At 68.5% G+C, this 54,264-nt stretch carries 57 protein-coding genes, 3 tRNA genes and 1 pseudogene (2 of these 61 only partly in view); 28 read left to right on the top strand and 33 right to left on the bottom strand.

All coding sequences use genetic code 11. The annotated features are described in order from the left end of the window. A protein-coding gene (locus AB0E56_RS08635) for a DNA repair helicase XPB (RefSeq protein ID WP_359798196.1) crosses the window boundary here: on the top strand, positions 1-675 show its end. Its footprint begins 966 nt before the window's first position; the window shows 675 of its 1,641 coding nt (coding positions 967-1,641); its start codon lies off the left edge, out of view; it ends in the stop codon at positions 673-675. Positions 676-699: 24 nt separating this feature from the next. Here AB0E56_RS08635 and AB0E56_RS08630 read toward each other — a convergent pair whose 3' ends face one another. Next, positions 700-1,728 carry a type II CAAX endopeptidase family protein gene (locus tag AB0E56_RS08630; protein WP_359798194.1) on the bottom strand — a complete coding sequence of 343 codons (1,029 nt, stop codon included), beginning with the start codon at positions 1,726-1,728 and terminating at the stop codon, positions 700-702. A gap of 117 nt (positions 1,729-1,845) precedes the next feature. Here AB0E56_RS08630 and AB0E56_RS08625 point away from each other — a divergent pair, with 117 nt between their 5' ends. The 3 genes from AB0E56_RS08625 (at position 1,846) to AB0E56_RS08615 (ending at position 4,698) form a co-directional block, all read left to right on the top strand. After that, on the top strand, positions 1,846-2,538 hold the full coding sequence (locus AB0E56_RS08625; RefSeq protein WP_359798193.1) for a response regulator transcription factor: 693 nt from the start codon (positions 1,846-1,848) through the stop codon (positions 2,536-2,538). A gap of 65 nt (positions 2,539-2,603) precedes the next feature. After that, positions 2,604-4,301, top strand: a complete 1,698-nt coding sequence (locus tag AB0E56_RS08620) for a HAMP domain-containing sensor histidine kinase (RefSeq protein WP_359798192.1) — start codon at positions 2,604-2,606, stop codon at positions 4,299-4,301. Positions 4,302-4,410: 109 nt separating this feature from the next. Next, positions 4,411-4,698 carry a WXG100 family type VII secretion target gene (locus AB0E56_RS08615; protein ID WP_359798190.1) on the top strand — a complete coding sequence of 96 codons (288 nt, stop codon included), beginning with the start codon at positions 4,411-4,413 and terminating at the stop codon, positions 4,696-4,698. A 68-nt stretch (positions 4,699-4,766) separates the two neighbouring features. Here the strand turns inward: AB0E56_RS08615 and groL are convergent, their stop codons facing one another. The 4 genes from groL to AB0E56_RS08595 all read right to left on the bottom strand — a co-directional run bounded on the left by groL (position 4,767) and on the right by AB0E56_RS08595 (position 8,427). Beyond that, positions 4,767-6,386: a chaperonin GroEL gene (gene groL / locus AB0E56_RS08610; RefSeq protein ID WP_359798188.1), complete on the bottom strand. Its 1,620-nt coding sequence runs from the start codon at positions 6,384-6,386 to the stop codon at positions 4,767-4,769. A 124-nt stretch (positions 6,387-6,510) separates the two neighbouring features. Then, a complete protein-coding gene (locus AB0E56_RS08605) occupies positions 6,511-7,005 on the bottom strand; it encodes a LytR C-terminal domain-containing protein (RefSeq protein ID WP_359798187.1) in 495 nt (164 codons plus the stop codon). Between the two features lie 162 nt (positions 7,006-7,167). Beyond that, the gene (locus AB0E56_RS08600; protein ID WP_359798185.1) at positions 7,168-7,425 is read right to left on the bottom strand and encodes a DUF3263 domain-containing protein; all 258 of its coding nucleotides are present in this window, start codon (positions 7,423-7,425) and stop codon (positions 7,168-7,170) included. Positions 7,426-7,434: 9 nt separating this feature from the next. Further along, the gene (locus AB0E56_RS08595) at positions 7,435-8,427 is read right to left on the bottom strand and encodes a DUF2332 domain-containing protein (protein WP_359798184.1); all 993 of its coding nucleotides are present in this window, start codon (positions 8,425-8,427) and stop codon (positions 7,435-7,437) included. 71 nt (positions 8,428-8,498) lie between these two features. On the opposite strand from AB0E56_RS08595, the gene msrB reads away from it, so the two are divergent. Further along, the gene (gene msrB / locus AB0E56_RS08590) at positions 8,499-8,903 is read left to right on the top strand and encodes a peptide-methionine (R)-S-oxide reductase MsrB (RefSeq protein WP_359798182.1); all 405 of its coding nucleotides are present in this window, start codon (positions 8,499-8,501) and stop codon (positions 8,901-8,903) included. Continuing rightward, positions 8,900-9,499: a nitroreductase family protein gene (locus AB0E56_RS08585; RefSeq protein ID WP_359798180.1), complete on the top strand. Its 600-nt coding sequence runs from the start codon at positions 8,900-8,902 to the stop codon at positions 9,497-9,499. Before msrB ends, AB0E56_RS08585 begins: the two co-directional genes overlap by 4 nt. 3 nt (positions 9,500-9,502) lie before the next feature. Here AB0E56_RS08585 and AB0E56_RS08580 read toward each other — a convergent pair whose 3' ends face one another. Next, positions 9,503-10,444, bottom strand: coding sequence for a DMT family transporter (locus AB0E56_RS08580; protein WP_359798179.1), 942 nt, complete (start codon positions 10,442-10,444; stop codon positions 9,503-9,505). Between the two features lie 72 nt (positions 10,445-10,516). Here AB0E56_RS08580 and AB0E56_RS08575 point away from each other — a divergent pair, with 72 nt between their 5' ends. The 5 genes from AB0E56_RS08575 (at position 10,517) to AB0E56_RS08555 (ending at position 14,904) form a co-directional block, all read left to right on the top strand. Next, positions 10,517-11,143, top strand: coding sequence for an SOS response-associated peptidase family protein (locus AB0E56_RS08575; protein WP_359798178.1), 627 nt, complete (start codon positions 10,517-10,519; stop codon positions 11,141-11,143). Between the two features lie 91 nt (positions 11,144-11,234). After that, the gene (locus AB0E56_RS08570) at positions 11,235-12,146 is read left to right on the top strand and encodes an ATP-binding cassette domain-containing protein (protein WP_359798176.1); all 912 of its coding nucleotides are present in this window, start codon (positions 11,235-11,237) and stop codon (positions 12,144-12,146) included. Beyond that, the gene (locus AB0E56_RS08565; protein WP_359798175.1) at positions 12,143-12,958 is read left to right on the top strand and encodes an ABC transporter permease; all 816 of its coding nucleotides are present in this window, start codon (positions 12,143-12,145) and stop codon (positions 12,956-12,958) included. Before AB0E56_RS08570 ends, AB0E56_RS08565 begins: the two co-directional genes overlap by 4 nt. A gap of 9 nt (positions 12,959-12,967) precedes the next feature. Beyond that, positions 12,968-14,236, top strand: coding sequence for a histidine kinase (locus AB0E56_RS08560; RefSeq protein WP_359798173.1), 1,269 nt, complete (start codon positions 12,968-12,970; stop codon positions 14,234-14,236). Then, on the top strand, positions 14,233-14,904 hold the full coding sequence (locus AB0E56_RS08555; RefSeq protein ID WP_359798171.1) for a response regulator transcription factor: 672 nt from the start codon (positions 14,233-14,235) through the stop codon (positions 14,902-14,904). The genes AB0E56_RS08560 and AB0E56_RS08555 overlap by 4 nt, the downstream gene beginning before the upstream one ends. 13 nt (positions 14,905-14,917) lie before the next feature. On the opposite strand, the gene AB0E56_RS08550 is transcribed toward AB0E56_RS08555, so the two are convergent. The 4 genes and pseudogenes from AB0E56_RS08550 to AB0E56_RS08535 all read right to left on the bottom strand — a co-directional run bounded on the left by AB0E56_RS08550 (position 14,918) and on the right by AB0E56_RS08535 (position 18,201). Further along, positions 14,918-15,871: an aldo/keto reductase gene (locus AB0E56_RS08550; RefSeq protein WP_359798170.1), complete on the bottom strand. Its 954-nt coding sequence runs from the start codon at positions 15,869-15,871 to the stop codon at positions 14,918-14,920. A 71-nt stretch (positions 15,872-15,942) separates the two neighbouring features. After that, a pseudogene (gene ppk2, locus AB0E56_RS08545) lies at positions 15,943-16,730 on the bottom strand (polyphosphate kinase 2); the annotation flags it as partial. A gap of 412 nt (positions 16,731-17,142) precedes the next feature. Beyond that, positions 17,143-17,215: transfer RNA gene (locus AB0E56_RS08540), tRNA-Thr, on the bottom strand. Between the two features lie 41 nt (positions 17,216-17,256). Beyond that, positions 17,257-18,201, bottom strand: coding sequence for a thioredoxin domain-containing protein (locus AB0E56_RS08535; RefSeq protein ID WP_359798168.1), 945 nt, complete (start codon positions 18,199-18,201; stop codon positions 17,257-17,259). A gap of 232 nt (positions 18,202-18,433) precedes the next feature. Here AB0E56_RS08535 and ugpC point away from each other — a divergent pair, with 232 nt between their 5' ends. Together ugpC and AB0E56_RS08525 are read left to right on the top strand one after the other, a co-directional pair. Next, a complete protein-coding gene (ugpC, locus tag AB0E56_RS08530; protein ID WP_359798166.1) occupies positions 18,434-19,537 on the top strand; it encodes a sn-glycerol-3-phosphate ABC transporter ATP-binding protein UgpC in 1,104 nt (367 codons plus the stop codon). Positions 19,538-19,618: 81 nt separating this feature from the next. Beyond that, positions 19,619-20,923 carry a DUF4032 domain-containing protein gene (locus AB0E56_RS08525; protein ID WP_359798165.1) on the top strand — a complete coding sequence of 435 codons (1,305 nt, stop codon included), beginning with the start codon at positions 19,619-19,621 and terminating at the stop codon, positions 20,921-20,923. A 120-nt stretch (positions 20,924-21,043) separates the two neighbouring features. On the opposite strand, the gene AB0E56_RS08520 is transcribed toward AB0E56_RS08525, so the two are convergent. The 6 genes from AB0E56_RS08520 to AB0E56_RS08495 all read right to left on the bottom strand — a co-directional run bounded on the left by AB0E56_RS08520 (position 21,044) and on the right by AB0E56_RS08495 (position 26,605). Next, on the bottom strand, positions 21,044-21,685 hold the full coding sequence (locus AB0E56_RS08520) for an NAD(P)H-binding protein (RefSeq protein WP_359798163.1): 642 nt from the start codon (positions 21,683-21,685) through the stop codon (positions 21,044-21,046). A gap of 21 nt (positions 21,686-21,706) precedes the next feature. Next, positions 21,707-22,714, bottom strand: coding sequence for a 23S rRNA (guanosine(2251)-2'-O)-methyltransferase RlmB (gene rlmB, locus AB0E56_RS08515; RefSeq protein WP_359798162.1), 1,008 nt, complete (start codon positions 22,712-22,714; stop codon positions 21,707-21,709). Then, the gene (cysS, locus tag AB0E56_RS08510) at positions 22,707-24,110 is read right to left on the bottom strand and encodes a cysteine--tRNA ligase (RefSeq protein ID WP_359798161.1); all 1,404 of its coding nucleotides are present in this window, start codon (positions 24,108-24,110) and stop codon (positions 22,707-22,709) included. Before cysS ends, rlmB begins: the two co-directional genes overlap by 8 nt. Positions 24,111-24,182: 72 nt before the next feature. Further along, positions 24,183-24,773: a short chain dehydrogenase gene (locus AB0E56_RS08505; protein WP_359798159.1), complete on the bottom strand. Its 591-nt coding sequence runs from the start codon at positions 24,771-24,773 to the stop codon at positions 24,183-24,185. Between the two features lie 65 nt (positions 24,774-24,838). Continuing rightward, positions 24,839-26,053: a 2-C-methyl-D-erythritol 4-phosphate cytidylyltransferase gene (gene ispD / locus AB0E56_RS08500; RefSeq protein WP_359798157.1), complete on the bottom strand. Its 1,215-nt coding sequence runs from the start codon at positions 26,051-26,053 to the stop codon at positions 24,839-24,841. Between the two features lie 69 nt (positions 26,054-26,122). Continuing rightward, complete coding sequence (locus AB0E56_RS08495) at positions 26,123-26,605, bottom strand: CarD family transcriptional regulator (protein WP_136056290.1); 483 nt, start codon at positions 26,603-26,605, stop codon at positions 26,123-26,125. A gap of 135 nt (positions 26,606-26,740) precedes the next feature. Here AB0E56_RS08495 and AB0E56_RS08490 point away from each other — a divergent pair, with 135 nt between their 5' ends. Continuing rightward, a complete protein-coding gene (locus tag AB0E56_RS08490; protein WP_359798155.1) occupies positions 26,741-27,274 on the top strand; it encodes a DNA modification methylase in 534 nt (177 codons plus the stop codon). Between the two features lie 57 nt (positions 27,275-27,331). On the opposite strand, the gene AB0E56_RS08485 is transcribed toward AB0E56_RS08490, so the two are convergent. Then, complete coding sequence (locus AB0E56_RS08485) at positions 27,332-28,015, bottom strand: response regulator transcription factor (protein ID WP_183150659.1); 684 nt, start codon at positions 28,013-28,015, stop codon at positions 27,332-27,334. After that, positions 28,012-29,229 (bottom strand): ATP-binding protein, encoded by a 1,218-nt coding sequence (locus AB0E56_RS08480; protein WP_359798154.1) that lies wholly within the window; start codon positions 29,227-29,229, stop codon positions 28,012-28,014. The genes AB0E56_RS08485 and AB0E56_RS08480 overlap by 4 nt, the downstream gene beginning before the upstream one ends. Positions 29,230-29,448: 219 nt before the next feature. On the opposite strand from AB0E56_RS08480, the gene phoU reads away from it, so the two are divergent. Continuing rightward, a complete protein-coding gene (gene phoU, locus AB0E56_RS08475) occupies positions 29,449-30,159 on the top strand; it encodes a phosphate signaling complex protein PhoU (protein WP_183150660.1) in 711 nt (236 codons plus the stop codon). A gap of 68 nt (positions 30,160-30,227) precedes the next feature. Here phoU and AB0E56_RS08470 read toward each other — a convergent pair whose 3' ends face one another. Then, on the bottom strand, positions 30,228-30,977 hold the full coding sequence (locus AB0E56_RS08470) for a phosphoglyceromutase (protein WP_359798152.1): 750 nt from the start codon (positions 30,975-30,977) through the stop codon (positions 30,228-30,230). Between the two features lie 59 nt (positions 30,978-31,036). Between AB0E56_RS08470 and AB0E56_RS08465 the strand changes: the two genes are divergently transcribed. After that, positions 31,037-31,864 carry a class I SAM-dependent methyltransferase gene (locus tag AB0E56_RS08465; protein WP_359798151.1) on the top strand — a complete coding sequence of 276 codons (828 nt, stop codon included), beginning with the start codon at positions 31,037-31,039 and terminating at the stop codon, positions 31,862-31,864. Between the two features lie 2 nt (positions 31,865-31,866). Here AB0E56_RS08465 and AB0E56_RS08460 read toward each other — a convergent pair whose 3' ends face one another. From AB0E56_RS08460 to AB0E56_RS08450, 3 genes are all read right to left on the bottom strand, one after another. Further along, positions 31,867-32,994, bottom strand: coding sequence for a folate-binding protein (locus AB0E56_RS08460; RefSeq protein ID WP_359798149.1), 1,128 nt, complete (start codon positions 32,992-32,994; stop codon positions 31,867-31,869). Position 32,995: 1 nt separating this feature from the next. Then, positions 32,996-33,598, bottom strand: a complete 603-nt coding sequence (locus tag AB0E56_RS08455) for an FABP family protein (RefSeq protein WP_359798148.1) — start codon at positions 33,596-33,598, stop codon at positions 32,996-32,998. 150 nt (positions 33,599-33,748) lie between these two features. Then, the gene (locus tag AB0E56_RS08450) at positions 33,749-34,039 is read right to left on the bottom strand and encodes a hypothetical protein (protein ID WP_359798146.1); all 291 of its coding nucleotides are present in this window, start codon (positions 34,037-34,039) and stop codon (positions 33,749-33,751) included. 73 nt (positions 34,040-34,112) lie between these two features. On the opposite strand from AB0E56_RS08450, the gene AB0E56_RS08445 reads away from it, so the two are divergent. The 8 genes from AB0E56_RS08445 (at position 34,113) to AB0E56_RS08410 (ending at position 43,427) form a co-directional block, all read left to right on the top strand. Continuing rightward, complete coding sequence (locus tag AB0E56_RS08445; protein WP_183150665.1) at positions 34,113-34,796, top strand: response regulator transcription factor; 684 nt, start codon at positions 34,113-34,115, stop codon at positions 34,794-34,796. 52 nt (positions 34,797-34,848) lie between these two features. Further along, entirely contained in the window at positions 34,849-37,014 is a 2,166-nt protein-coding gene (locus AB0E56_RS08440) for an RNA degradosome polyphosphate kinase (protein ID WP_359798145.1), read from the top strand. Continuing rightward, the gene (locus AB0E56_RS08435; RefSeq protein WP_359798143.1) at positions 37,011-38,000 is read left to right on the top strand and encodes an NUDIX hydrolase; all 990 of its coding nucleotides are present in this window, start codon (positions 37,011-37,013) and stop codon (positions 37,998-38,000) included. The genes AB0E56_RS08440 and AB0E56_RS08435 overlap by 4 nt, the downstream gene beginning before the upstream one ends. Positions 38,001-38,150: 150 nt before the next feature. Further along, positions 38,151-39,254 (top strand): phosphate ABC transporter substrate-binding protein PstS, encoded by a 1,104-nt coding sequence (locus AB0E56_RS08430; protein ID WP_359798142.1) that lies wholly within the window; start codon positions 38,151-38,153, stop codon positions 39,252-39,254. Between the two features lie 104 nt (positions 39,255-39,358). Beyond that, positions 39,359-40,336 carry a phosphate ABC transporter permease subunit PstC gene (gene pstC, locus AB0E56_RS08425; protein WP_359798140.1) on the top strand — a complete coding sequence of 326 codons (978 nt, stop codon included), beginning with the start codon at positions 39,359-39,361 and terminating at the stop codon, positions 40,334-40,336. Between the two features lies 1 nt (position 40,337). Continuing rightward, complete coding sequence (gene pstA / locus AB0E56_RS08420) at positions 40,338-41,429, top strand: phosphate ABC transporter permease PstA (RefSeq protein ID WP_359798139.1); 1,092 nt, start codon at positions 40,338-40,340, stop codon at positions 41,427-41,429. 28 nt (positions 41,430-41,457) lie between these two features. Beyond that, positions 41,458-42,237 (top strand): phosphate ABC transporter ATP-binding protein PstB, encoded by a 780-nt coding sequence (gene pstB, locus AB0E56_RS08415; RefSeq protein ID WP_359798138.1) that lies wholly within the window; start codon positions 41,458-41,460, stop codon positions 42,235-42,237. A 146-nt stretch (positions 42,238-42,383) separates the two neighbouring features. Beyond that, complete coding sequence (locus tag AB0E56_RS08410) at positions 42,384-43,427, top strand: NAD(P)-dependent alcohol dehydrogenase (protein WP_359798137.1); 1,044 nt, start codon at positions 42,384-42,386, stop codon at positions 43,425-43,427. A gap of 63 nt (positions 43,428-43,490) precedes the next feature. Here the strand turns inward: AB0E56_RS08410 and AB0E56_RS08405 are convergent, their stop codons facing one another. The 5 genes from AB0E56_RS08405 to AB0E56_RS08385 all read right to left on the bottom strand — a co-directional run bounded on the left by AB0E56_RS08405 (position 43,491) and on the right by AB0E56_RS08385 (position 48,374). After that, entirely contained in the window at positions 43,491-44,375 is an 885-nt protein-coding gene (locus tag AB0E56_RS08405; protein ID WP_359798135.1) for an aminodeoxychorismate lyase, read from the bottom strand. A gap of 172 nt (positions 44,376-44,547) precedes the next feature. Beyond that, positions 44,548-45,177 carry a DNA-directed RNA polymerase subunit beta gene (locus AB0E56_RS08400; protein WP_359798133.1) on the bottom strand — a complete coding sequence of 210 codons (630 nt, stop codon included), beginning with the start codon at positions 45,175-45,177 and terminating at the stop codon, positions 44,548-44,550. 29 nt (positions 45,178-45,206) lie between these two features. Continuing rightward, positions 45,207-46,034, bottom strand: coding sequence for an anti-sigma factor (locus AB0E56_RS08395; protein ID WP_359798132.1), 828 nt, complete (start codon positions 46,032-46,034; stop codon positions 45,207-45,209). Next, entirely contained in the window at positions 46,031-46,630 is a 600-nt protein-coding gene (sigK, locus tag AB0E56_RS08390) for an ECF RNA polymerase sigma factor SigK (RefSeq protein ID WP_359798131.1), read from the bottom strand. The genes AB0E56_RS08395 and sigK overlap by 4 nt, the downstream gene beginning before the upstream one ends. 31 nt (positions 46,631-46,661) lie before the next feature. Then, on the bottom strand, positions 46,662-48,374 hold the full coding sequence (locus AB0E56_RS08385; RefSeq protein WP_359798129.1) for a cytochrome c biogenesis protein DipZ: 1,713 nt from the start codon (positions 48,372-48,374) through the stop codon (positions 46,662-46,664). A gap of 164 nt (positions 48,375-48,538) precedes the next feature. Here AB0E56_RS08385 and AB0E56_RS08380 point away from each other — a divergent pair, with 164 nt between their 5' ends. Together AB0E56_RS08380 and AB0E56_RS08375 are read left to right on the top strand one after the other, a co-directional pair. Beyond that, on the top strand, positions 48,539-49,198 hold the full coding sequence (locus AB0E56_RS08380) for a fasciclin domain-containing protein (RefSeq protein WP_359798128.1): 660 nt from the start codon (positions 48,539-48,541) through the stop codon (positions 49,196-49,198). 136 nt (positions 49,199-49,334) lie between these two features. Continuing rightward, a tRNA-Lys gene (locus AB0E56_RS08375) sits at positions 49,335-49,407 on the top strand. 28 nt (positions 49,408-49,435) lie between these two features. On the opposite strand, the gene AB0E56_RS08370 is transcribed toward AB0E56_RS08375, so the two are convergent. Continuing rightward, positions 49,436-49,894, bottom strand: a complete 459-nt coding sequence (locus tag AB0E56_RS08370; protein WP_359798127.1) for a hypothetical protein — start codon at positions 49,892-49,894, stop codon at positions 49,436-49,438. Between the two features lie 172 nt (positions 49,895-50,066). Between AB0E56_RS08370 and AB0E56_RS08365 the strand changes: the two genes are divergently transcribed. Beyond that, positions 50,067-50,612 (top strand): type 1 glutamine amidotransferase domain-containing protein, encoded by a 546-nt coding sequence (locus tag AB0E56_RS08365; protein WP_359798125.1) that lies wholly within the window; start codon positions 50,067-50,069, stop codon positions 50,610-50,612. A 21-nt stretch (positions 50,613-50,633) separates the two neighbouring features. On the opposite strand, the gene AB0E56_RS08360 is transcribed toward AB0E56_RS08365, so the two are convergent. Next, the gene (locus tag AB0E56_RS08360) at positions 50,634-51,149 is read right to left on the bottom strand and encodes a CGNR zinc finger domain-containing protein (protein WP_359798123.1); all 516 of its coding nucleotides are present in this window, start codon (positions 51,147-51,149) and stop codon (positions 50,634-50,636) included. A 25-nt stretch (positions 51,150-51,174) separates the two neighbouring features. On the opposite strand from AB0E56_RS08360, the gene AB0E56_RS08355 reads away from it, so the two are divergent. Further along, positions 51,175-51,390 (top strand): hypothetical protein, encoded by a 216-nt coding sequence (locus tag AB0E56_RS08355; protein WP_359798121.1) that lies wholly within the window; start codon positions 51,175-51,177, stop codon positions 51,388-51,390. 65 nt (positions 51,391-51,455) lie between these two features. On the opposite strand, the gene AB0E56_RS08350 is transcribed toward AB0E56_RS08355, so the two are convergent. From AB0E56_RS08350 to AB0E56_RS08335, 4 genes are all read right to left on the bottom strand, one after another. Beyond that, complete coding sequence (locus AB0E56_RS08350; RefSeq protein WP_359798119.1) at positions 51,456-51,989, bottom strand: DUF1697 domain-containing protein; 534 nt, start codon at positions 51,987-51,989, stop codon at positions 51,456-51,458. After that, the gene (locus tag AB0E56_RS08345; RefSeq protein ID WP_359798117.1) at positions 51,986-52,567 is read right to left on the bottom strand and encodes an isochorismatase family protein; all 582 of its coding nucleotides are present in this window, start codon (positions 52,565-52,567) and stop codon (positions 51,986-51,988) included. Before AB0E56_RS08345 ends, AB0E56_RS08350 begins: the two co-directional genes overlap by 4 nt. Before the next feature lie 67 nt (positions 52,568-52,634). After that, positions 52,635-52,707: transfer RNA gene (locus AB0E56_RS08340), tRNA-Thr, on the bottom strand. Between the two features lie 69 nt (positions 52,708-52,776). After that, positions 52,777-54,264 carry the 3' portion of an alpha/beta hydrolase gene (locus tag AB0E56_RS08335; protein ID WP_359798115.1) on the bottom strand. 66 nt of this gene lie beyond the right edge of the window, so 1,488 of the gene's 1,554 nt are visible here — the last part of the coding sequence; its start codon lies off the right edge, out of view; its stop codon occupies positions 52,777-52,779.

The following is a 54,264-nucleotide window of genomic DNA, read 5'->3' as shown; positions in this document are numbered from 1 at the left end:
ACCGCGACCCTCGTGCGCGAAGACGGCCGCGAGGGCGATGTGTTCAGCCTGATCGGGCCGAAGCGCTTCGACGCACCGTGGAAGCAGATCGAGGCGCAGGGATTCATCTCGCCCGCCGCCTGTTATGAGGTGCGCGTCGACCTGCCGCCGAGCGACCGGCTCGAGTACGCCGCCGCGACCGACGACGAACGGTACCGCCTCGCAGCCTCGGCTCCGGCCAAGGTGCAGGCGGTGCGTGAGCTCATCGCGAAGCACGAGGGCGAGCGCATCCTCGTCATCGGCCAGTACCTCGACCAGCTCGAGTCGCTGTCGGCCGCGCTCGACGCGCCGCAGATCACCGGCGCGACCCCGGTCGACGAGCGCGAAGAGCTCTATCGCGCTTTCCGCGAAGGCGACATCTCCCTCCTCGTGGTGTCGAAGGTCGCGAACTTCTCGATCGACCTGCCCGAGGCGTCGGTCGCGATCCAGGTCTCCGGCTCCTTCGGCTCGCGTCAGGAGGAGGCGCAGCGTCTCGGGCGCCTCCTGCGCCCGAAGCAGTCGGGTCACACCGCGAGCTTCTACACCCTCGTCGCCCGCGACACGATCGATCAGGATTACGCCCAGAATCGTCAGCGCTTCCTCGCCGAGCAGGGCTACAGCTACACGATCATGGACTCGGACGCGATCGCCGCCTGACCGACGTGGGAAGCGCCACGCGACTCAGCCGTGCAGCGTCCGTGCCAGAGCGTGGGACCCGCCAGGCGTCGGACCGACGGCGACGGGCGCGCGCACCGGAATAGCGGTGCGTGCGATCCCGAGCCTCCGTGCCCAGCGGTCGGCGAGAAGCGCATAGACGATCATCGCGAGCGTCGAGGCCAGCAGGTCGACCGGGGTGCCCGAAGTCGCGTTCGCGTCGACGAGCTGGACGGACCCCAGCACGAAGATGAGCACGTTGTTCACGATGTGCAACGAGATCGCGGCTTCCAATCCCCCGGTGCGCCACGACAGCCAGGCCGCGACGATCGCGAAGACGCCGACGCTCGCTGCGCCCCAGACGTCGTATCCGTGGCCCAGTACGAAGATCGGCACGGGAAGCAGGATGGCGAAGGCCGGATGCCGCAGCCAACTGCCCACCAGCTGCATCAGGTAACCGCGGAACACGTACTCCTCGGCGGCGGCCTGGAGCGGGATCAACAGCAGCACCAGCGCCAGCATGACCCACAGACCCCGGTGGGAGAAGTCGACCACGAGCCCGTCCCCGGTCGCGGCCGACCACCCGAGGACGACAGCGAAATACACGACGAACACCCCGAGTGCCAGCAGCAGGCTCTTGCCGAGCCACCCCATCCGCAGACGTCCCGTGACCGACGACAACAGTCCGATGCCGCGTCCCTCCACGATCCGCGATGCCAGCAGCAGGGCGGGGATCATCAGGATCAGCGGCAGCACCATGGCGACCAGGAGCCATGGCCGGTCGAGGTCGAAGTACTGCGTCGTGGTGAGGAGCACCTGCATCTCGGTGCCCCACGACGGCACGATCACCGAGACCACGACGAGCGGCACGACGAGAAGCAGCAGGATCGCCACGTACAGGGCGATGCCGACCACTCCGGTGACGAGGGGCTTCCACCACCGGTGCCGCGGTCGCACGTGGGCCAGCCGGTGGAAGGCGTACCGCTCGCCCTGCGCGGAAGGGGACGCGACGGAGACGGGTGCGGGGGCGGCGGAGTCGTCCTCGATGGTGCTCATACCTCGATCCTTCCCGGTCTGCCTGTGCGTCGCATCCGCCCGCGGGTGGATCCCCGACTCGACGCCGTTCCGCACAATAGTCAGCATCCGCATGGCCGGAGTCACCATAATGGGGACATGACTGCTCCGCGCATCCTGGTCGTCGACGACGAACCCAACATCCGCGACCTGCTCTCCACGGGTCTCAGCTTCGCCGGATTCCAGGTGAAGACGGTGGCCAACGGCGCCGCCACGATCTCGGCCGTCCTCGAGGAGGAGCCGGATCTGATCATCCTCGACGTCATGCTTCCCGACATGAACGGATTCAGCGTGACCAAGCGCCTCCGCGGCGCCGGTTTCACCGCACCCATCCTGTTCCTGACCGCGAAGGACGGGACAGAGGACAAGATCGAGGGCCTCAACGCGGGCGGCGACGACTACGTGACCAAGCCGTTCAGCCTCGACGAGATCGTGGCCAGGGCCCAGGCGATCCTGCGCCGTACCATGCAGGCCGATGAGGAGTCGATCATCCGTGCCGGGGAACTGTCGATGGATCAGGACACCCACGACGTGCATGTCGGCAAGGAGCCGATCGACCTCAGCCCGACCGAGTTCAAGCTGCTGCGCTACCTCATGCTCAACCCGAACCGCGTGCTGTCGAAGGCGCAGATCCTCGACCACGTGTGGGAGTACGACTTCAACGGCGACGCCGGGATCGTCGAGAGCTACATCTCGTACCTGCGACGCAAGATCGATCCGCACACCGAGGAGTCGCTGATCCAGACCAAGCGCGGGTTCGGGTACATGCTCAAGGTGGGCAAGTCGGGCTGACCCCCGGCATACCCCCGCAGACGCCGCCCGTGCGGCGCCGTTCGACGCACCGAGAAGAGGACCGCATGGCGCACAAGCCCGATGCGGTCACCAGCTGGTGGCGACGCATCAGCCTCCGGGCGAAGGTCACCGGCGTCACGGTGGCGGTGCTCGCACTCGGACTTCTCGTCGCGGGCATCGGCACGGTCCCGATCCTCCGCACCGCCCTGGTCGCGAACATCGACGCGCAGCTTCCCGCGCTCGTCTCGAGCGACCTCGCGGAACGCTACTTCGACATCACGACCGTGGACGGCGTCGCGACGTACACACCCCGCGACGAGCAGCCGCGGGACTTCTCGTTCGCCATCTACGACGCCTCAGGCGTGCTGCAAGCCACGGCGCGCGGGACCTCCGGCCAGGCGCCGCTGTTCCCCGCGGAGTACTCGCTCGCGAAGGCGACGGCTGACACCGACCGGATCCCCCTCGAGATACCGGGGGCGGACGGCGAGATCTTCCACGGCGCGGTCGCGGTCGTCGGCTCCGAGGGCGGCGCCCTGCGGATCCAGTTGGTCGCCCTGCCTCTCGCGCCCGCCGACCGCATCATCAGTCAGTACTTCGGCATCTACATCTCCATCGCGCTGATCACGATCCTCGTCGCCGCGCTCCTGACCCGCGGTCTCGTCACACTCACATTCCGGCGACTGGGCCAGGTCGAGGCGACAGCCATGTCGATCGCCGCCGGCGACTTCCGGCAGCGCCTGACCGACCTCGAGCCCACGACCGAGGTCGGACGCCTCAATGCGGCGATCAACACGATGCTCGACCGCGTCGACAGGTCACTCGCACAGCGCGACCGCACCGTGCAACACATGCGGCGGTTCATCGGTGATGCGAGCCACGAGTTGCGGACGCCGCTCGTGAGTGTGCGCGGCTATGCGGAGTTGTACCGGATGGGCGCGATCAAGGGCGAGGAGGACACGGCGAGAGCCATGGAGCGGATCGAGAAGGAGGCCATCCGGATGGGTGTCCTCGTCGAGGACCTGCTCGCGCTCGCGCGCCTCGACGAGGAGCGCGAGCCGGAGATCGAGCCGCTCGACCTGCGTCCGATCGCGCGCGACGCGGCACTCGACCTCCGGGCCGCAGCCCCCGGCCGGACGGTCACGGTGATCGATCGCACGATCGAGGCCATGACTCCCCTCCCTCTCCGCGAGTCGCCTCCCCCACGCCCGGAGCAGACGAGCACGCCTCCGCGCGGACTCTCCCGCACCGCCCTCTCCCGCTTGCGTCGGCGCCCGCGGCACCAGGAACCGTCGCCCACGATCGACTTCAGCGAGGTCCCGGACATCCCTGTGCGCACTCCTCCGATCGTCCTCGGCGAGGAGAACAAGGTCCGGCAGGTCGTGACCAACCTCCTGGGGAACGCCCGCAGATTCTCCCCCGAGGACGGCCCGATCGAGATCGTGGTCGACTCCGACCGGGTTCGGGGCACCGGCAGCATCGCCATCGTCGATCACGGCGAGGGCATCCCGCCGCAGATCCGCGAGCAGATCTTCGAGCGGTTCTGGCGGGCCGACACCTCGCGGGCGCGGGAGACGGGGGGCTCCGGCCTCGGACTCGCCATCGTGGCGTCGATCATGAAGGCCCTGCACGGCGGCGTCCACGTGTCGGAGACACCCGGCGGCGGTGCCACCTTCACCGTCACCCTCCCCCTCGCCCCGGCCCGCGCCACCCCCGAACACCTCCTGGAAGACACGCAACCGCTGGACCGACTCGACCTGCCCTGAGGGCGCCGTGACGTCGGTTGTGCACAGCCTCTGGCTCCGCCGACCCCGGGCGCGGCCGCGAGCCTCGGCCCCGTCCTAACCTCGGTACTCCACAGGAAAAGGAGTTCCCATGTCTGTCTTCACCGTCGACACCGAGGCCGTCCACGCGGCACACGGCGCCACCCGAGCGACCATCGAGCGTTTGCAGAGCGAGTCCGCCACGCTCATGGCCCAGCTTCGCCAGTTGCAGACCTCCTGGGTCGGTACCGCATCGAATGCGTTCCAGGGCTGCGCCGAGCAGTGGCAGGGGGCACAGCTGCACGTGGAGCATGTGCTCGACGCCATCGGCACATCTCTCGGATCCGCCGCTTCGCAGTACTCCGACGCCGACCAGTATTCGGCCAGTCTGTTCCGTTGAACCCGCGCACCCGGTGAACGCAGAACGCCCCCGGCCGCAGCCGGGGGCGTTCTGTCATGTGTGCTGGATCAGAAGTCCATGCCACCCGTGGGGTCGCCAGCCGGAGCTGCGGCCTTCTCGGGCTTGTCGGCGACGACGGCCTCGGTGGTGAGGAACAGAGCCGCGATCGACGCGGCGTTCTGCAGCGCCGAGCGGGTCACCTTGGCCGGGTCGATGATGCCAGCGCCGAACATGTCGACGTACTCGCCCGTTGCAGCGTTGAGGCCCTGGCCTGCGGGGAGCTCGGAGACCTTGTTCGCCACGACGCCCGGCTCGAGACCGGCGTTCAGCGCGATCTGCTTGAGCGGAGCCTCGATCGCCACGCGGACGATGTTCGCACCGGTCGCCTCGTCGCCCGTGAGCGACAGTCCGTCAAGCGCCTTCGTGCCCGACTGGATCAGCGCGACGCCACCACCGGGGACGATGCCCTCCTCGACGGCTGCCTTCGCGTTGCGGACGGCGTCCTCGATGCGGTGCTTGCGCTCCTTGAGCTCGACCTCGGTCGCGGCACCCGCCTTGATGACGGCGACGCCACCGGCGAGCTTGGCCAGACGCTCCTGGAGCTTCTCGCGGTCGTAGTCGCTGTCGGTGTTCTCGATCTCGCGACGGATCTGCGTGACGCGACCCTCGATCTGCTCGGCCTCGCCGGCGCCCTCGACGATCGTGGTCTCGTCCTTGGTGACGATGACCTTGCGCGCGCGGCCCAGGAGGTCGAGCGTGGCGTTCTCCAGCTTGAGGCCGACCTCTTCGGTGATGACCTGACCACCGGTGAGGATCGCGATGTCCTGCAGCTGCGCCTTGCGACGGTCGCCGAAGCCCGGAGCCTTCACGGCGACGGACTTGAAGATGCCCTTGAGCTTGTTCAGCACGAGCGTCGCGAGAGCCTCGCCCTCGACGTCCTCGGCGATGATGACGAGCTCCTTGCCGTCCTGGATCACCTTGTCGACGATCGGCAGGAGGTCCTTGATGTTGGAGACCTTCTGGTTCGCGATGAGGATGTACGGGTCTTCGAAGACAGCCTCCTGGCGCTCCGGGTCCGTGACGAAGTATGGGTTCAGGTAGCCCTTGTCGAAGCGCATGCCCTCGGTGAGCTCGAGCTCGGTGCCGAACGTCTGCGACTCCTCGACGGTGACGACGCCTTCCTTGCCGACCTTGTCGATCGCCTCGGCGATGAGCTCGCCGATCGCGGTGTCTGCTGCCGAGATGGAAGCGGTCGCGGCGATCTGCTCCTTCGAGTCGATCTCCTTGGCGCTCGAGAGGAGCTCCTCGGTGATCGAGGCGACGGCCTTCTCGATTCCGCGCTTGAGGGAGATGGGGTCGGCGCCGGCTGCGACGTTGCGCAGGCCTTCGCGGACCAGCGCCTGAGCGAGGACCGTGGCGGTCGTGGTGCCGTCACCGGCGACGTCGTCGGTCTTCTTGGCGACCTCCTTGACGAGCTCCGCGCCGATCTTCTCGTACGGGTCGTCCAGCTCGATCTCCTTGGCGATGGAGACACCGTCGTTCGTGATCGTGGGAGCGCCCCACTTCTTCTCGAGGACGACGTTGCGACCGCGCGGGCCGAGGGTCACCTTGACCGCGTCGGCGAGGATGTTGAGGCCGCGCTCGAGGCCGCGGCGGGCCTCCTCATCGAAAGCAATGATCTTTGCCATGAGTTTTTTCGTCCCTCCTGGACGTAGACGTTGGGTTTAGCACTCAGAGTGAGAGAGTGCTAACGCCATTCTGGCACTCGACACCTTCGAGTGCAAGCCGCCGGACGCGTGCGGCATCCGGAGGTCAGGACGCGGGTTCGTCGGTGGGCGTCTCGGGTGCCGACGTGGATCGATCGAGCCCGATCACGACCGTGAACTGCTTCTCCCCGTCCTCCGTCTGACCCGAGTAGTAATCGCTCTGCTGCACGGCGGCGCCACCGAGGAGGTTCGCGAGTCCGATCGCTGCGAGCTCGTCCGCCTCGTCGACGAAGAACACCGTCGTGGCCGCGAAGTCCTGGCTGGAGCTGTCGCCGGCGAAGACGTCGTCCGCGGCCCAGCCGTTGTTGATGAGGGTGTCGCGCATCCGGGTGTCGAGGCCTTCGTCCGGCGTCCCGTTCAGGATCATCACGGAGATGCTCGGGTCGACGATCCCGGTCTCGACGGGCGTCGGGGCCGAGGTCGGGGCAGCCTCGGGGAAGAGCGAGATGCGGCCCATCACCACGAGCGAGCCGAAGATGCCGGCGATGATGAGCACGAGCGCGGCGACGAAGGACCACAGCAGCACCACCCAGCCGTTCATCCCCGGAGCTTCTGCTCGGTGCGCTCCTACTCGTCCGGAGGAACGGGGAACGTCATCGAAGCGATCTCGGGTGGGCTTTGACACCCCTCGATGCTAGCGGCACGTTCCTGTCAACCCGTTCCACGGCGCCGGGGGCGGCGCATCTCCCAGCCGCCGGGGGGCTCAGCCGACGAAGCCGGGCATGCGGGCGGCGCGTCTGGACGCCCTGGAGTCGCGGAGCCGACGGAGCCTGCGCACCAGCATCGGGTCGAATTCCAGGGCGACGTCGGACTCGATGAGCCGTCCGAGCAGTTGGTAGTAGCGGGCAGGGCTCATACCCAGCTGCGTGCGGATGACCTCTTCCTTGGCTCCGCCGTGACGCGGCCAGGCCGCCTCCAGGGCGAGGATCGCGCGATCGCGCGCCGTGAGGTCTCCGAGCATGGCTCCAGATTAGGACGCGACCGTCGGGATGGCGGTTCGCCACTCCCACCATCGTCCGAGCGGGTCAGCGGCGGCGCGGACCTGTCCGTCGATCGCGACGACGAACCCCGACCACTTCTCCGTCTCCACCGGAGGGGACCAGACGTCCGTCACGCCCGGCGGGTCGATCGTGATCCACCGCGCGTCCAGGCGTGAGATGTCGGCGACGAGCGCGCTGCGCTCCGATCTCGGGATGTGCACGAGCACCCCGGGAGTGGTGACGACGAGTGTCGCACCCTGAGGGGCCGCGTCGACGAGGGCGCCGAGGCGGTCGCGCGCATCCCCGCGCACGAGAAGCGGAGGGTCCGATGCCGCGATGTCGAGCGCGGCGTCGACGCGCTCGGCACGTCCCGACTCCCCCGGCCAGACGAGGCCGCGGAGCCAGCGGCGATCGCGGTCGTCCGTGGCGTCGAGAGGCTGCAGATCGATGCCCGCCCTCCAGACGATCTCCGGCATCCGGATCGGCGGCAGCGGGCCGGTGACCCGAGACTCCAGCACGACGCTCGACGGCCCGTCCACGGGATCCACGCCGAGGCGCAACCGCCCGTCGGCGTCGGTGAACCGATACGAGTAGCGGTCGGGGTAGAGGCACAGCCCGGCCGACGCTCCGAGCTCGAGCAGCGCGATCGGTCCGTCGATCTCCGACAGCACCGGCAGCAGCGGGGCCAGGCGGAGGGGCTCGTTCGTCTGCAGCGAGCGCCGCGTGCACTCCGCGACGACCTCGGCGGCGTTCTGCAACAGGAAGCCGCGCCAGTCGTCGTACTCCTGCAGCGTCGCGCCGAGCAGGCGCGTCACCGCGAACACGAGCGGCGGCTGCCGTCTCGTCTCCGGGATCCGGGCGAGCACGCGCTGCACCTCCTCGTCCGCGGCGACACCCGCAGCCCATCGCGCATACACCGCGCTCCGGCCCGGTGCCTCGTCCCGCGCGAATCGCGCGTAGCGCTCACGCACGGCTTCCGTCATGCCTCCATTCTGACGCGAAGGACCCGAGACCTCGTCGGACAAGGGAGAATGGAGGCGACTGAGGAGGATACATGTCGTACAGCGTGGACAAGACCGAGGACGAATGGCGCAACGAGCTCGGTGACGAGCAGTACGCCGTGCTGCGGCAGGCCGCGACGGAGCGCGCCTGGACGGGCGAGCTGCTCGACGAGGAGCGGGCGGGTCTCTACACCTGCGGAGCGTGCAACGCCGAACTCTTCAAGAGCGGCACGAAGTTCGACTCCGGGTGCGGCTGGCCGAGCTTCTACGAGTCGATCCGCCCCGACGCGGTCGAACTCATCGAGGACGACAGCCTCGGAATGGTGCGCACCGAGGTGCGTTGCGCCAATTGCGGGTCGCACCTCGGCCATGTCTTCCCCGACGGGTTCGGCACCCCGACGGGCGATCGCTACTGCATGAACTCGATCGCACTGAACTTCACGCCTGACGCCTCGTGAGCGCCCTCGACGCCGTCCGCGCGCGTCAGTCCTGGTCGAAGGTCGACCAGACGGCGCCGGGCCGTGAAGAGCTGCTGACGCTGGTCACCGCCGCCGGGCGCGTCGCCGATCACTCGTCTCTGCGTCCGTGGCGTCTCATCGAGCTGCGGGGTGCTGACCGCGAGGTGCTCGGCGCGGCGATCGCCACAGCGCAGGGCGACGCCTCGCCGTCGTCGAAGCCGTTGCGCGCGCCCCTGCTGATCGCGGTCGTCGCGAGCTATCGCAAGAGCGAGAAGGTGCCCCGCTGGGAGCAGGAGGCCGTGGCCTCCGGCGTCGCGCACACCCTGAGCCTGCTGCTCGACGAGGCCGGCTGGGGCGTCATCTGGCGCACGGGTCACTACACCCGCGCAAAGGCCGTGGCCAAGGCCCACGGTCTGGCGAAGAACGAGGAACTCCTCGGGTGGCTCTACGTCGGAGGAAAGCCCGCCGGGAAGCGACCGGGCCGCCGCAAAGCCGTCGACGCCCGGAAACTGGTCACACGGATGCCGAAGCCCGGATCCGTGAAGGCGGGCAAGGAATCCAAGAAATCGGGCAAGAAGGCCGCGAAGAAGCCGTAGCCGTCAGCGCCGCCGCGTCCGAGGGACGGCGACGATCACGGACGCGACGGCCACCGCGACCATCGCGATGACCTGCCAGAGCGCTGGCCCCGAGGCCGGAGGCCAGATCAGGTCGATCACGACCGAGGTCACGAGCTGTCCGAGCACGGAGCCCAGACCCATCAACAACACCCCGGTGTGGGCGACGATGAACGCGCCGAGCAGGATGTACCCCGCGCCGAGGAACCCGCCGAGGTACAACCATGGCTCGGCGGGGAGGGACTCGGGCATTCCGCGGAGGGCCACGCTCGTCCCCGCCGCCAGCACGAGCACGACGGTGCCGGCGACGAAGCTCATCAGCGTGGCTGCGAGCGGCGACCGGACGCGCTGCGCGAGTCGACCGTTGGTGGCTGCCTGCCACGCGATGCCCACTCCTGCGGCGAACGGCAGCAGGAGCATCCACAGCGGAGCGGAGGCGAGCACGTCGCCGGACAGGGAGATGCCGACGGCGGCGAGCGCGAGCACGCCACCGGCCACCCGCCCCGGCGTCACGGCCACGACTCCGGCCGGACCGAATCCGATGCGATCGAGGACGAGGCCGTGCAGGGTCTGTCCCGCGACGACACCGACGCTGAACAGGGAGACGCCGAGGACCCCCGCCGTGAGCCCTTGCGTGGAGACGGTGAGGGCGCCGCATGCACCGCCGAGCAGCATCCAGAACGGGATCGAGCCCTGCCGGATCCCGCTCCACAGGCGGCCGACTCCGCGACGCGCCGAAGGGATGCACGCGATCACGGCGACGAGCGCGAGGAGCCCGACGGAGAAGGAGAGGAGCCCCGCCACGATGCCGTCGTCGACGCGGACTCCGAGCACGCCGTTGATGCGCGCCTGGACGGCCGTCATGACCCCGATCGCGACCGCCCCGCCGAGTGCGACCGGAGCGGGGAGTCGGCGGGATTCGGGCACCAGTCGACCCTACCCGAGTGGCCCTCGCCTCCCGGACAGGCGGATGTCGGTGCGCACGGCTACGCTGGCGGCATGTGCGCGAGCTACGGTCTTGATCCTCGGTTCACCGATGCGGAAGTCCTCGCCGCCGCCGACGATGCGGTGCTCGAGGGGTTGCGCACGTGGGCCCAGGAGAACGCCGGCGAGACCATCCGTCCGACCGGCAGGAACCTCCGCAACCTCAACCCGCTGATCGTCCAGCCCGATGCCGCGCCCACGCTCGAACCCGCGTGGTGGGGCTTCCTGGTGAACGGCGAGCCTGCGAAGTTCCCGTCGATCAACACGCGGTCGGAACGTCTGCAGGAACGGCCGGGGGGCGCGAAGTCGCGCGCCATCGTCCCGGCGACGAGCTGGTACGAGATGCAGAAGCCCTCGCGCCGCTGGAACGAGTTCATCATCGACGACGGCACGCTCTTCGGCATGGCGGCCGTGACCCAGCGCGGTCGCACGGCAGACGGCGAGTGGTACACCTGCTACTCGATCGTGATGCGGCCGGCCCCCGAGCACCTCGCCGAGCTGCACGATCGGATGCCGTTGCTGGTCCCCGCGTCGTTGAGCCACGACTGGCTCACCGCCCCGCCGACCAGAGAGATCATCGACGAGGCCGTGCTCGCCTCCGAGGAGATGGCCGCACGGGTCACCGCCCGCCCTCGCGACTGACCGCGACCTCCGTCGCCGGGAGGATGTCCGGCCAGCGAGACGGTACCTCGGGCGGATGCGCTGCACCCACGCGGTCCGTAGCGTGGAAGACATGATCACAGCAGAAGGCCTCACGAAGAGGTTCGGAGACAAGACGGCCGTCGACGACGTGTCCTTCACCGTCCACCCGGGCACCGTCACGGGTTTCCTCGGCCCGAACGGGGCCGGCAAGTCGACCACGATGCGGATGATCGTCGGCCTGGATCGGCCCACATCGGGACGAGCCGCGGTCGCCGGTCGGGAGTACCGCAAGCTCCGCGCACCCCTGACCGAGGTCGGAGTGCTCCTCGACGCGAAGGCCGTCCACACCGGACGGACCGCGCGCAATCACCTGCGGGCGATGGCGGCGACCCACGGGATCCCTGCCTCTCGCGTCGACGAGGTCATCGACATCGCCGGGATCGGGTCGGTCGCTCGCAAGCGCGCCGGCAAGTTCTCCCTGGGCATGGGACAGCGACTCGGGATCGCGTCGGCACTCCTCGGAGACCCTCACACGCTGATCCTCGACGAGCCGGTCAACGGCCTCGACCCCGAAGGTGTCCGCTGGGTGCGCCAGTTCGCGCGGCACGCGGCTTCCGAAGGACGCACGGTGCTCCTCTCCAGCCACTTGATGAGCGAGATGGCGCAGACCGCGGATCACGTCATCGTGATGGGACGCGGCAGGGTGCTCGCGGACGCCCCGTTGTCAGAGCTCGTGCGCTCCTGGACACGGAACACCGTCCGGGTGCGCACCCCGCGTCCGGCAGACCTCGCAGCGGCCGTCGGCGGTCCGGAAGTGGAGATCGTGAGCTCCGCGCCGGACCTCCTCGACATCGTGGGCCTGCCCGCCTCCCGCATCGGTGACCTCGCTGCCGACCGCGGCATCCCCTTGCACGAACTCACCCCGACCACCGGCTCTCTCGAAGACGCCTATCTCGCTCTCACCGGCGATTCCGTCGAGTACCGCACCAAGGAGATCTCATGACCGCGACGCAGGCAGTCGCTCCCTCACGGCCCCGCATCGACACCGGCCGACGACTGACGTTCGTGCGCGCACTCCGCGGGGAGTGGATCAAGCTGGCCACGCTGCGCTCGACGTGGTGGTCGATCGGGATCGCGGCGGCGCTCACCATCGGCATCGCCGTCCTCATCGCGCAGGCGATCGACATGCCGGGATTCGAGCCGATCCAGGCCGTCATCATGCCGATCCAGTTCACCATGCTCCTCGCCGGGATCATCGGCGCGATCTCGGTCACCGGCGAATACTCCACCGGGATGATCCGTTCGACCCTCACAGCCAACCCGGTTCGCGGATCGGTGCTCGCCGCGAAGTCCATCGTGCTCGCGGTGTTCCTGTTCCTGTCGTCGCTGGTGATCTTCGCCGTCGCTGCCGTCGCGGTCTCGCTCGTCGTCGCCCCACGTGACCAGACCATCGACTGGTCCGACCCGTCGGCGTCGATCCTGCCGATCGTCGTGGCGTCGCTCGCCATGGCCGTCTTCGCGCTGATCGGGGTGTCGTTCGGGTTCATCCTCCGCTCGGGTGCAGGCGCGATCGCCGCGACCGTCGGCGTCCTGTTCGTACTGCCGATCGTGGCGAACTTCTTCACGTTCGCGGGTGAGACCTGGGCGTGGATCGTCGATGCGGCGAACTACCTTCCCGTGGCGGCAGCGCAGAGCGCGATCCTGCCCGGCGACGATGCAGCGCTGGACGCTCCTGCCGCGTTCCTCACGCTGGCGTGCTGGGTGGTCGGCGGAGCCGTCGCGGCCTGGGCCGTGTTGCGCACACGTGACGCGTAAAGTCGGCGCGTGAGCAGAAAGCGAAGCCGCAGCGACTCGATCCGCGAGGACGAGGAGCTGCGGCTTCCGCGTGCCCCCGGACTCTTCCGCCGGTTCTGGGCGCGACATCCTGTCCTGGCCGACGTGCTGCTCGCGCTGCTGTGCTTTCTGCTCTCGCTCGCTCCGGCGGGACGCCTCACCGATTCGTCGATGCCGGAGGCGACGTACATCGCCATCAACATCGCCACCGTGTCGATGGTCGCGATCGCGTGCAGCACGCTGCTGTGGCGTCGGAGGGTGCCGCTCGCGCCCTTCATCGCCGCGGTGATCCTCGGTACGGTCGGGTTGTTCACCGGGCTCTCAGGGGGCATCATCCTTCTGGTCGTCGCCTGCTACGGACTCGCGGTCTACCGGTCTTCCCGCACGGCGTGGACGAGCTTCGGCGCCGGCGCCGTGTGGTTCCTCGGCCTCGCCGCGCTGCTCATGGTGACGGGCGCCATCACTCTGCAGGAGGGGCTCGACACCGCGATCGGATACATCGTGATGGGTCTGATCGGCACGCTCGTCGGCGTCAACGTCGGCGGGCGCAAACGTTATCTGTCGGCGGTGATCGACCGCTCACGCCAGCTGCTGGTCGAGCGCGATCAGCAGGCACAGCTCGCGGCCGCGTCCGAACGCGCGCGCATCGCCCGCGAGATGCACGACATCGTGTCGCACTCGCTCACCGTGATCGTCGCGCTTTCCGAGGGCGGGGCCGCGACCACAGACCGCGAGCAGGCGCGCAGAGCGGCGATCTCGGCAGCGGAGACGGCCAGGGCCGCGCTCACCGAGATGCGGTCCATGCTCGGTGTGCTGCGCGACGAAGGCTCCCCCCTGCCGATGGCACCCGTGCAACCCGTCCTCCCTCGCGACACCATCGAAGCCGCCCAGCGAGCCGGATACCCCGCCACGCTGGCGATCGTCGGCCAGGCGGAGGTCTCCCCCGCCGTCGAACACGCGATCGGACGGATCGTCCAGGAAGGCGTGACCAACGCGATGCGCCATGCTCCGACGGCGTCTGCTGCCACTGTTCGTCTGGAGTATGCCGCCGACGTCGTGACGATCGAGATCGTGAACGACGGGGTCTCCGGTGCGGTCGGCTCCGACGGGTTCGGTGTGCGCGGGCTGTCCGAGCGGGCTGCTCACGTGCGTGGGACTGTGCGCTCCGCGCCCGCAGATGGCGGACGATGGGTTCTCCGTGCCGAACTGCCCCTCACGGGGAATGCTCACCCGCCACGATCGATGGAGGACGAACGATGACCGAGACGATCAGGGTGCTCCTGGTGGACGACCAGGAGCTGATCCGTGTCGGCTTCCGCATGGTGCTCGAAGCCGAAGCCGACATCGTGGTCGTCGGTGAGGCCGGAGACGGGAAGGCCGCGATCGCTCGGAGCAGGGCGCTGGCCCCCGATCTGGTGCTCATGGACATCCGGATGCCGGAGCTCGACGGCATCGCCGCCACGGAGGCGATCGTGCGAGAGCACCCGCAGACCCGGGTGCTGGTGCTGACGACTTTCGATCTCGACGAGTATGCGTTCGGTGCGATCCGTGCCGGGGCGAGCGGGTTCCTCCTGAAGGATGCGCAGCGGCACGAGATGATCTCCGCCGTCCGCGCGGTGCACCGCGGGGACGCCGCGCTCTCGCCGCGGATCACCAGGATGCTGCTGGATCACGTGACCCCACAGCTCGACGCGTCCTCCGCGAGCGCCGACACGGTGGAGAGCGCTGCACTGGCATCGCTCACCGAGCGCGAGCGTGACGTCTTCCTCGCGATCGGACGCGGTCTGACGAACGCCGAGATCGCGCAGACGCTCTACGTTGGCGAGTCCACGGTGAAGACGCACGTCGGCCGTGTGCTGGCGAAGCTCGGGGCTCGCGACCGCATCCACGCGGTGATCCTGGCGCACCGGCTCGGGCTCGCGGGCTGACGACCCCTGCGCGTCAGGCGCGCGTGGGAGTCCACTCCGAGACGCGGTCGAGAAGCTGCACCTCGTCGGCGGAGAGTTCGAGGCGCGCTCCGGCGAGCAGGTCGGGCACCTGCTCGACCGTACGCGCGCTCGCGATGGGAGCGACGACGGTCGGCTGCGCGCGCAGCCATGCGAGCGACGTCGCTGCGATCGACGCGCCGTGCGCATCGCCGATCTCCTCGAGCGCGTCGATGATCCGCAATCCGGCGGGCGTCGCATACTTCGCGGCACCCTGGGCACGAGGGGAATCCTGACCCGCAGCGTCCGTCGAACGGTACTTTCCGGTCAGGAAACCGCTCGCCAGCGAGTAGTACGGGATGAGGCCGAGATCGAACTCCTCGGCGACGGGGATGATGGTGTCCTCGACCTCGTTGCGGTGCACGAGGTTGTAGTGCGGCTGCACGGCGACCGGCACGGCGACTCCCGTACGACGCGCGATCTCCACCCAGGCCCGGATGCGGTCAGCCGAGTAGTTCGACACGGCGATGTGGCGGACCAGGCCGTCGGCGACCAGCGCGCCGAACGCCGCCACCGTCTCCTCGAGGGGAACGGTCTCATCGTCGAAGTGGGCGTAGTACAGGTCGATCTCATCGACGCCCAGGCGGGCCAACGACGCTTCAGCCGCCCTCCGCACCGTGGCTGCGGAGAGCCCGCGGAACTCCGGGTGCTGACTGACCTTCGTCGCGACGACGACGCCGGACGGCTTGCGGGAGGCGAGCCAGGCGCCGATGATGCGCTCGCTTTCGCCGCCTTCGTTTCCCGGAACCCACGAACTGTACGAGTCGGCCGTGTCGATGAAGTCGCCACCCCCGTCGATGAAAGCGTCGAGCACCTCGAAGGAAGCGTCGCGGTCGGCGGTCCAGCCGAACACGTTGCCGCCGAGCGAGAGAGGGAGAACGTCGAGATCACTGGAGCCGATGCGGGTCATGTCGTGCACAACCGCCGACCCCGGTGTCCGCATTCCCGGATGACGCCCTGTTGCGACGGACACTGCTCGCGCTAGTTCGGCGTCTCCCCGTCGTCATACATCTGCGATGGACGGCCGACCAGGCGCGCGTCGGGAGCGTGCGCCACCATCGGGTCCCTCCCGGATAGTCGAAGCGGGAGAGGACGAACCTCATCGCCTCGAGCCGTGCGCGCTTCTTGTCGTTCGACTTGATGACGATCCACGGGTCGGCCGGGGTGTCGGTGTGGAAGAACATCTCCTCCTTCGCCTTCGTGTAGTCCGCCCATCGGTCGACGCTCGCGAGGTCGGTGGGGCTCAGCTTCCACTGCTTGACGGGGTCTTCACTTCGTCGCGCGAACCGCCGCCGATGTTCTGCCTCTCCGACCGAGAACCACAGTTTGATGAGCCGGATGCCCGACCCGACCAGCATCCGCTCGAACTCCGGAACGGTGTGCATGAACTCGTGATAATCGGCGGAAGAGCAGTACCCCATGACACGTTCGACACCGGCGCGGTTGTACCAGGAGCGGTCCATCAAAACCATCTCCCCGCCGGACGGCAGGTGTGCGACGTAGCGCTGGAAGTACCACTGCGTCCGCTCGGCGTCCGTCGGCTTGTCGAGCGCGACGACCCGCGCGCCACGCGGGTTCAGGTGCTCCATGAAGCGCTTGATCGCACCGCCCTTGCCCGCGGCGTCGCGCCCTTCGAACAGGATGAGCACGCGTTCGGACGACTGCTTGACGTGGGCCTGAAGCTTGAGGAGCTCGATCTGCAGCAGTCGCTTCTCACGTTCATATTCCGAGCGCGAGAGCTTCTTCGCATACGGGTAGCCCTGCTGCCATTCGGGTTTCATGGTCGCCGCGCTGCTCATGATGGACCCTCCCCAGGGTGCTCGGGAACCCCGCCCCGGGGTGGGCGCAGGTGACCGGGCGGGGTGGCGGTCACCTGCGCCGTCTCCGACCTGGCGAATCCATCGACCGCCAGGAAAACCGACACACGAGTAACATATCACCTGATAAGGCGATACACAAAACGCGCACAGGGTTCAGTGCGCTCGAGCGGGGACGACGTCCGCGATCATGGCGATCGAGGAGGCGACAGCAGCCGCCGACCCGTCTCCGATGGGAGCCGAGGAGCGGGCGACCGCGAAGGAAGCCGCAGTGCGGATCAGTGCCGTGGCGCCATGGGGAGCGAGACGCTGCGGCGAGACGACGCCATCAGCGTCCGCTGCCCACTCGTGCGAGGACTCAGAGAGCCGACTACGGGACTCGAACCCGTAACCCCCGTATTACAAGTACGGTGCGCTACCAATTGCGCCAAGTCGGCGGACGCCCCCAGCTTAGCTGGCGGCATCGACGGCGTTCGACCTACGGAGCAGGCGTGGAGGACGCGGAAGGTGTCGGGCTCGGCGTCTCGCGCGAGGCATCACTGGCGACGCTGAGCACGAACTGCGAGAACTCCGCCGGGTCGTCCAGCGCCCCCACGTATGCCTCGCCGTTCGCCACGATCATCGGCGCAGCCGAGAGCACCAGGTCGTCCGAACCGGCCAGCGGTCCTTCCAGCGCCCTGGTCGTCGCCTCCTTGGCCCAGCCGACGAAGTCGCCGTCCTCGATGCACGAACGGACCGCCTTGGAATTGTCGACGCCGACGGCGAGGGCGAGATTCGCGAGATCCTCGTCCGAGAATCCGTCGCTGCCCACTTCGGGCTGGTCGTCGAGCAGATCGTGGTTGAACGCGTAGAACTGCTCGGGCGAGTGCGTGGCCACGCACGCCGCAGCCGCTGCGGATCGGAGCGAGAACTTGGTGCCGTTGGAGCTGGCGGTGAGCAGCGCCACCGGGTGGTAGCTGACCGTGACCGCACCCTCGGTGATCCAGCCGGCGAGCTGGCGGGCGTTGGCGCGCTCGAATTTCCCCGCATCCGGCGACAGGTAGTCCACATAGACGTGGATGTCGACCTTCTCGGACGTCGTCGGACTCGGCGTCGGCGTTGCGGTCGCACCGGCATCCGTCGCGTCGGGATCAGGCGTCGAAGGAACCTCCTGCGACGAGGCGAAGGCCTCGATGTCGGTGACGACCACGCCATCGGACTGCATCCCCGTGGGGGTGAGACGCGGTTTGGAGACCTGCGACGACACCGCGAGCGTCACCGCAGTGCCGATCGCCCCCACCGCCGCGATCGCCACCGCACCGATGATGATCCGTCGCATGAGGCGCGCCCGCGACTGCTGGGCGTGCACTCTCTGGGCCTTCTCCCGCACGGCCTCGCGCGAATTGCGAGGTGTGGGGACGTTCGGCGTTTCGTCGCTCGACATCGTTCCTCTTGTGAGTCTCCAGGGGGGTCCGGGTTGGCCCCGACCGCCGCTCGACGACGATCGCCGCAGCGCGCGGCCGAGTTCGATGCTAGTCAGTGAGGCTGAGAAATACCCAGGTACCGCCGTTCATGCCATACTGATCCCGACCCAATGACGGGTCACGGCGGTTCACTCCGCCGCTTCATCACTACGGATCGTCCGGCACGTACCTGCCGGTGAAGGAGAAACCACAATGGCATCTGTGACTTTCGACGAGGCCACCCGCCTGTATCCCGGCGGCACCCGTCCGGCCGTCGACAAGCTGAACCTCGAGGTCGGAGACGGCGAGTTCCTCGTTCTCGTCGGCCCCTCCGGCTGCGGTAAGTCCACGTCCCTCCGCATGCTCGCCGGCCTCGAAGAGGTCAACGCGGGCCGCATCCTCATCGGCGACCGTGACGTGACCGACGTCCCGCCGAAGGACCGCGACATCGCGATGGTCTTCCAGAACTACGCGCTGTACCCGCACATGACCGTCGCCGAGAACATGGGCTTCGCGCTCAAGATCGCCGGCGTCGGCAAGGAGGAGCGTGCCGCACGCGTCCTCGAGGCCGCCAAGCTCCTCGACCTCGAGCCCTACCTGACCCGCAAGCCCAAGGCCCTCTCGGGAGGCCAGCGTCAGCGCGTCGCCATGGGCCGAGCCATCGTGCGTCAGCCCCAGGTGTTCCTCATGGACGAGCCGCTGTCGAACCTCGACGCCAAGCTCCGCGTGCAGACCCGTACGCAGATCGCTTCGCTGCAGCGTCGACTCGGCGTCACGACCGTCTACGTCACGCACGACCAGACCGAGGCGCTCACCATGGGTGACCGCATCGCGGTCCTCAAGGACGGTCTGCTCCAGCAGGTCGGCTCGCCGCGCGACCTGTACGAGAAGCCGAACAACGTCTTCGTGGCCGGCTTCATCGGCTCGCCCGCGATGAACCTGTTCGCGGCCGACCTCGCCGACGGCGGCATCCGCTTCGGCTCCGAGGTCGTCCCGCTCGACCGCGACACGGTCGGCCGCGCGAACGGCAGCCAGGTCACGGTCGGCGTGCGCCCCGAGGACATCACCGTCGGCCCGGCTGACGGCAAGGGTCTTCCGGTCACCGTCGACCTGGTCGAGGAGCTCGGCGCCGACGGGTACCTGTACGGCCACACCGAGATCAACGGCAAGCGCAGCGACATCGTCGCCCGCGTCGACGGCCGCAACCACCCGAACGCGGGCGAGACGGTCACGCTCGCTGCGAACCCGGGCCACGTGCACGCGTTCGACATCGAGTCGGGCGACCGCCTGAACGACAAGCCGGTCGTCTCCGCCTGATCGGACACCAGACGCGGCGCAGGCTGACTTCGGTCACCTGCGCCGCGTCTGTTTTCCTTCCCCCCACGACCCGGGAGCGTGATGCAGGATTCGCTGCGGATCACCGCCAGCAAGATCGATCCGGGGCTGCTGTCCCTGCCCTGGTCGACCTCGCTCGCCAAATGGCCGTCGGAGCACATCGTGTCGCTCCCGAAAGGCCTCTCGCGCCACCTCGTGCGCTTCGCCGATCTGTCCGGCCGCGTCATCGCGGTCAAGGAGACCACGGCGGAGATGGCTCAGCGTGAATACGAGATGCTCGGCAACCTCGCCCGCCTCGATGTGCCCTGCGTCGACCGCGTCGCAGTGATCGCCGGGCGCACGGACGCCGACGGCGAGCCCCTCCCCGCAGCCCTGGTCACCTCGCACCTGCGCTTCTCGATGCCGTACCGCGCTCTGTTCACCCGAGTGCTGCGTCCGGACACCGCCACCCGGCTCGTCGATGCCCTCGCACTGCTCCTGGTACGCCTGCACAACGTCGGCTTCTACTGGGGCGATGTCTCCCTCTCGAACACGCTGTTCCGCCGCGATGCGGGCGCGTTCGCCGCGTATCTGGTCGATGCCGAGACGGGTGAACTGCACGAGGAAGGTCTGACAGACGGCCAGCGGGCCTACGACCTCGACCTGGCACGCACGAACATCGCCGGAGAGATCATGGACCTCGCCGCGGGCGGCCGCCTCGAGAACGGCGTCGACGCCGTCGCGATCGCCGACGGCATCGTCTCCTCGTACCGGTCCCTGTGGGCCGAGCTCACCGCCCAGGAGTCGTTCTCGGCCGCCGAGACCTGGCGCATCACGGAACGGGTCGAGCGTCTCAACGCGCTCGGCTTCGACATCGACGAGATGTCGCTGTCGACGACGGCAGACGGTCGAGTGGTGGAGATCCAGCCGAAGGTGGTGGACGCGGGTCACCACCAACGCCGCCTCATCCGGTTGACCGGTCTCGACGTGGAGGAGAACCAGGCGCGGCGGCTGCTCAACGACCTCGACGAGTTCCGAGCCCGATCGACGAAGCAGTGGGCCGACGAGGAGATGTACGCCCACGAATGGCTCACCCGTGTGTTCGAGCCCGTCGTGCGCGCGATCCCGTACGAGCTGCGGGCCAAGCTCGAGCCCGCCGAGGTCTTCCACCAGGTGCTCGAGCACCGGTGGTACCTGTCGCAGGCCCAGGGCCGCTCCGTCCCCCTGGCCGAGGTGCTGACGAGCTACATCAACGAGGTGCTGCGCCATCGTCGCGACGAGGCGACCATCATGGGCCCGCCGACCGAGACCATGAGCCTGCCCGTCGTCACCGGTGCGACCCCGGTGACCGACGAGGACGAGGACGTCGACTGGCGCGACCTGGTCTGACTCCCGCGGCCCTGTCTCCGAGTACACGGCTTGTCCCCGAGTGCACGGCATCCGCGCGTCGAGACGCCGTGCGTTCGGCACGAAGCCGTGCGCTCGGCGTCAGTAGGTGCGCCCGATGGGTCAGTAGCCGACGGTGAATCGCTCGCGGTGGTGGTTGCCCTGCTCGATCTCGTCGACGACCGCGACCGCGAAGTCGGCGCCGGAGATGAAGGACTTCCCGTCGGCATCACGGACGAGCACGTCGCCGCCGTCCCGGTACTGTCCGGTGCGCTCGCCCTCCGCCCACGGGCCGAACACCTCGGCGGGGTGGATGAAGAACCAGTCGAGTCCGGCATCCGTCGCCTCCAGGAGGGCGAGGGAGTCGATGCCGACTTGCGCCTCGTGCTTGTACTCCTCGGGGAAGTCCTGGTCGAACAGTCGCGGCCCACCCGGGGCGACGAGGCTGCCGCCAGCGCCCCCGACCACGCCGAGGCGCGTCTCGGTCCCGGCGAGCCGGTCGACCACGTTCGACAGGGCTTCGAGCGCTCGATCCTCCATATCGCCACGCGGCGAGAGCGCGGAGACCACCGCATCCGCGCCCACGAACGCATCGGCCAACGGCGCAAGGTCCAGGGCGGACCCCTGGACGTAGGCCGCGCCTGCCACCGGATCGGTCGCCGTCGAGCGCGAGATCGCGATCACCGCATGGCCGCGACTCACCGCCTCTGCGACGATGTGACGTCCGGCGTAGCCGGTACCTCCGAGTACGACGATGCGAGCCATGGTCTGCCTTTCCTCCGGCTGTTACTTCTTGAGGGCGCGTACCGTCGCCACCTGGTACAGGGCGACGGAGGTGGCGATCCCCGCGTTCAGGGACTCGGTCGCAGCCGAGATCGGGATCGAGACGATCTGGTCACACGTCTCTGTGACGAGCCGCGACAGCCCCTTGCCCTCCGAGCCCACGACGATCACGACAGGGCGGTCGGCGAGCTGCAGGTCGGGGAGCTGCACGTCGCCGTCGCCGTCTAGCCCGAGCACGAAGACGCCCTGCTTCTTGAACTCCTTGAGCTGCGTGGTGAGGTTCGTCGCGAGCGCCACCGGGATCCGGGCCGCAGCTCCGGCACTCGTCTTCCACGCGGCGGAGTTCACACCGGCGGAGCGCCGCTGCGGCAGGATGATGCCGTGTCCGCCGAATGCCGCGGTCGACCGGATGATCGCGCCGAGGTTCCGCGGGTCGGTGACGCCGTCGAGTGCCACGAACAACGGCACCCCTCCGTCGTCGATGACCTGCTCCAGAAGGTCCTGCGGATGCGCGTACTCGTACGGCGGCACCTTGACGGCCACACCCTGGTGCACGCCGTCGAAGCCGGCCATCCGGTCGAGCTCCTGGCGCGTCACCTCGAGCACCGGGATGCCGCGGTGCGTGGCGATCGACAGCATCTCCTTGACACGGTCGTCCATCTCGACCCGCTGTGCGATGTAGAACGCCGTCGCAGGGATCTTCGCCCGCAGCGCCTCGAGCACCGAGTTGCGTCCGGTCACCGTCTCGGTGTCGGTGGTGTTGTCCTTCGCGCGGGCGGAACGGTTCGGGTTCCCGCCGGACGTCTGCCTCGCGCCCGGCTTGCCCTTGCCCCCGGACGCGGCGTAGCGCTCGGCGGCCGCCTTGCGCTTTCCCGCCGGGTGCCAGGCGCGGTCCTCGGCCTTCGGGGTCGGTCCGCGACCCTCGAGCGCCTTGCGCCCGAGTCCACCGGTGCCCTTGGTGGGGCCCTTCTTCTTGCCGTTGCTCGCGCCGGGGCGCTGTGGCTTAGCCATCGATACTCCAATGAGTTCCGGCCGGAGTGTCCTCCAGCGTGATTCCTGCGGCGGCGATCGCGTCTCGGATGCGATCCGCCGCCGCCCAGTCCTTGTCAGCGCGTGCCTGCGCGCGCTGGGTGATCATCGTCTGGACCAATGCGTCCAGAGTGCGGTGTTCAGCGAGGTCTCCCCCGCTGGACATGAGCTCGTCGAACCCGAGCAGCCGGACCATGGCGTCCACCTGGACGAAGGCGGCCCACGCCTCTTCGTCCGCACCGGCATCGATCGCCGTGTTGCCGCGTCGCACCGTCTCGTGCAACACGGCGAGCGCCTGAGGAACGCCGAGGTCGTCGTCCATCGCTGCGGCGAACTCCTCGGGTATCTCGCCGATCCGCGTCTCGTCCGGTGCACCGGGAAGCGCACGGCGGACACGGGAGATGAACGTCGCGATGCGCGCGAGAGCCGCCTCAGCCTCGGTCCACGACGATTCGCTGAGGTCGAGGCTCGAGCGATAGTGCGCGGCGGCGAGCGCGTAACGCACCACCAGCGCATCCTGCAGAGCGAGCACATCGGCGGCCAATGTGAAGTTGCCGAGCGATTTGGACATCTTCTGCCCGCCAACGGTCACGAGTCCGTTGTGCACCCAGTACCGGGCGAAGCCGTCGCCGGCCGCCGTCGACTGCGCGAGCTCGTTCTCATGATGAGGGAACCGCAGATCGAGGCCCCCTCCGTGGATGTCGAACTCCGCGCCGAGATACCGCCTCGACATGGCGGAGCACTCGATGTGCCAGCCAGGACGCCCGGCACCCCAGGGGGACTGCCACGTCGCATCCGCCGGCTCATCGACCTTGGCGCCCTTCCACAGTGCGAAGTCCTGCGGGTTCCGCTTCCCACGAGGGTCCGCGTCTTCTGCCGCTTCCATGTCGTCGAGCGACTGGTGCGTCAGCGCACCGTACTCGGACCAGGAGCGCACATCGAAGTACACGTCGCCGGAGCCGTCCGGTGCCGGGTACGCGTGACCGCGCTCGATCAGCACCGCGATCAACTCCTGCATCTGCGGGACGGATGCCGTGGCTCGGGGCTCGTACGTCGGCGGAAGAATACCCACACCCGCATAGGCCGCGGTGAACTCCTGCTCCATCCGATAGGCGAGCGCCCACCACGGCTCGGCGTCCGTCGCGTTGGCGAGCACCTTGTCGTCGATGTCGGTGACGTTGCGGACGAACGTGACGCGACCGTAGCGGTGCTCGAGCCAGCGCCGCAGCAGATCGAAGCTGAGTGCCGCTCTGACGTGGCCGATGTGAGGTCCGGACTGCACCGTGGGTCCGCACACGTACATCGTGATGTTCTCGGGATCGAGAGGCACGAAGTCACGCAACACCGCGGCGCGGGTGTCGTAGAGGCGGAGAGTCACCGCTCAAGCCTACCGGGCGCGGTCTCCGCGAGTCTGGGCGCGCCGCGCGGCCTCATGTCGGCGCGCGCCGGCTCAGTCGACCGGCAGCACCTCGCCGGTCTGCACCCCGAGGACACTCTTGGCGTAGGCCATCCCGACCCGGGAGGACGAGACCGGCACGAAGCCGGGGAAGGACGAGTGATACGAGGGTGCGTCCTCGAGCACCGAGGGGCTGACGGCGTTGATGCGGATGCCGCGGGGCAGCTCCGGTGCCGCGCCGAGCACGAAAGCTTCGAGAGCGCCGTTGGCGAGGGAAGCCGCCGCGCCGGTGGCGATCGGCTCGCGGGCGAGGATGCCGGAGGTCAGCGTGAAGGAGCCCCCGTCGCGGACGAAGCGCGTTCCGATGCGGACGATGTCGAGCTGCGAAAGCACCTTGCCCCGGAGCGCGGCCTCGTAGTCGTCGCGGTCGAGGTCGGCGAGCGGTGCGAACGGCACGCTCCCGACGGCGGCGACGACGGCGTCGACCTCCCCGACCTGGTCGAACAGGCGCTCGATGGAGCGGGGGTCGGTCACGTCCACCGAGGGCTGCCCGCTCCGCGAGGCGGCGACGATCTCGTGCCCGCCGAGCGCCGACACGGCCGCGCGACCCACGTGCCCGCTCGCACCGATGATGAGGATCTTCACTCCGGCTCCTTCCGTCCTGCCCGTGCGATCACGGAACCCGCTCTGGTCGTCTTCACGCTATCGCGTCAGACCGGGAAGACGATCGCGACCGCGGTGACGGCGATGCCCTCCGACCGGCCGGGAAAGCCGAGGCCGTCGGTGGTCGTGGCGGAGATCGACACCGGCGCCCCGAGGATCTCTGCGAGGCGGGACTGCGCCTCGGCCCGTCGCGGGCTGAACTTCGGCCGGTTGCCCTGGAACTGGACCGAGACGTTGCCGATCGCGAATCCCGCTTCGACGAGCAGTTCGCGCGTCCGCGCCAGGAACACGTCCGCGTGCGCTCCTGCGTACTCGGGGTGCGAGGTGCCGAAGTGCTCCCCGATGTCACCGAGTCCCGCGGCGCCCAGCAACGCATCCACGATCGCGTGAGCGACGGCATCGCCGTCGGAGTGACCCGAGAGCGGCTGCTCCCCCGGCCATTCGAGTCCGGCGAGCCAGAGGTTCGCCTCACCGCCGAAAGCATGGACGTCCGTACCGACGCCGATCCGTGGGGTGCCCGTGCGCACCGCCGCAACCGGCTGAGATGCAGAGGACACGGTGCCCGCTGCCGTGAGCAGGTGCCGTGCGCGGTCGAGATCATCGGGAGTGGTGATCTTGAAGGCGAGCGCGGAACCGGGGATGTGGCGCACGCGATACCCGGCTGCCGCGAACAGCGCGGCATCGTCGGTGTACTCCGCGCCATCCGCGAGCGCTTTCGCGTACGCCGCCTCGAGGCCGGCACGGGGGAAGCCCTGGGGCGTCTGCGCTGCGGCGAGTTCGGAGCGGTCGACGGCTTCGACCACGGCGCCGTCCGCCACCTTCTTGAGAGTGTCGACGACGGGCAGCACGGGGAGCACGCCATCGTCGGCCGTGACCGATCGGGCCACCTCGTCGATCTGCGACGGCGGCGTGAGGGCGCGAGCCGCGTCGTGCACGAGCACGGTCTTCACGTCACCCCAGAGCGTCGCGAGTCCCGCCGCGACGGACTGCTGGCGGGTGGCGCCCCCCGTGACGACACGACCGAGGTCTCGCCGGTCGCCCGCCGCGGCCTCGAGCTCTGCGAGCGCGTCCCCCTCATAGCCGGGCGGTGCCACGACGATCACCTGGGCAGGAGCGGCCGCGAAGACGCCGTCGAGCGCATGGCGCAGGATCGTGTGCGCATCGATCCCGACCAGTGCCTTCGGCGCACCCGCCTCCAGACGCGTGCCGGAACCGGCGGCGACGACGATGATCGCGATGTCGGGTACGGGAAGCAGAGTCACCGTCTCACGCTACCGCGTGGCGGGAACGACGAAGGGCGGATGCCGAAGCATCCGCCCTTCGCAGAGAAATCAGGAGGCGAGGACCTCGTCGAGCAGTGCGCCCGCCTTGTCCTCGTCGGTCTTCTCGGCCAGCGCGAGCTCGGAGATGAGGATCTGACGAGCCTTCGCCAGCATCCGCTTCTCGCCCGCGGACAGACCGCGGTCCTGGTCGCGGCGCCACAGGTCGCGGACGACCTCGCTCACCTTGATCACATCGCCCGAGGCGAGCTTCTCGAGGTTCGCCTTGTATCGGCGCGACCAGTTCGTCGGCTCTTCGGTGAAGGGCGCACGCAGCACCTCGAACACATGGTCGAGTCCCTCTTTGCCGATGACGTCACGGACGCCGACCAGGTCGACGTTCTCGGCCGGAACCTCGATGATCAGGTCGCCCTGCGTGACGTTGAGCTTCAGGTACTTCTTCGTCTCTCCCTTGATGATGCGCTCCTTGACCTCGATGATGGTCGCAGCGCCATGGTGGGGATAGACGACGGTTTCGCCAACCTCAAAAAGCATAAAAACGTGTCCTTTCGGCAACCTCAAGGATACCACAGGGCGGATGCGCTAAGGTTCGCGCTCCCCAGGCCCTGAGCCCGCCTCGACTTACCCATAGAATGGATGCGGATATCCCGCCGGACCTCAGGAGGACCCGTGAAATCGCGCCTTGTTGCGTCTGCAGCCCTCAGCGCCATCGTTCTGCTCGGCGCGACAGGGTGCACCTTCATCACCCCGCAGTCGACGAAGACGGAGTACGCGGCATCAGACGGCGTGAACATCTCCGATGCGGATGGTCCGATCGACGTGCGAAACGCCCTCATCATCGCGAACGAAGACGGCACGATCGGCAACTTCATCGCCGGGATCGTGAACCCCACCGACGAGAGCGCCACCCTCACGGTCGCGCTCGCGGGCAGCGAGCCGTTCAGCATCACCGTGCCGGGCAACGGCACCGTGAGCCTCGGCGCCGACGAGGAGCCGCTGCGGATCCTCGACCTCGACACGAAGCCCGGTGCGACCGTCGAGATGCACTTCCAGTCCGGCGACTCCACCGGCGTCAAGGCCGAGGTCCCGGTCCTCGACGGCTCGCTCCCCTACTACTCCGACCTCGTGCCTTCGGAATCAGTGCGCACGCCGTCCCCGACGCCGACTCCGACTGACACGGCAGCTCCCGCGCCCGCCGAGTGATCGCTCGCTGACGCAGGAAGGAGGCCGGCACCCCTCGGGGCGCCGGCCTCTTTCCTGTCAGCCCTCGAACCGGTATCCCAGGCCGCGGACGGTGACGAGCATGACCGGCTCGCCGGGGTTCTCCTCGATGCGCGACCGGATGCGCTTGATGTGCACGTCGAGCGTCTTGGTGTCGCCGAAGTAGTCGCTTCCCCACACCCGATCGATGAGCTGACCGCGGGTGAGCACTCGCCCCGAGTTGCGCATCAGGACCTCGAGCAGCTCGAACTCCTTGAGCGGCATGTTGATCTGGGCACCCGCGACCGAGACCGTGTGCCGGTCGATGTCGAGTGAGACCCGGCCGCCCTCGAGCACGCGCTCGTCGAGCTCGCTGTCGGCCTGCACCACCCTGCGGAGCACCGCGCGCATCCGGGCGAGCAGCTCCCGAGAGGAGTACGGCTTCGTGATGTAGTCATCGGCTCCGAGCTCGAGGCCCACGACGATGTCGACCTCGGAGTCCTTGGCCGTGAGCATGATGATGGGCACCGCGGATGTCGACCGGATCTGCCGGCACACCTCGGTGCCCGGCATCCCCGGCAGCATCAGGTCGAGCAGCACGATGTCGGCGCCGCGCTCCCGGAACGCTGTGAGCGCGCCGGGGCCGTCCTCTGCGATCTCCACCTCGTACCCCTCTCGGCGCAGCAGATACGCGAGCGGGTCGGCGAGGTCGGGCTCGTCTTCGACGAGAAGGATTCGGGTCATGCTCTCTCTCCGTTTCGAACGCGCGCTGAGGCCTTGGCCGCCTTGCGTGCGCGCTTCTTCTTGCTCTTCTTGCCCGCATCGCCGTACTCGGGCGCATCGATGCGAGGAAGCCGGACCGTGAAGGTGGACCCGCGCCCTGGCCGGGACCACAGTCGCACCTCGCCACCGTGACGCTGCGTGGCGTGCTTGACGATGGACAGTCCCAGTCCCGTGCCGCCCGTACGCCTCGAACGGGCTTCGTCCGCCCGGTAGAAGCGTTCGAAGATCCGCTCCCGATCGGCCTCCGCGATGCCGATGCCCTGGTCGGACACCGCGATCTCGACCACACCGTCCTCCGCGCGCACCCCCACGCCGACACGCGATCCGCGCGGCGAGTAGACGATGGCGTTGGCTATCAGGTTGCCGACCGCCTCGATCAGGATCTGCGCGTCGCCGCGCACCCAGACACCGCGATCTCCGCCCCTGGCGAGTTCGACGCCCGCGGAATCCGCCTGCACGACGTGCGCCTCGATGGAGGAGGCGATGACCTCGTCGATGGCGACGGGGCCGACCTTCGTCAGGCCGTCCTCCGCCTGGAGCCGCGAGAGGCTCATGATGCGGCCCGTCAGCTGGCCGAGGCGCCCCGCCTCCGCCGAGATCCGCGCCGCGAAGATCCGCACCTGGGCCGGATCATCCGCGGCGGACTCGATGGCCTCCGCGAGCAGGCTCACCGCGCCCACCGGCGTCTTCAACTCATGGCTCGTGTTGGCCACGAAGTCACGACGCATCTGGTCGAGCCGCTCCTGCTCGGTGACGTCGCGGATGATGAGCAGCACGAACCGGGCACCGATGGCGCTGGCGCGGGCGGAGACGAGCCGAGGGTCAAGGCTCAGACCGCCCCGGGTGATCCGCATCGACTCCGTGGCGGTGCCGCCGTCAGCCCTGACCCCGCGGACGAGCTGGCGGAGCTCCGGGTTGTCGAGCGTTGACCCGACCTCGATACCGAACCGGCTCGCGGCCTGCGACGCGGCGAGCACGAGCCCGGAGGAATCGACCACGCCCGCTGCATCGTCCATGCTGTGCAGGACGTCGGTGATACCCGCCGGAATCGCCAGCGATGTCTCCTCCTGCACTCGTGCCCGAGCGCGATAGGCCCACACCACGAGCAGCGAGAGGCCGACGCCGATGATCAGCCCGATGGCGAGCGAAGACAGCGCGAGCTGCGGCAAGGTCATGTCATAAGCGTAGAGTGCGTTCACCGTCCGTCCGGCGGGTTTCCGCGCCCTGGCGGGAACCGGAGAAGTACTATTCACGTGCTGGGCACCGTTCGTTAATCTTCGAAGCAGACAATCGCTTCGGGCCTGTGCGGGTGCACAGACCTGCTCTCGTGCGGACGACCCGCCGTCTCGCGCTGACGACACAGCCGAGTTCCGAATGAAAGGTTGCGCCCCAACATGCGCGAAGTCTTCCACCAGTCCCTCGAGGACCTCCAGTCCCGCCTCGTCGAGATCGCCGACCTCGTCACGGTCTCGATCGACAAGGCGACCAGAGCCTTCGCGACCAGCGACGTCGCCCTTGCCGAGGAGGTCATCGCCGACGACGCCAAGATCGACGAACTGGCCGTCGCCCTCGACGAGCAGGCCATCGAGATCCTCGCCCGCCAGCAGCCGGTCGCCCGCGATCTGCGCATCGTCGTGACGGCGCTGCGGGTGAGCGCCTCGCTCGAGCGCATGGGCGACATGTCGGAGCACATCGCTCAGCTCGCCCGCCTCCGCTTCCCCGAGCGCGCCATCCCGAAGGGCCTCAAGGGCACGTTCGTGAAGATGGGCGAACTCGACGTCGAGGTGGCTCGCACGCTCTCCGAGCTGCTGCGCACGCAGGACCTGCGTTTCGCGGATGCGATCCGCAATGCGGACGACGACGTCGACGAGCTGCACGCCACGGTGTTCGAGAAGGTGCTCAGCGACAACTGGAAGGGCGAGGCGACGGCGACCGTCGATGCCACGCTCGCCAGCCGCTACCACGAGCGCTTCGCCGACCACGCGGTCGCCGTCGCGAAGAAGGTCGTCTACCTCGCCACGGGCGACTGGGCGGTCGAGGAGGAGGACATCCCCCTCGCCGTGGAGCAGCAGGGACTGGAACAGCAGGAGTTCGGTCACGCCTGACGCGCGCGGCGCGAACCAGGAAGCCCCCGATGCCTTCGCATCGGGGGCTTCCTCGTTTCGGAGACGACCTACTTCTTGCCCTGCGCGGCCACGGCGGCGGCACCGGCGGCGGCGGCTTCAGGGTCGAGGTAGCGACCGGGACCGGTGGGGACGTTGTTCTCGTCCAGTTCGTAGACCAGCGGGATCCCCGTGGGGATGTTGAGCTCGGCGATGTCGTCGTCGCTGATCCCCTCGAGGTGCTTCACGAGACCGCGCAGCGAGTTGCCGTGCGCCGTGACGAGGACGGTCTTGCCCGCCTCGAGGTCGGGGACGATCGCGCTCTCCCAGTACGGAAGAAGGCGATCGATGACGAGCTTGAGCGACTCGGTGCGGGGAACCTCGCCATCGATGTCCGCATAACGGATGTCGTTCACCTGGCTGAACTCGCTGTCGTCGTCGAGCACGGGCGGCGGCACGTCGAACGAGCGGCGCCACAGCTGGAACTGCTCCGGTCCGAACTCCTCCAGCGTCTGCGCCTTGTCCTTGCCCTGCAGCGCACCGTAGTGCCGCTCGTTGAGCCGCCAGGAGCGGGTGACGGGGATCCACAGGCGGTCGGCGGCATCCAGGGCGATGTTCGCGGTCTGGATCGCACGGCTCAGCAGCGACGTGTGCAGCACATCGGGGAGGATGCCGGACTCGGCCAGCAGCTCTCCGCCGCGACGCGCCTCCTTCTCGCCCTGCTCGTTGAGGCGGACATCCACCCAGCCGGTGAAGAGGTTGAGCTCGTTCCACTCGCTTCGGCCGTGGCGGAGCAGGATGAGGGTACGCGTCGCAGTCATGCCGCCAGTTTATCCGCGCACGGACCGGTGACCGAGCCGGATGCTGGGAGGATGGAGACATGGCGTCATCTCCCCTCGGTCGGCCGACCCGCGGCACGACGGGGACGAACCGACTGCGGCGCAACGATCGCTGGATCGCGGCGAGCGACGCCCTGCGACGCGCGTCCGACCCGCTGGTCGTCGACCTCGGCTACGGCGCGAGCGGCGTCACCGTTTTCGAGCTCGCGACTCGACTCGTGCGAGTGCGGGATGACGTCGAGGTGCACGGCCTCGAGATCGACCCCGCACGGGTGGCCACCGCCGACGCGCAGTTGGCCGAGGTGCGGGCCGGACGCACGCCGTTCGCACCAGACCTCCCGGTGTCGTTCGCCCGCGGCGGGTTCGAGGTACCGCTTCCCGCCGGACGCGCTGCCGCGGTCATCCGCGCCATGAACGTGCTGCGGCAGTACGACGAGCAGGATGTGTCCGACGCCTGGTCCCGCATGGCAGGCAGACTCGCACCCGGCGGCCTCCTGTTCGAGGGGACGTGCGACGAGATCGGCCGCGTCTCGAGCTGGGTCGACGTCGACGCGCAGGCCGTCCCCCGGCGTTTCACGATCTCCCTGCGGCTCGCCGACCTCGAACGGCCCAGCATCGTCGCGGAGCGCCTGCCGAAGGCGCTGATCCATCGCAACGTGACCGGCGAGCGGATACACACCTTGCTCGTGGATCTCGATCGCGAATGGGACCGAGCGGCGCCGCTGTCGACGTTCGGGGCGACCCAGCGGTTTCTCGCAGCCGTGACCGCCCTGCGCGATCAGGGGTGGCCGGTGCGCGGCGGGCGGAGTCGCTGGCGTCTGGGCGAACTCACGCTGCCCTGGGAAGCGGTCGCTCCCCGCTCCGTCTGACCTCAGCCGACGCCGGAGCTGCGCGGATCGGGTGCGGAGGGGCGCCGCGAGAGCCTGGTCAGGCGCGGGATGTCCGCCGTGGCTCCCGCATCCGCGGGGACGATGACCTGCTGGGACGCCGCGATGTCGACGCCATCGGACCGCACCACCAGATCGCCGACCGGCGCGCGCCGCGACAGGATCGCCAGAGCGATGGGGCCGTCTTCGTGGTGACGGGCCACCGAGGTGAGGCGACCCACCTCTTCGTCACCCGCGAACACCGGGTCACCCGGCTGCGGGAGCACGGCATCGCTCCCGTCGAGATGGAGGGCGGCGAGGCGACGCGGCGGATGCCCGAGGTTGTGCACCTTGGCGACGGTCTCCTGCCCGCGGTAGCACCCCTTGTTCAGATGAACCGCGCTGCGGATCCAGTCCGACTCATGAGGGAGCGAGCGATCATCGACCTCGGCGGCCCAGCGCGGACGCCACGCGGCGATCCGCAGCGCCTCGGCGGCGAGGATCCCGGCGAGGGCATCGCGATCGAGTGCCGCCGCCAGGTCTTCGGCCCCCGCAGCGGTCAGCACCGCGACGCGCCAGGCGTAGTCGGCACCGGGGTGCTCGGCGACCTCGGAGTACTGGTGTCCTCCGGCGCTGATCCGCTGCCACGGATCCGCCCACACGAGGGGCACGCCGTTCGGGGCGAATGCGGCTGCGGACGCCGTCGCTGCGATCGAGCCGGCGTCCAGGAAGCCGACCAGCTCGAGGTCGGCGCGCACATCGACCGTCGCCTGCGCACGGAACTTCATGCGGGTCAGCCACGCGGCGAGCGCCTCGGCGTCTCCCGCATCGGCGATGAGCCAGGTCGATGCGCCATCGTCGAACACACCGGCGGCGTGCTCGACGCGTCCCTGCGGATCGAGCACCAGCAGCTCGGTGCTCTCCCCCGGTGCGAGGCGCCCGACGGCCTGCGAGGTGATCGAGTCGAGCCAGGTCAACCGCTCTGGGCCGGCGACCTCGATCACGGTGCGGTCGCCCAAGGGTGCGAGCGCCGCACCATCGGCGAGACGGCGCTGCTCGCGGAAGGCGTCGCCGAAATGCGCGATGACCTCGCCGTCGGAGATCGCGCCGCTCAGGCCGCCGAAACCGCGCACGTCACACCTTCGCGAGTCGGGCAGACGCGTGCGAGCGCAGCGGGGTGCCGAGCGCGGCGATGTCCCACGCCCACAGCAGATGCCCGTCGACGAGTCCGTACATCCGCGACGACGCGGTGTGCACCTTCGCCCCAGCACTGCGCACGACGGCATCGGAGCCGATGTCGATGCGGGGGCCGTTGATCTCGCCGATGTAGAGCTCGAGAGCGCCGTCGGCATGCGCGAGGGACACCTCGATCGGGAAGCCGCCGCTCGGCGCGCGCAGGGTCTCGACGTCGTCGACGGTGCGTCGGACGGGCGGCGCGGTCGGCGGGAGGAGTGCCGGTCCGGCATCCGCGGCCGTCGCCGGGCGGGCGAGTCGCCAGAAGCCCGTCTCGGCGAGCAGTGCAGTGGCCGGGGCGCCGTCCTCGGAGAGGAACGTGGCCGTGCCCGAATAGTTCAGGAAGGGCCCGCCGTCGTGGCTGAAGCTGACCCGGTGCGTGAACTCGCCCTGCAGACGTTCGTCACCGACGGGATAGTCGATGACTCCGGTCCCCTCCCACACGCCGATCAACCACGCGAAGGGCGCGAGGTCGGCGGGGAGGTCGGTGGGAAGTTCGATCACGATCGCGTCAGCGCTGGCCGCGGAAGAGGTTGCGGAGCACCACTGCCGAGACGAAAACGATAGCGAGGCTCGCGAGGCCCAGCAGGCCGATGAAGAAGATTTCGAGCGCCATGAGGTCCATGCGATCCACCTTACCGCGCCGCGCCGAGGTCAGGTCGGGATCAGTGCGGCGACGCCGAACCCGACGGAGATGACGCCCATCAGCAGCAGGGCGCCGACGACACTGCTCGCCACGCGGAAGATGAATCCCTGCGTACGTCCGTACCAGAGCTGCACGGCGAAGGACAGCAGCACGACGCCGCCGAATCCGACCAGCATCCACGGGACGCGCCACTCCTCAGGCACGAAGATCCCGATCGCCACGGTCGTGACGAACGCCGCCGCCCACACGACGATCACACCGACGAACGCGTTGCGCGGTGCGAGTGCTGGTTCCGTCATGACACCATTGTTGCGCATCCGCTCCCGGTATCATGGCGGCACGGCGTCGATCCCACGTCGGTGAGGAGTGCGCGTGGCCCTGGTCCTGGTTCTGACCAATGCTCCGCTCTCGGAGCAGGTCCTGCCCGCTCTGGAGCTGCTGAGCCATAAGGCGCGCCAGATTCCGGCTGAGCCTGCGCAACTGGTCAACGCCCCCGACTACGACGTCGTCATGGTCGACGGACGCCACGACCTGGTCGCGGCGAAGTCGCTGTGCCGTCTTCTGCGCGCGACCGGTCAGGATGCACCGCTGCTGCTCGTGGTCACCGAGGGCGGGATGAGCGCCCTCTCCGGCGACTGGGGGATCGACGACGTGCTGCTCGTGACCGCGGGGCCGGCCGAGATCGACGCACGCCTCCGGCTGGCGCTGGCTCGACGCGACGAGGTCGCCGAGCCCGCACGCGTGCAGGCATCCGGCGTCACGATCGACGAGCAGTCCTACTCCGCGAAGCTGCGTGGCAGGCCGTTGGACCTCACGTACAAGGAGTTCCAACTGCTGCACTTCCTCGCCACCCACCCTTCTCGCGTGTTCACGCGGGAACAGTTGCTGAGCGAGGTCTGGGGCTACGACTACTTCGGCGGCACGCGCACGGTCGATGTGCATGTACGACGGCTCAGGGCGAAGCTCGGCGACCAGGAGCAGATCATCGGCACCGTGCGCAATGTCGGCTACCGCTTCAACGTCAACGAGGACGACAGCGTCGTCGCGGCCCGGTGACAGGGAGCGCTCGTTCACACGGGCGTCACCTGGCGGTGCTTAGATGTACCCCATGATCGATCCCGCACTCGCCGACGCCGGCCTCGGTGACGCCGAAGACGACGACTTCGACGCCATCGAGTCGCCCGACTCCCAGCTTCCCGACCATCGCTACCTGGACCGCGAGCTGAGCTGGCTCGCGTTCAACCAGCGCGTGCTGGAGCTCGCCGAGGATCCGTCGCTGCCCGAGCTCGAGCGGGCGAACTTCCTGGCAATCTTCGCCAGCAACCTCGACGAGTTCTTCATGGTGCGCGTCGCCGGGCTCAAGCGGCGCATCATGACGGGTCTCGCCGTCCCGACGAACATCGGCCGCTCTCCGGTCGACGCGCTCGCCGACATCTCCCGCGAGGCGCACGCCCTCCAGCTGCGCCATGCCGATGCATGGAACTCGCTCGTGCGACCTGCGCTGGCGGAGTCCGGCATCGAGATCGCGGACTGGTCCGAGTTGACCGACGACGAGCGCACCGACCTCTCGGAGTACTTCGCCGCGCAGGTCTTCCCCGTGCTGATGCCGCTCGCGGTCGACCCGGCCCACCCCTTCCCGTACATCTCCGGCCTGTCGCTGAACCTCGCGATCCGCATCCGCAACGCCCGCACCGGCCGACAGGAGTTCGCGCGCCTCAAGGTGCCGCCCATGCTCCCCCGTTTCGTGGAGGTTCCCGGAGGCGGCGAGATCAAGCGCTTCCTCCGCCTCGAGGAACTCATCGCGAACCACCTCGGCGATCTGTTCCCCGGCATGGAGGTCCTCGACCACCACGCGTTCCGCCTCACCCGGAACGAAGACGTCGAGATCGAGGAGGACGAGAGCGAGAACCTGATCCAGGCGCTCGAGGCCGAACTGCTGCGTCGCCGCTTCGGTCCGCCGATCCGCCTCGAGATCACCGACGACATGGACGATGTCACGATGGATCTCCTGGTCCGCGAACTCGACATCACCGACCTCGAGGTCTACCGCCTCCCTGGGCCGCTCGACCTCCGCGGCCTGTTCGACCTGTCGCGCATCGACCGACCCGACCTGCGCTACCCGCCGCATCTGCCGACGACCGCCGTCGCGTTCCAGCCGGCGGGGTCGAGCAACCGCGCCGACATCTTCAAGGCCATCCGCAAGTCCGACGTGCTCGTGCACCACCCGTACGAGTCGTTCACGACCAGCGTGCAGGCGTTCCTCGAACAGGCTGCACGCGACCCGCACGTGCTCGCGATCAAGCAGACCCTGTACCGCACCTCGGGAGACAGCCCCGTCGTGCAGGCACTGATCGATGCCGCCGAGGCCGGAAAGCAGGTGCTCGCCCTCGTCGAGGTGAAGGCCCGGTTCGACGAGGCCAACAACATCGTCTGGGCACGCAAGCTCGAGAAGGCGGGCGTGCACGTGGTCTACGGCCTGGTCGGATTGAAGACGCACTGCAAGCTCGCCCTCGTCATCCGCGAGGAAGACGGGATGCTGCGCCACTACTCGCACGTCGGCACCGGCAACTACAACCCCAAGACCAGCCGGATCTACGAGGACTTCGGGCTGTTCACCGCCGACGCGCAGGTCGGCAAAGACCTGACGCGACTGTTCAACGAACTCAGCGGCTACGCGATCGAGAAGAAGTTCAAGCGGCTTCTCGTCGCCCCGCTCCACCTCCGCAAGGGACTCATCCGGCAGATCGACGCCGAACGCAAGAACGCGGAGGCCGGGACCCCCGCACACATCCGCATCAAGGTGAACTCGATGGTCGATGAGGAGATCATCGACGCGCTCTACCGCGCCAGTGCGGCCGGAGTGAAGGTCGACGTCTGGGTCCGCGGCATCTGCAGCCTGCGCACCGACCTGGAGGGCATCAGCGACAACATCACCGTGCGCAGCATCCTCGGCCGCTACCTCGAGCACTCGCGCATCTTCGCCTTCGACAACGGCGGCGACCCGCAGGTGTACATCGGCAGCGCCGACATGATGCACCGCAACCTCGACCGTCGCGTCGAGGCGCTTGTGCGCGTCACCGACCCCGCTCACCTCAAGGAGCTGCAGACGTTCTTCGACCTGGCCATGGATGCAGGAACCACCTCGTGGCACCTCGGCGCCGGTGGCGTGTGGGAACGCCACGCCGTCGATGCCGAGGGAAAGCCCCTGGTCGACCTGCAGGATAAGACCATGGGGTTGATCCAACGGCGCCGTCGCGCGCGGGCGGTGCGATGACCGGGCGGCAGCTGCAGCTCCCGCCTGACGCCGCGACGACGTCGAAGTGGGCGGAGAAGGCCGTGTACGCCGCGGGTGCCGTGGTCTGGCGCATCGTCGACGGCAAGCTCCGTATCCTCCTGATCCACCGCACGAAGTATCGCGACGTCACGCTGCCCAAGGGCAAGGTGGACCCCGGCGAGATGCTCGCCGAGACGGCCGTGCGCGAGGTGCACGAGGAGACCGGCATCCGGGTCTCGCTCGGCGTTCCGGTCGGCGTGAGCCGGTATCACCTGGCGTCGCAGAAGCAGAAGATCGTGCACTACTGGGCGGCCGAGGCGACGGAGGACGCGATCCGCGCCTCGACGTTCGTGCCCAATCGCGAGATCGCGGCGGTCGAATGGGTCAGTGTCAAGAAGGCCCGTTCGCGTCTGAGCTACCCGGTGGATCTCGAGATCCTGGACTTCTTCTCGAACCTCGTGGACGACGGTGTGCTGCGCACTTTCCCCGTGATCGCACTCCGCCATGCCAAAGCGCTCTCGCGGTCGAACTGGGACCGTGCGGATGCGGCGCGTCCGCTGACCGAGCGCGGACGCACGCAGGCGAAGTCCATCGTCGGACCGCTGCGTGCCTTCGGCGTGCGCAAGATCGTGACCAGCGACGCCGTCCGCTGCGTCGAGACCGTCACCCCGCTGGCCAAGGCGCTCGATCGCAAACCCGTCAAGACGGAGAAGATCAGTCAGGATGCGTGGGAGGACGGCACCGCCGATCTCCGCGCGGTCGTCGGTCGGCGCGTGCGCTCCGGGAAGCCGGCTGTGCTGTGCAGCCACGGTCCTGTGCTCCCCGGTCTGCTGTCGGAGATCGCTCTGGCCACCGGCACCCTCCACGGGTCATACCTCGGCAGCGCGGCGGACCTCGAACCCGCCGCCTTCTCGGTCGTGCACCTGTCGGCCACGAATCCCGGTTCGGGCATCATCGCGATCGAGACGCATATCCCCAAGGTCTGACGACCCCCGGATTCTCGCGGAAGCACCCCAGAGAGTCGCTCGTCGTTCACCTGCCGTTCACCTGCTCGGGAGAGTCTCGTTAACCGTCGCCCATAGCGTCACTGTGTGCCCTGCACCGGGCCCCACCCATCCAAGATCGAAGGATCCACAGTGAAGATCTCCCGAATCGCACGAATCGGCGCCATCGGCGCCGTCGCCGCTCTCGCACTCGCCGGCTGTGCCGCGAACGAAGGCGGCACCGGCGGCTCCACCGACGAGCCCACGGAGTCCACTCTCTCCGGCACCATCGACGCGACCGGCGCGTCGTCGCAGGCCGCCGCCCAGGAGGCCTGGGTCGCCGCATTCCAGACCGCCAACCCCGACGTGACCGTCAACTACGAGCCCACCGGCTCGGGCACGGGCCGCGAGAACTTCCTCGAGGGCGGCAGCAACTTCATCGGCTCCGACCGCGCGTTCAACGACGAGGAGATCGCCGCCGGAGGCTTCGGCGCCTGCACGACCGACGACATCGTCGAGGTTCCCCTCTACATCTCCCCCGTCGCCGTCGCGTTCAACCTCGAGGGCGTCGACTCGCTGAACCTCGACGCCGCCACGATCGCGGGCATCTTCGCCGGCACCATCACCAACTGGAACGCTCCCGAGATCGCTGCGCTGAACGACGGCGTCGAGCTGCCTGATCTGGCGATCTCGCCGGTGCACCGCTCCGACCCCTCGGGCACGCAGGAGACCTTCACCAAGTACCTCAACGCGACCGCAGGCGACATCTGGACGTACGAGCCCGCCGACGTCTGGCCGATCCAGGGTGGCGAAGCCGCGCAGGGAACGTCGGGCGTGAAGCAGGCCATCACGGCCGGCAACGGCGCCATCGGCTTCCTCGACGCGTCGCAGGCCGACGGCCTCGGCCAGGTCGCGGTCGGAGTCGGCGACGAGTTCGTCCCCTACTCCGCAGAAGCCGCGTCGAAGCTGGTCGAGAACTCGCCCCTGGCCGAGGGCCGCGGTGAAGCCGACCTCGTCTTCGACGTCGACCCGTCCGCCGCCGCCGACGGCGCCTACCCGATCGCCCTGGTCAGCTACCTCATCGGTTGCGAGCAGTACGAGGACAGCAACGTCGCAGAGCTCGTGAAGGAGTACTTCTCCTACATCGCGAGCGCCGAGGGCCAGGACGCCGCAGCGGAGAACGCCGGCAGCGCCCCGATCTCGGACGGCCTGCGCGAGCAGGTGCTGGCCGCGATCGACCTGATCCAGGTCGGCTGATCCAGCCGATCGACTGACACGGTGCCCCCGCGTCCCGACGGGGCGCGGGGGCACCTCCCGGTCAGCATCCGTTCCATCTCCATCCGGCCCGAAACAGGGAGATCATGAGCACGACCGCGCAGGCGCCCGCACCGGCACCCACCAAGGCGCCGCCCGCGCCGATAAAGGCCAAACAGCGACTAGGCGACCGCGTGTTCTCCGGTACCGCCCTCGCGGCGGGGATCATCATCCTCATCGTTCTCGCGCTGGTCGCCGCCTTCCTCTTCATCCAGAGCCTCCCGGCATTCGAGCTCGACACCAGCGACAACCACATCCTCAAGGGCGAGTCGTTCTGGGTGTACGTCTGGCCGCTCGTGTTCGGCACGCTCTGGGCGTCGTTCATCGCACTGCTCATCGCCGCACCGATCGCCATCGGCATCGCCCTGTTCATCTCGCACTACGCGCACCGGCGCCTGGCAGCCTTCCTCGGGTACATCATCGACCTGCTCGCGGCTGTCCCGTCCGTGGTCTTCGGCCTCTGGGGCGGTCTCGTGCTCGCCCCCCTCCTGCAGCCGATCTACGCGTGGCTGAACACGAACGCCTCCTGGGTGCCGTTCTTCGGCGGACAGGTCTCCTCCACCGGCAAGACGATCCTCACCGCAGCACTCGTGCTCGCCGTGATGTGCATCCCGATCATGACGGCGATCTGCCGCGAGGTCTTCCTGCAGACGCCGAAACTCCACGAGGAAGCGGCCCTCGCCCTCGGCTCCACCCGCTGGGAGATGGTCCGCATGGCCGTGCTCCCGTTCGCACGCGGCGGCATGGTCTCGGCGGCGATGCTGGCACTCGGCCGCGCTCTCGGCGAGACGATGGCCGTGACCATGGTGCTCTCCCCTTCCGCCGTCGTCAGCTTCCTTGTCCTCACCGCCACCAACCCCACGCCGATCCCCGCGAACATCGCCCTCGCCTTCCCCGAAGCGCACGGGACCGGAGTGAACACGCTGATCGCGACCGGCCTCATCCTCTTCGTCGTGACCTTCGCGGTCAATGCGGTGGCGCGCTGGATCGTCGCCCGCCGCGCCGAATTCTCGGGAGCGAACTGACATGACCACCCTCACCACCGCTCCCGCCGCGGCCGGCACCGTCTCGCTCACCTCCGGCAAGCTGCCGAAATGGGCGCCCTGGGCACTTCTCGCCGGATCGTTCGCCATCTCCGCCGCGATCTTCGCCGTCGCGGCCGCCGGTTCCAGCCTGGCCGACTTCAACATCGTCGGAACGGCGATCGTCGGCATCCTTCTCTACATGGTGATCATCACCGTCATCTCCTCGATCGCGGAGAGCCGGCGCAAGGCGGTCGACCGGCTGATGACGGCACTCGTCGCGACCGCGTTCCTTATCGCGCTGCTGCCCCTCGTGTCGCTGCTCTGGACGGTGGTGGCGAACGGCATCGAGCGTTTCGACCTCGAGTTCTTCAGCTATTCGATGCGCAACGTGGTCGGTGATGGCGGCGGCATCGTCCACGCCATCTGGGGCACGGTGCTGATCACCCTCACCGCCACGGTCATCTCCGTGCCGATCGGGCTGATGACATCGATCTACCTCGTGGAGTACGGTCGCGGGAAGATCGCGAAGGCGATCACCTTCTTCGTCGACGTGATGACCGGCATTCCGTCGATCGTCGCGGGTCTGTTCATCTACGCCGTCTTCGCGCTGCTCATCCGCCCCGGCATCTCCATGGGGTTCATGGGCGCCCTCGCTCTCGCCGTGCTGATGACGCCCGTCGTCGTGCGCGGCAGCGAGGAGCTGCTGCGCATCGTCCCCAACGAACTCCGGGAGGCCTCGTACGCGCTCGGCGTTCCGAAGTGGCTGACGATCCTGAAGGTGGTCCTGCCGACCTCGATCGCCGGCATCATGACCTCGATCATGCTGGCGATCTCCCGCGTGATCGGCGAGACCGCTCCGCTGCTGCTCACCGCCGGTTTCACTCAGAGCCTCAACACGAACATCTTCAACGGACAGATGATGACCCTGCCCGTGTTCGCCTACAACCAGTACATGAACCAGGGGACGAACCCGGATGCGTCCATCGCACGCGCCTGGGCTGCAGCCCTCACCCTCATCCTCATCGTCATGGTGCTGAACCTCCTCGCCCGTCTCATCGCGAAGCTGTTCGCCCCCAAGGTCTCCGGCCGCTGAGCGCCCGACCACTCAGAATAGGAATCACGTGTCCAAGAGCATCGAAGTCAACGACCTGAACGTCTACTACAGCGACTTCCTCGCTGTGGAGGGCGTCTCCCTCGACATCCAGCCGCGCAGCGTCACGGCCTTCATCGGCCCCTCCGGCTGCGGCAAGTCCACGTTCCTGCGCACCCTCAACCGCATGCACGAGGTCATCCCGGGAGCCCGCGTCGAGGGTGAGGTGCTCCTCGACGGCAAGGACCTCTACGGCCCTGGCGTGGACCCGGTGCTCGTGCGGCGCCAGGTGGGCATGGTCTTCCAGCGCCCGAACCCGTTCCCCACGATGTCCATCAAGGAGAACGTGCTCGCCGGAGTCAAGCTCAACAACAGCCGCATGTCGAAGAGTGACCAGGACGACCTCGTCGAGAAGTCGCTCACCGGGGCGAACCTGTGGAACGAGGTCAAGGACCGTCTCGACCGTCCAGGCTCCGGACTCTCCGGCGGCCAGCAGCAGCGTCTGTGCATCGCCCGCGCCATCGCCGTGTCGCCGGAGGTGCTGCTGATGGATGAGCCCTGCTCGGCCCTCGACCCCATCTCGACCTACGCCATCGAGGAGCTGATCGGGGAGCTCAAGAACGAGTTCACGATCGTGATCGTCACGCACAACATGCAGCAGGCGAGCCGCGTCTCCGACAAGACCGCGTTCTTCAACATCGCCGGCACCGGAAAGCCCGGCAAGCTCATCGAGTACGACGACACCACCAGCATCTTCACGACGCCCAGCGTCCAGGCCACGGAGGACTACGTCTCCGGACGCTTCGGGTGACCACGGCACTGTGAGCGGCGTCCCTTGCGGAAGGCCGCGCAGCCTCCGCCGCGCTGGCGCGGATCGTTAGGCTGGAAGGAACGCACGTGCCGGATCCCGATCCTTCGCAGGGAGGCGATGGCCCGGCACTCTGAGAAGGAGTCACCATGAAGGCTGTCCGGTTCACTGCTTGGAAGACGTTCCCCTCGATCGAGGAGGTCCCTCGCCCGGTCCCCGGGCCCGGTGAGGTGCTGCTCAAGATCGCCGGTGCGGGTGCGTGCCACTCCGATGTGGCCGTGTTCGAGCAGTTCGACGAGAGCATGGGCGAGCAGCTCGCTCCGGCTTACACGCTCGGCCACGAGAACTCGGGCTGGATCGAGGAAGTCGGCCCCGGAGTGACCGGTGTCAATGTGGGGGACGCCTTCCTCTCGTACGGTCCGATCGGCTGCCAGCACTGTCCGGCCTGCTCCCGCGGACAGGACACGTACTGCTACAACGCCGCGACCCAGCCCTACCTCGCCACCGGCCTCGGCCGCGACGGCGGGATGGCCGAGTACATGACGGTTCCGGCACGCAACCTCGTTCCGCTCGGAGACGCGGACCCCATCACGGCGGCACCGCTGTCGGATGCCGGCCTCACGCCGTACCACGCGATCAAGCTCGCCCTCCCGAAACTGGCCGGTGGCGGGAAGTCCGCCCTGGTGATCGGACTCGGCGGACTCGGGCAGATCGCCGTCCAGATCCTCGCAGCCCTGACCGGCGCCGACATCTACGCCACCGACATGAAGCGCGAAGCGATGGCCGAGGCACAGAAGTCGGGCGCCATCCCGATCGAGGGCGGCGAGGGACAGGCGGAGCGGATCCGGGAGGCGACCGGCGGTCAGGGCGTCGACGCGGTGTTCGACTTCGTCGGGGTGACGCCCACGATCAAACTCGCACAACAGGTCGTGGCTCGACGCGGTCGCATCACGGTCGTCGGCGTCGCCGGCGGCCCCACCGACTGGAGCTTCTACACCAACCCGTACGAAGCGGAGCTGACGAACACCTACTGGGGGACGATCGAGGAGCTCTACGAGGTCGTCGACCTGTACCGCAGCGGGAAGATCACGCCGCAGATCAAGACCTACCCGATGAGCCAGGCGCTGGACGCCTACCGCGATCTGCACGACGGGAAGCTCAGCGGACGCGCTGTCGTCACCCCGCACGCGTGAACGCCGCAGGCCGGAGCCGGAAGGCTCCGGCCTGTTCTGCGAGCTCGCAGAGGGTGCCGGGGATCAGTCGCGGGGCGAGAGCAGGTAGGCGTTGAGCTCGTCCGTCAGCGACACGTCCACGGAGAGCGACGCGCCGTCGATCGCCGTGATCGCCGCGGCGAGGCGCACGCTGGAGACCAGCCACGCGGCGTCGGCACGAGGCAGGTCGGATGCGGGGATGCGGTCGTACGCCGTCTCGAAGCCCCGGCCCTCGAGGTGCTCGTAGACGCTGAGCTGGGTGGTGCCGTGCAGGATGCCCCCGTTCGGCGCCGGGGTCACGAAACGATCGCCGTATCGGAGGATGAGCGACGCGGTCGGCGCCTCGAGCACGAAGCCGTCGCTCGACAGGAAGATCGCATCGTCGGCGCCGCGGCGGCGGGCCTCCCGCAGAGCGGCCATGTTCACCGCGTACGACAGCGTCTTGGCCCCCAACAGCAGCCAGGGCGCTCGCTCTGCCGCACCCAGGTCGTATCCGCGGTCGAGCGTGACCACGCGCACCCCGTTCGCGCGTACCGTCGAGAAGTCGGCGGCGGGCGCGGCGGTCACCCATGCGGTCGGGGTGGGACCGTGCTCGACACCGCGACTGAGGATCAGCTTGATCACGGACTCCCCCGACCCGAGCTGGGCGGCGGCACGCTCGACAGCTTGCCGCCACTGCGCGAGGTTCGGAACGGGAAGGTCGCACAGACGGGCGGAGTGGGCGAGGCGCTCCAGGTGCGGAACGACCTCCTGCGCGTGCCCGTCGATGACGCCGATCGACTCGAACACGCCGTCACCGCGTTGCGTGCTCAGCTCGCCCACGCTCAGCGCCGGCGCCGCCGCATCCACCTGCGTGAAGGTGTCGCCGTAGTCGGAGCGCTGCTCCTCTGCGGCGACGGGATCGATCATGAGTGCGAAGCGCCCGGTCATGATCCGAGCCTAGAGGGCGGGAATACCTCGGGCCTCATCGCGTTACAATGGAACGGCCGGGCCGCATAACCCCGGGCTCCATTTTTTGCCGCTTCGAGCGGCCTTCCGCCGAGAGGCGTTCTTGCGGCCCGGTCTTTCTCTGTCCTGCGCCTCCGCGCCGCAGTGCAACGCCTCAGGCGAGGGCCCCCATGCGCCACAGCACCGCGGCTGCCGTCAGGTCCTGGGCATAGCTGCTCAGGCGGAGGGCGCGGGTGGTCAGTTCGCTGGCACGGGCCGGTTCGGTCTGCTCGTAGTCGTCTGCCGTGTGCGTGGCACCGGAGGCCTGCACCCGGCAGAACGCACCCGCACGATCCAGCGCCACCGCGAAGTCGCCGCGGAACGCCCCGCGCAGAATCGTGTCGATGAGTGCGACGAGCTCGTCGGGACTCGCCGGCACCGGGGCACCCGCGATCACGACATCGGCCGAGGGTAGCTCGACCCGCCCTCGGTCGTAGAGCAGTGCCGCGGTGCGAGGGTCGGCGTGGATCGCCAGCTGCAGCACATACAGACGCCACAGCGCACCGGGCAGCGTGCGCGACGGCGCCTTCGACCACAACTCGGCGATCTCGTCGATGCCGTGCTCGGCGGTGAAGGCGACGAGACGTTCTGCGCTCGCTCCGCTCTCGTCCGCGCGCACGCGGGTCAGCAGAGCCGAGGCGGTGGCGTGCGCGACCCGTGTCTCCTCGGCGGGATCATGCGCGCCGACGATGTTCTCGAACGCGGCGGTCGGTCGACGCACAGGGCGATGGTGCTGCTCGGGCATCCCTCCAGGGTACGCGCGATCGGCGACCTTCAGGCCGTGGGGATCACGATCACCGGGTCTGTGGTGGGCTGCCCGGTCGGCGACCCTCCCGCCTGCTCGACGGTCACCGCGATGGCGTCGCCGGCCTGCATGTCGCCCGCGAGAAGCGCCGTGGCGTCGCCGCCGTCGACGTCGAATACTCCGGCCGAGACGGGAGCGTCACCGCGCACGAACCAGAGCTCGTAGGTCTCGCCCTCCGCCGGTGTCGGGATCCCGTCTGCAACCAGCACGGCCTTGCCGACCGAGGCCGACCAGTGCGCCGTCGCCGTTCCCCCGTCGTCGAGGGCGACCGTGGCCTGTTCGGCATCTCCCGCCGCCTCGATCTCCTGCAGCGCCACGACGCTCGCAGGGCGGTTGAGCTGATCGTTCAGGGCGACCGCGCCGACACCCACCCCGACGAGGACGGCTAGGCATGCGGCGAGCGCGAACACCGCGCGCACCCACCGCCGCGGTTTCGCCGGCGTCGGGTCGTGCGCGACCTCTGCGGGCCCCGCGGACGGCACGTCCTCGGCGGACGGCGCGTCCGGCGAAGTGCGCGCCGGGGTGGCGGCGGCGCTCCGTCCGGCATCATCCGATCCGGCGTCCTCGTTCTGCGGCGTCACGGCGATCTGCGCGAGCAGCGCTGACCGGATGCTCGTGGGAGGATCGACGGTCGCCGCGGTCTCGGCGAGCAGGCCTGCCGATGCGGCATCCGCGTCAACGATCGCCTGCCACTCCGGGTGTTCGATGAGGGCGGCGCGGAAACGTCGCTCGTCGTCTGCGGAGAGCGTGTGCAGGGCGGCACCTGCCGCGAGCTCCGCGAAGTCCTTCTCGTTCATGCCGTCACCCCCATCGCCGTGCGCAGTCGGGTGAGCCCGTCTCGCATCCGTGTCTTTATGGTCCCCAGCGGCGCACCCACGAGGGCCGCAATCTCGTTCTGACTGTAACCGCCGTAATACGCCAGGACGAGCGCTTCGCGCTGCACCTCAGGAAGCTCCGAGAGTGCGCCGACGACCTTCTCGCCTTCGATCCCCAATTCCACCTGCTCTGCGACGCTGTCATGAGCCACGCCGATGTCCTTGAACCCGGCCCGCACATCACGGTCGGCGCTCGACTGCGAAGCCCGCACCCGGTCGACGGCCCGACGATGCGCGATCGTCATGACCCATGCTCGTCCCTGACCTCTGTTCGGAGCGAAGCGGGAAGCGGATTGCCAGATCTCCAGAAAGACCTCCTGAAGCACCTCTTCGCTCTGTGCACGGTTCACCAGGACGCGGCGGATGAGGCCGAACGCGCGGGGAGAGAGGGCATCGTAGAGATCGGCGAAGGCAGCCTGGTCACCGCCGGCGACGCGCACGAGGAGGTCGCCGACAGCATCCTGCGTCGCGCCGTCCTCCGGGACGTCCATTCCGTCGATGACCATCTCCACAAGCATGCCGTATCTCCTCTCCGTTCCCGCGCAGACGTCACCCGAACGTGAAGGAATAGACCTCGACACCGGGAGGCACGTCGAGTGAGAGCGTGCCTTCGGCGATGTCGTCCTGCTTCACGAGCTCGTACGACCGCGGAGTCCCCTCGACCGTCACCGTCTCGGACGAGCCGTCGTCGCGGCGGACCACGATGTCACCCGAGCCGGCCACCACGATCCGGACTTCGGCGGCGTGATACTCGAGGCTGATCTCTCCCGCGTCCCCCTCCGGCGTCGCGTACTGCGTCTCGATGGTCCAGTCGCCGTCCAGCGCGAAGCTGTCCGCCGGCTGATCCTTCGGGAACTCGTACGTGTCCGTGCCCCGGCGGTACTCGCCGTCGCCGCCGTAGTTCACGTCCTTCGAGGAGCCGAGGAACGTCTCCCTGGTGGTCGAACCCACATCCGGGGTGTCATCCTCGACATCGGTGGCCGCCGGCAGCTGCACCCCGGGATCCGCGTCTTCCAGCAGCTCCCGGATCATGGACTCGGTCGCGGCGTAGTTGCCCTCACCGAAGGAGATGTGCCGGACGGTGCCCTCCGCGTCGATCAGGTAGTGCGCGGGCCAGTACCGGTTGCGGTAGTTGGTCCATGTCGACAGGTTGTTGTCGAGGGCGACGGGATACTCGATGCCGAAGTCACGGGTCCCGGCCGCCACGTTCCCCGGGTTCTTCTCGAACGCGTACTCCGGAGAATGGATGCCGATCACCTGGAGCCCCGCATCGCGATAGGTCTCATCCCAGGCGACGACGTGCGGGATCGACCGCTGGCAGTTGATGCACGAGTACGCCCAGAAGTCGATGAGCACCACCTGGCCGCGCAGGTCCTTCAGGTCGAGCGCCTCCCCGTCCGGGGTGTTGAGCCACTCCTGGATGCCCTTGATCGAGGGGGCGGTCCCGCACGACTCGAGTTCCTCGGCGCCGTTGGTGCACTTGTCGAGGTCCTTGTTCTCCTCGTTCACGAGTCCGCCGAGATCGAGGGCATCCTGCACCTGCTCGGAATCGGCGATCTGCTCCTGCAGCGGTGCCGTGTAGTCGGGCAGCAGCCGCTGCAGAGCCTGCGGCACGCTGAACACCAGACCGACGGCGAGCGCGATCATGGCGATGCCAGCCGCGATGCGCAGTCCGCGCTCCTTCGACCGGAACGAGCGGATGCGCTCCACCACGCTGCGACCGGCCAGCGCGAAGATCAGCAGCGGAACGGCGACCCCGATCGCGAACGACACCGTGAGCAGCACGGTTCCGATGCCGATCTGCCCGGTGGACCCTGCGACGATGATGGCTGCCAGCACCGGACCAGCACACGGCACGAAGACCGCGCCGAGGGCGAGTCCGACACCGAAGCCGCTCCCCCGGTTCTTCACCTCGCGCTGACCGAACCGCTGGAACGGCCGCTCGAGGATGTGCTGGAACCGCGGCACGATGAGCCCGACGCCGATGATGACGAGCACCGCGATGCCGACCCATCGGATGATGTCCTGCGGCAGATTCAGCAGCCCGAGGAGCAGGGATCCGCCCAGGGTCACGAGCGTGAAGCTCAGCACTAGGCCCGCGATCACGAAGTACGGTCTGCTTCGTCGCGCCGGCACCACTTCGTCGTCGTACTTCGCGGACTGCGCGCCGCCGGTGAGGAAGATCACGGGAAGCACGGGCAGGATGCACGGCGAGATGCCGGTGATGAGCCCGCCGAGCAGGCCGATGATGATCAGGTCCATGAGGTCCCCACTTCTGTCAGGGGCTGTTCGCTCCGGGGGCGTGAACGGATTGGATCCGGGGACTCCGCAACTTTTCTGAGATTTCTCCCATCCGATCCGGAGGGGGTTCCGAACAGCCCTCGACGCCACGGAGAGGCCGTGGCTCAGTTCTGAAGGAGCTCGACATGTTCAGCACCAAGAAGAAGGTCACCGCAGCAGTCACTCTCGGACTGGCGAGCGCGTTCCTGCTCTCCGCCTGTTCGATGGGCAGCGGCAGCACCACGGAGGAGTCCACCGAGCCCAAGGCACCGGAGACGTCGGAGTCGACGCCGATGGAGATGGACCCGGCGGCGAACCTCGTCGGTCCCGGCTGCGCCGCCTACGCCGACGCCGTGCCGGACGGCGCCGGATCGATCCAGGGCATGTCCCAGGACCCGGTCGCCGTCGCCGCATCGAACAACCCGCTGCTGACCACGCTGGTCGCCGCGGTGAGCGGCCAGCTCAACCCGGATGTCAACCTCGTCGACACGCTCAACGGCGACGAGTTCACGGTGTTCGCGCCGGTGGATGACGCCTTCGCGAAGATCGACCCTGCCACCATCGAGGCCCTCAAGACCGACAGCGCGACGCTGAGCTCGATCCTGACGTACCACGTGGTCCCCGGCCAGATCGAGCCGGCCGACATCGAAGGCATGCACACGACCGTTCAGGGTGCAGACCTCGAGGTCGCCGGCAGCGGTGACGAGTGGATGGTCAACGACGCCAACATCGTCTGCGGTGGAGTCCAGACCGCGAACGCGACCGTGTACCTGATCGACACGGTTCTCATGCCCCCGGCTGAGTAAGCGGGGATGGCCGGGAGGAGGACCCGGCAGGCACCCTTCGCGGGGAGCAGGGGGAGGATCCCTCGTGAAGGGATGGGGCCGTCAGCGGACGTGGATCGCTGACGGCCCCTCGTCGTGCGCACTAGACTGGACGCAGGGGCCTCTAGCTCAGTCGGCAGAGCATCGGACTTTTAATCCGCGGGTCGTGGGTTCGAGCCCCACGGGGCCCACCGCACAGGTCGCCTCGCGGCATCCGTCTCAGGATTCGCCGTCGTGCGTGCCCGCGAGGAGTTCGTCGCGGATCTCCGCCACACCGCTCGGCAGCGATTCGCCCTCGAGCTCGAACACCGGCGCATCCGGAGTCCCGCCGATCGCGCACACCGCGACCGTGTCCTGATCGCCCAGCGTCTTCGGGATCACGACGAACCAGAGCGACTTCTCACCCAGGTACTCCGTCGTCGCCATGTCGCTGAAGTACGTCGCATCCGGTGCGAGCGGCTTGGTCTTGTCCGTGCAGAGCGCGACCAGCTCGGCGCCGGTGAACTGCGCGCCCGTCTCGACCGGGTCGGGGGTCGCAGAAGACGAGGGCGAAGACGACGGAGACGGAGACGGAGAGTTCGAGGTCTCGGCCGGCGTGGGACTCGGCGCGGGCTCGGGAGCACACCCCGCGAGCAGGATGAGCGCCGGCAGAAGGACGAGGGCAGGACGAAGACGCATGTCTGGATGCTATCGACCCGGTCCCGGTTTCGCGGTCGAGCGCTCCGACGCATCGCGGTTCTCCTGTATCACCGCCTCGGCGCAGCGACCACCCCCTTTCGCGCCGTGTCCCCTCACGAGAGAGTCGACGCGTCCCCGAACAGGCGGACGACACTCGACGAAAGGACGATCCATGACTCTCACCGGCAGCCGCGTGGCATTCCTGGCGACGGACGGCTTCGAGGACAGCGAGCTCACCAGCCCGTGGGATGCGGTCACCGCCGAAGGCGCGAGTGCGACGCTGATCGCTCCCTCAGGGGCCGCGATCACCGGCAAGAACGGTCATGAGCAGGCCGTGGATCTGCTCTCCGCCGACACGACGGCCGACCAGTTCGACGCGCTCGTGCTCCCCGGCGGTGTCGTCAACGCCGACCACCTGCGCCTCGACGAACCGTCGATCGCGCTGGCCCGCTCGTTCTTCGAGCAGCACAAGCCCGTCGGCGTCATCTGCCACGGCGCCTGGATCCTGATCGAGGCAGGGGTCGTCGACGGCCGCACCCTCACGAGCTACCCCAGCCTGACCACCGATCTCCGCAATGCGGGCGCGACGTGGGTCGATGAAGAGGTGGTCGTCGATGAGCGCCTCGTCTCCAGCCGGACTCCCGACGACCTGCCCGCCTTCAACGCGAAGCTCGTGGAGGAGATCGGCGAGGGGAAGCACTCCGGGCAGACGGCCTGACGCGGTCGCCGTCTGGGGCGCTCAGGCGCGCGCACGGTGGCGGCGCACGGCCGCACGATTGGCGCAGCGCACGGAGCAGAAGCGCTGCCGGCCGTTCCGGGTCACGTCGGCGACGACGTTCGTACACGGAGCGGCCTGGCAGCGCCCGAGCCTGCTCATCCCTCGCGTGACCAGGTGCAGCGAGGTGCCGAGGCTGATGATCGCACGCAGCACGTACGGCAGCGACGGCACGTCGTCGCGGTAGTGCAGGTGCCACCCCTCTCCGTCGTGGTTGGTCAGTCGCGGGTACGCGGCGGCGGTCGCCAGTTGGGCGTTCAGCAGCGCAGCGCGCGCGTCGGGATCGGGTTCGTCGACGATCGCGAGCCAGTCGTCGATGGCCGCCCTGACCTTCGCATGATCGTCGGAGGCGGGCGGGAAGGTCTGCGTCATGCCCAGTTCGAGCGTGCGCTGCTCGATCCCGGCGCGGTCGGTCGGCCAGTCGTTCGCGAGTGAGGCCGCCAGCAGCACCGCGTATTCACCGTAAGGGTTGAGATGCATAAGACCATTACATCACGCTGGATGCATGACCTCCCTCGACACGCTTCCGATCCCCCGCGTCCCGCTGACGTCCGAGACCCACGAGCACGCGTGGCGCACCGAGTCACGGCATCCCACGAGCGACGGCACCGTGCTCTACGTGCGCTGCGGGGTGTGCGGGTCCCGCAGGGTCGACCTGCAGGAGCATCCGCACACGCCGCCGGTCGCCGTGAGCGCTGACCTCGGACGCCCGCGCAGCTGACCCTCTCAGACCTCCACGATCTCGCCGTTGCGCGGAATCCTCGATCGCCGCCGCACCGCGCCGGTTCACCCGGTCAGCTCGATGAGTCGGCGGGTCGTGCGGAGATTGCGGGCGGTCCCCGCGACGCCGAGAGCACGATCGAGCACGGTCTTCGTGAGTTTCGTGGAGTGCACGCCACCCTGCCCGTAGTCGATCCACAGGTCGTCGCCGATCAGAGCGAGGCGCTCCGCCGGTAGAAGGCGCTGCTCCAGAACCTCCACCGCGTCCGGCGTCGGAGGCCCCTCGAGGAACATCGCGTGCACGAACTTCACATCCCCTTCCGGGAACGGCTGCTCGCCCTCGGACGAGACCAGCTGCGCGTTGGTCCGATGGATGACCGGGGTGTCGACGCCGAACTCGCTGAGGATCGCGGCGCGCACGGCTGCGCACGCGGCATCCGGATGAGCAGGCGTCGCACAGATGATGTTGCCGCTCGCAATGTAGGTCGAGACGTCTTCGAGGTCGGTCTCCGCCTCCAGCACCTCTCGGAGGCGCGCCATGGGGACGCTGCTGCGTCCACCGACGTTCACGGCCCGCAGCAGCAGGACACTGCGGGTCACGCGTCGGTGCTCTCGATCAGCTCTGCGCCGGCGTGCACGAGTTCGGCGAGCGCCGCATCGCTGGGCTCCGGGGCGACGCCCGCGACCAGGTCGGTGAGCACCCGGACGCGCACGCCGTGCGCGATGGCATCGAGGGCCGATGCCCGGACGCAGTGGTCGGTCGCGAGGCCGGCCACGTCGGCGCTGAGCACCCCTGCCGCACTCAGGATCGCCCCGACGGTCTCCCCCTCCGGCGTCTCACCCTCGAACATCGAGTACGCCGGCTTGCCCTGCCCCTTGCGGACGTGGTGCGTCACGGCCGCGGTGACCAGCAGCGGATCGTACTCGGCGCCGTCCGTGCCTGCGACGCAGTGCACAGGCCAGGAGTCGACGAAGTCAGGTGCGTCCGCGAAGTGGCCTCCGTTGTCGCTCGCGGCGTCGTGCCAGTCGCGAGACGCGATGATCACCTGATACTCCCCGGAATGCGCAGCGAGAAAGGTCGTGATCGCGGCGGCCACGGCGTCACCTCCCGCGACGGCGAGTGCACCGCCCTCGGTGAAGTCGTTCTGCACGTCGACGACGAGAAGCGCTCTGCTCATGCTTCGAGGGTACGCCGCACGAGACGGGAAAGGCCCCGTGATGTTCTTCGCATCACGGGGCCTTCGGAGCCGCTTGTCAGAATCGAACTGACGACCTTTTCATTACGAGTGAAATGCTCTGCCGACTGAGCTAAAGCGGCGTGCGACGCGTGAGCGGCGCGATCACCGATATTACCTTGTCTCGCGCCCACTCGCGAATCGAGCCCCACTCACTCGCAGCGGAGGCCGTCCTCCGGCACCACGTCGTCGAGCAGGAAGGCCTCGACGGCGTCGTCCACGCAGGCGTTGCCCTTGTTGTAACCGGTGTGTCCTTCGCCGACGCGGGTGATGAGGACGCCTTCCTCCAATTGGTCGGCGAGTGACTCGGACCACTCGTACGGCGTGGCCGGGTCGTTCGTCGTGCCGATCACCAGGATGGGACCAGCGCCCTCGGCGGTGATCTCGCCGCGTGTTCCCGTCGGCGGGTACGGCCACACCTCGCACGAGTCCGGGCCGCTCCAGTAGGGGGCGATGGTCGGGGCTCCCTCGGCGATCTTCTCGTCGATCGCGGCTTGGGCTGCCGGGTCGTCCTCCACCGGGTAGTCCATGCAGTTGTACGCGCGGAACGCCTCGGTGGAGTTGTCGATGTAGACGCCGTCCTCCCGGCCGTTGTAGAAGTCGGCGAGGAAGAAGGCCGAGCCCGGGTCGCCCTGGAGCGCCTCGTCGAGTGCCTGCGTGAGGTATCCCCAGTTGTCCTGCGAGTACAGGGCGGCGATGATGCCCGTCATCAGGGAGTCGGCGCCCATCAGGCGGCCGTCGCCGTTCTTCAGCGGGGTGCGGTCGACACTCGCCAGCAACGCCCCGAGATCGGTCATCGCTTCGTCGACGCTGCCGTTGAACGGGCACTCCCCGGAATCGAGGCAGTCCTGCATGTACGCCCGCAGTGCGGATTCGAAGCCGAGGGCCTGCGTGGCACCCACTTCGAGTCCGGGGACGGCGGGATCGATCGCACCGTCGAGCACCAGACGACCGGCCTTCTCGGGGTAGAGCTTCGCGTAGGTCGCACCGAGGAACGTGCCGTAGGAGTACCCGAGGTAGTTCAGCTGCGTGTCGCCGAGGACGGCGCGGATCAGGTCCATGTCGCGAGCGGCGTTGACCGTCGTGATGTACGGCAGGATGCCGCCGCTGTTCGCATCGCACGCCTCGGCGAAGCCCTTGTGCGCCTCGAGGAGTTCGGCCTCCCACTCCGCCGTGCCACGGGCCGCGGCAGGGATTCCGTAGAGGTACTCGTCCATCTCGGGGGCGTCGTAGCAGGTCACCGCCGTGGAGGCGCCGACCCCGCGCGGATCGAACCCGATCACGTCGTAGTTCTCGATGAGGTCAGCGCCGACCGCGAACGTGAGGTTGTTCTGCACGAGGTCGACGCCGCTCGCACCAGGACCGCCCGGATTGGTCAGCAACGAACCGACCGGAGTCCCCTGCGCGCGATGGCGGACGACCGACAGCGTGATGTCGCCGGCGCTCGGGTTCTCCCAGTCGAGGGGCGCCGTGACATCCGTGCAGTCGAAGCCGGGGCCGCAGTCCGTCCATTCGAGTTCCTGCGAGTAGAAGGGCAGCAGGTCTTCGGACACACCCTCGGTGTCGGGCGCGCTCGTCGTCGACGGACGAGACGCCTGCTCGGGGATCATCGCGTACAGGCACCCGGAGAGCGCGACGGA

Source organism: Microbacterium sp. NPDC028030, from assembly GCF_040637855.1.
Classification (GTDB): Bacteria; Actinomycetota; Actinomycetes; order Actinomycetales; family Microbacteriaceae; genus Microbacterium.
This window is presented reverse-complemented; position numbering and strand designations above follow the sequence as displayed.

Excerpts from the sequence above, each read along its gene's own strand:
- AB0E56_RS08410 (WP_359798137.1), top strand. The coding sequence starts at position 42,384 with ATGAAGGCTGTCCGGTTCACTGCTTGGAAGACGTTCCCCTCGATCGAG.
- AB0E56_RS08360 (WP_359798123.1), bottom strand. The coding sequence starts at position 51,149 with ATGCATCTCAACCCTTACGGTGAATACGCGGTGCTGCTGGCGGCCTCA.
- pstC (WP_359798140.1), top strand. The coding sequence starts at position 39,359 with ATGAGCACGACCGCGCAGGCGCCCGCACCGGCACCCACCAAGGCGCCG.
- phoU (WP_183150660.1), top strand. The coding sequence starts at position 29,449 with ATGCGCGAAGTCTTCCACCAGTCCCTCGAGGACCTCCAGTCCCGCCTC.
- AB0E56_RS08615 (WP_359798190.1), top strand. The coding sequence starts at position 4,411 with ATGTCTGTCTTCACCGTCGACACCGAGGCCGTCCACGCGGCACACGGC.
- groL (WP_359798188.1), bottom strand. The coding sequence starts at position 6,386 with ATGGCAAAGATCATTGCTTTCGATGAGGAGGCCCGCCGCGGCCTCGAG.
- AB0E56_RS08600 (WP_359798185.1), bottom strand. The coding sequence starts at position 7,425 with ATGCTCGGAGACCTCACGGCGCGCGATCGCGCGATCCTCGCCCTGGAG.
- AB0E56_RS08480 (WP_359798154.1), bottom strand. The coding sequence starts at position 29,229 with ATGACCTTGCCGCAGCTCGCGCTGTCTTCGCTCGCCATCGGGCTGATC.
- AB0E56_RS08400 (WP_359798133.1), bottom strand. The coding sequence starts at position 45,177 with ATGCCCGAGCAGCACCATCGCCCTGTGCGTCGACCGACCGCCGCGTTC.
- AB0E56_RS08570 (WP_359798176.1), top strand. The coding sequence starts at position 11,235 with ATGATCACAGCAGAAGGCCTCACGAAGAGGTTCGGAGACAAGACGGCC.
- AB0E56_RS08365 (WP_359798125.1), top strand. The coding sequence starts at position 50,067 with ATGACTCTCACCGGCAGCCGCGTGGCATTCCTGGCGACGGACGGCTTC.
- AB0E56_RS08525 (WP_359798165.1), top strand. The coding sequence starts at position 19,619 with ATGCAGGATTCGCTGCGGATCACCGCCAGCAAGATCGATCCGGGGCTG.
- AB0E56_RS08535 (WP_359798168.1), bottom strand. The coding sequence starts at position 18,201 with ATGTCGAGCGACGAAACGCCGAACGTCCCCACACCTCGCAATTCGCGC.
- AB0E56_RS08595 (WP_359798184.1), bottom strand. The coding sequence starts at position 8,427 with ATGACGGAAGCCGTGCGTGAGCGCTACGCGCGATTCGCGCGGGACGAG.
- AB0E56_RS08485 (WP_183150659.1), bottom strand. The coding sequence starts at position 28,015 with ATGACCCGAATCCTTCTCGTCGAAGACGAGCCCGACCTCGCCGACCCG.
- AB0E56_RS08440 (WP_359798145.1), top strand. The coding sequence starts at position 34,849 with ATGATCGATCCCGCACTCGCCGACGCCGGCCTCGGTGACGCCGAAGAC.
- AB0E56_RS08605 (WP_359798187.1), bottom strand. The coding sequence starts at position 7,005 with ATGAACGGCTGGGTGGTGCTGCTGTGGTCCTTCGTCGCCGCGCTCGTG.
- AB0E56_RS08465 (WP_359798151.1), top strand. The coding sequence starts at position 31,037 with ATGGCGTCATCTCCCCTCGGTCGGCCGACCCGCGGCACGACGGGGACG.
- AB0E56_RS08370 (WP_359798127.1), bottom strand. The coding sequence starts at position 49,894 with ATGCGTCTTCGTCCTGCCCTCGTCCTTCTGCCGGCGCTCATCCTGCTC.
- AB0E56_RS08395 (WP_359798132.1), bottom strand. The coding sequence starts at position 46,034 with ATGAACGAGAAGGACTTCGCGGAGCTCGCGGCAGGTGCCGCCCTGCAC.
- AB0E56_RS08435 (WP_359798143.1), top strand. The coding sequence starts at position 37,011 with ATGACCGGGCGGCAGCTGCAGCTCCCGCCTGACGCCGCGACGACGTCG.
- AB0E56_RS08520 (WP_359798163.1), bottom strand. The coding sequence starts at position 21,685 with ATGGCTCGCATCGTCGTACTCGGAGGTACCGGCTACGCCGGACGTCAC.
- AB0E56_RS08495 (WP_136056290.1), bottom strand. The coding sequence starts at position 26,605 with ATGCTTTTTGAGGTTGGCGAAACCGTCGTCTATCCCCACCATGGCGCT.
- msrB (WP_359798182.1), top strand. The coding sequence starts at position 8,499 with ATGTCGTACAGCGTGGACAAGACCGAGGACGAATGGCGCAACGAGCTC.
- pstA (WP_359798139.1), top strand. The coding sequence starts at position 40,338 with ATGACCACCCTCACCACCGCTCCCGCCGCGGCCGGCACCGTCTCGCTC.
- AB0E56_RS08630 (WP_359798194.1), bottom strand. The coding sequence starts at position 1,728 with ATGAGCACCATCGAGGACGACTCCGCCGCCCCCGCACCCGTCTCCGTC.
- AB0E56_RS08625 (WP_359798193.1), top strand. The coding sequence starts at position 1,846 with ATGACTGCTCCGCGCATCCTGGTCGTCGACGACGAACCCAACATCCGC.
- AB0E56_RS08555 (WP_359798171.1), top strand. The coding sequence starts at position 14,233 with ATGACCGAGACGATCAGGGTGCTCCTGGTGGACGACCAGGAGCTGATC.
- rlmB (WP_359798162.1), bottom strand. The coding sequence starts at position 22,714 with ATGGCTAAGCCACAGCGCCCCGGCGCGAGCAACGGCAAGAAGAAGGGC.
- AB0E56_RS08470 (WP_359798152.1), bottom strand. The coding sequence starts at position 30,977 with ATGACTGCGACGCGTACCCTCATCCTGCTCCGCCACGGCCGAAGCGAG.
- ugpC (WP_359798166.1), top strand. The coding sequence starts at position 18,434 with ATGGCATCTGTGACTTTCGACGAGGCCACCCGCCTGTATCCCGGCGGC.
- AB0E56_RS08355 (WP_359798121.1), top strand. The coding sequence starts at position 51,175 with ATGACCTCCCTCGACACGCTTCCGATCCCCCGCGTCCCGCTGACGTCC.
- AB0E56_RS08620 (WP_359798192.1), top strand. The coding sequence starts at position 2,604 with ATGGCGCACAAGCCCGATGCGGTCACCAGCTGGTGGCGACGCATCAGC.
- AB0E56_RS08345 (WP_359798117.1), bottom strand. The coding sequence starts at position 52,567 with ATGAGCAGAGCGCTTCTCGTCGTCGACGTGCAGAACGACTTCACCGAG.
- AB0E56_RS08380 (WP_359798128.1), top strand. The coding sequence starts at position 48,539 with ATGTTCAGCACCAAGAAGAAGGTCACCGCAGCAGTCACTCTCGGACTG.
- AB0E56_RS08575 (WP_359798178.1), top strand. The coding sequence starts at position 10,517 with ATGTGCGCGAGCTACGGTCTTGATCCTCGGTTCACCGATGCGGAAGTC.
- sigK (WP_359798131.1), bottom strand. The coding sequence starts at position 46,630 with ATGCTTGTGGAGATGGTCATCGACGGAATGGACGTCCCGGAGGACGGC.
- AB0E56_RS08450 (WP_359798146.1), bottom strand. The coding sequence starts at position 34,039 with ATGACGGAACCAGCACTCGCACCGCGCAACGCGTTCGTCGGTGTGATC.
- AB0E56_RS08565 (WP_359798175.1), top strand. The coding sequence starts at position 12,143 with ATGACCGCGACGCAGGCAGTCGCTCCCTCACGGCCCCGCATCGACACC.
- AB0E56_RS08550 (WP_359798170.1), bottom strand. The coding sequence starts at position 15,871 with ATGACCCGCATCGGCTCCAGTGATCTCGACGTTCTCCCTCTCTCGCTC.
- AB0E56_RS08385 (WP_359798129.1), bottom strand. The coding sequence starts at position 48,374 with ATGGACCTGATCATCATCGGCCTGCTCGGCGGGCTCATCACCGGCATC.
- AB0E56_RS08405 (WP_359798135.1), bottom strand. The coding sequence starts at position 44,375 with ATGACCGGGCGCTTCGCACTCATGATCGATCCCGTCGCCGCAGAGGAG.